We start from the raw sequence: 56,406 nt of genomic DNA on the forward strand, positions 1-56,406 counted from the left end.
CTAAGCCTGCCAGCGCCGATGGTACTGCACTCGACAGGGTGTGGGAGAGTAGGACACCGCCGGAACATCTTTCACGAAAGCCCCCCAACACTGTTGGGGGGCTTTCGTCGTATACACCGGCTTTCGTCGATGTCGAGACCCGCGTATTCATCGGCCGGGTTGTTCTCACACCCCGTGTCGATACCGTGCACACGAAGTGCGGGGTGTCCGATTGACGAGCGGGGCGCGGAGCGAATCACCTACGTGCGCAAAGATAACTATGAATGTGCCATCGGCTGGGGGAGTAGTAGTTGTTGTCTAACTCTGAGCGACAAACGCAGGATGCGAACCTGGATTGTCGCTCAGAGTTAGACGCTAACTACTCTGTCAGACCCGAGTGGGGGGTAGTTGAGCAAATATTCAGCATTCACGGCGGACGAAATTGGGTCGGATGTCGTGATCTGGCGGGTCGTAATACTGGTGAAAGGTAGGAGTCAGCCCGGAGGAAATCGGCGGGTTGATCCAACTCCAATCGGTGGGACAGGTTCGCCCGGCGGCCTTTTCGCGGTTCACGTGATCACAGAACTGTTTGGCCACCGTGTGGTGGTCGACGATGTGCACGCCGGCCTTTCGATAGCTGAACAGCACGGCCCTGTTCAGCTCGACCAGTGCGCGATCCCGCCACAGCGTGCGTTCCGCCGAGGTGTCGAGGCCCATCATTTCCCCGATCAGCGGCAGCATGTTGTACCGGTTGGTGTCGCTGAGGTTCCGCGCACCGATCTCGGCACCCATGTACCACCCGTTGAATGGTGCGAACGGGTATGTGACGCCGCCGATTTCGAGGTTCATGTTGGCGACCGCGGGCACCGCATGCCAGCGCAGCCCGAGCCCGGTGAACCAGTCGAAATCCGGATGTTCCAGCTCCACCTCCAATACCAGTTCGGGTGGGATGTCGAACCATCTGATCGGTTCGTCGGGCGTGCTGATGAGTAGGGGCAGGATGTCGAACGGTGTTCCGGTGCCGCGCCAGCCGAGCTTCATCGCGAATTCGGTGAGCGCGACATGTGCCGCGTCGCCGGTGACCGTGCCGTCGCCGTTGCGATATCCGGCGTACCGGATGAGTTGCGGGCTGACAATGCGGAATTCGCGTCCGTCGGGCTGCCGGGGCGGTCCGACGGTGATGAGGGATTGGACGGCTCCATTGTTCGTCGCCATGTGCAGATGCTGCCAGCACACCTCGGCCAGTTCCCGTGCGCTCCGTACCCGGCGTGCGTCGAGCAACTTCAGTGAACGCCAATGCTTTCGGCCGACACAGCGGGCGTGATTGCGCCACGCCAGTTTGGCGCCGATCAGGATTTCCTCCGCGGTCTGCGAATAGGTGCCGGTCTGTTCGAGCTGCTCCAGTGCGCTGCGGCGACGCTGCGAGTCCAGGTGAGCGAGTTCGGGTAGTCGGAAGAATTCGTCGCATTCGCGCAGTCGCCGCTTCAGATCGAGGCTGAAAGGCATTGTGTCGGGGGAGTTTTCGACGGGCAACACTGGGTTCACGATTTTCTCCGGTCGGACTTGGAGGTACTGCGGTGAAACAGACATTCGTCGAGCAGAGAACTCGCGCCGGGCAGGTGGCGCACGGGCGCCGCGCCGCGATTGCCTCCACGTTGCGAGAGGGAGCTGGACCGACCGGTTCGCGGGTTTGATTGCGCGCGTGGCTTTTTCCGGAGCCGAGCCGCGTCTTGTCGCGTGACCTCGATGCTTACCGCTTGCCAAGGCAATCATTGCCGCCCCGTTCAACTCTGAAAACGGCCCGGCGAACAGACTACGTCGGGTGTGCTGGTTGTGTGCCCAGATTGGGTTCATTTAGCTGGCAGCCCCAGGGGGGAGCTCAGCAAACCGGGACCGTTGTACGGTTGATCGGTTCAATTTCGTCCCACCAGTGAGGTGTCGTCTCGTGCGCGGACTTATCGGTATGGCGATCACGATCGTCGCCCTGCACATCATCGGTTGGGGTGTGTTGCTGCTGCTGGTGGTGCCGGGGCAGTACATGGTGCAGGGCGCCGTATTCGGTGTCGGGCTCGGCGTCACCGCCTATACGCTAGGCATGCGGCACGCCTTCGACGCCGACCATATCGCCGCCATCGACAACACCACGCGAAAGTTGGTGGCGGAGAACGGAAGCCGCAAGGTGCAATCGGTCGGCTTCTGGTTTGCCCTCGGTCATTCGAGCGTGGTCTTCGTGCTGGTCGGCCTGCTGGCCCTCGGGGTGCGGGAGTTGGCGACGAATCTGGCGAACGACGATTCGGATCTGCACCGCTGGACCGGCCTGTGGGGAACCAGCATCTCCGGAACGTTCCTCATCCTGATCGGCCTGCTGAATCTGGCTTCGCTGATCGGGATCTGGCGAGTGTTCCGGCGCCTGCGGCAGGGCGATTTCGACGAGGCGCGGCTGGAGCGCGAACTCGACAACCGCGGACTGCTGAACCGGGTACTCGGTCCGGTGGTCCGGCTGGTGCGTAAACCGGTGCACATGTATCCGGTCGGTGTGCTGTTCGGGCTCGGCTTCGACACCGTCACCGAGGTCGGTCTGCTGGTGATCGCGGGCGGGGCGGCCGCGACCGGACTGCCGTGGTATTCGATTCTCGTTCTGCCCGTGTTGTTTTCGGCAGGTATGGCGCTGTTCGACACGCTCGATGGTTCGTTCATGAGCTACGCCTACGACTGGGCTTTCGCCAAACCGGTGCGCAAGATCTACTACAACCTGGTGATCACCGGACTTTCGGTGGCGGTGGCCCTGCTGATCGGCGGCCAGGAAATCGTGTCCATTTTCGCCGACAAACTAGGGGTGGAATCCGGGGTGCTGGCCTGGATCGGGAACCTGGACCTCGGTGAGCTTGGTTACATAATTGTCGGTCTGTTCGTCCTCACCTGGGCGGTGGCGGCGGCGGTATGGCGGTTCGCGAAGGTGGAACAGCGCTGGCAGCGCGACCTCGCCTCGAACTGACCGAGCCCGGTAAGGGGTTCGGTGGCGATTTGTAACCTTCTGGCAGGATGGCTGTCATGCTGTCTCGACGCGGAGTGCGTCGCTGGGTTGCCAGTGCTGTCGTGAGCGTCGCGCTCTTCAGCGGTGCGGCGGCGTTCGGCGCTCCCCCGGTACTGGCCGAACCGCCCGCGAACACCGGATCCTCGGACGGGCCCGGCAAAGCGGAGCCCACGGTCACGCCGCGGCCGCGAACCGCCGCGATCGAAAGCATCGAGCCGATCACCGATCGGCTGCTGCGGGTCTTCGTCCGGTCGCCGGCCATGCAGCGCACGGTCCAGGTGCAGGTTCTGTTGCCGCGCAATCGAACTCAGTCGCGTCCGACGGTGTACATGCTGGACGGGCGCAGCACGCCGCCCGAATCGAACAACTGGATCGAGATGGGTCGCGCGGTCCAGTTCTACGACGACAAAGACGTGAACGTGGTGTTCACCGTCGGCGGCCCGGCCAGCTTTTACACCGATTGGCAAAAGCCCGACCCGGTACTCGGCACCAATATGTGGGAAACGTTCCTCACCAAGGAATTACCGCCGCTGCTCGACGCGAAGTTCGACGGTAACGGACGCAACGCGGTGATGGGCGTCTCGATGGGCGCCGAGGCCGCGATGATGCTCGCCTTCCGGCAGCCGACGCTCTACCAGGCCGTCGCGGCGCACAGCGGATGTTTCTCCACCGGAACCGATCTCGGGCAGGCGCAGGCGCGTGCGGTGATCGCCAGCTATAACGGCAAGGCGGACAACATGTTCGGGCCGCAGGACGATCCGCAGTGGCTGGCCCACGACACCAACCTGCACGCGGACGCGTTGCGCGGCAAGGCGATCTACCTTTCCGTCGGCAGCGGTATCCCGGGCCAGTACGACACCCCGGACAGTCCGGATATCGCCAACACCATCGGTTTCGGCGGACCGCTGGAGGCCGCCACCAACATGTGCACGGCCAGGCTGGTGCAGCGGCTGGTCAGCATCGGTATTCCGGTGACGGCGGACTTCCGCCTCACCGGAACCCACTCCTGGCCCTACTGGGCCGATGAACTGGTCAAGTCGTGGCCGACCATCGCACCCGCGATCGGCACTCGCTGATCGCGCGGCGATTCGATGGGGTGACCGGCGGGACTATCCGGCGAACCGTTTCAGCACAGCGGCATCCGTGGCGAACCGGAGGAAGCGGTCGTTCTCGTGCGGGTCGCCGATGGTGACCCGCACGCCGTCGGCGCCGTAGGGCCGCAGCAGGACGCCCTCGTCCGCGCTTGCCTCGCCGTACTCGGCGCTGCGCGAACCGAGCGGCAGCCAAACGAAATTCGTCTCGCTCGGCGGCACTCGGTAACCAGCGGCGAGCAGCGCGTCGCGGACGCGTTCGCGCTCGACGATGAGAGTGTCTGTGCGGTCCAGCAATTCGTGCCGCGCCTCCAGCGAGGCGATGGCCGCCGCCTGCGCGACCCGGTTCACACTGAACGGGATGTGCACCTTCATCAGCGCGGTGATCACCTCGGGAGCGCCCACCGCGTAACCGGCCCGCAGGCCCGCCAGACCGTACGCCTTGGAAAACGTGCGCAAAACAACGACATTCGGCCGGGTACGGCCCAATTCCACACCGTCGGGCCGAGTTTCGGGAGTCAGCCGCAGATACTCGTAATACGCCTCGTCCAACACCACGAGCACCCGCTGCGGCACCGCGTCGAGGAAACGCTCCAACTCGGCCCGGCCGAGCGCGGTTCCCGTGGGATTATTGGGATTACAGACGTAGATCAACTTCGTGCGCTCGGTGACCGCCGCCGCCATCGCGTCCAGATCGTGCGACAGATCCGCCGTCAGCGGCACCTTCACCGCCGTCGCGTTGCCGACCTGGGTGACGATCGGATACGCCTCGAACGAGCGCCAGGCGAACACCACCTCATCGGAGGATGCGGCGCAGGTGATCTGCACCAGCTCCTGGCACAGCGCGACGCTGCCGCAGCCGACCGCGATATTCGCCACCCCGACATCGAGAAAGCGCGCGAGCGCTGCGCGCAACTCACTCGCTTGGTTGTCCGGATACCGATTCGCCGCTTCGGCCGCCTCGGCGATGGCCTTCGCGGCCGCGGGTAGCGGGCCGAACGTGGTTTCGTTGCTGGCAAGTTTCACCGCACCGGGATGGTTACGGCCAGGGACGTACGCCGGGATCGCCTCGAGATCCGGCCGGATGTGCGCTGTCACAACACCACCCTAAGCCGACCCCGCGAAACCATGGGATGACCGTGCCGAATTCGCGGCTCCCCAGCACGCGGACAGCGGCGATCTCGCGGGCGGGTAACTGGAAAATATCAACGGGAATGCCCCTCAACTGGAATTTCTCGCCAAGATCGGCGGATGAACCTACCCTGGTTCCATGTCGGGCACTTATGACGATATTGCCCCACTACGTGGCGGCGGCGACACGGCATCCAGACCGGATACGGAATCAGCGGAGCACCAGCGGCGGCAATCCGCCAACACCCGAGTACCCATCACGGTTGTCGAACCAGAGGGACACACGCGCGGCGGGATCGTGGTGCTGCACGAATCCCGAGAGTTCTCCACAACATTGCTCGACCTCATGAGCGCACTCGCCGACGAAGGCTGGACAGTGGTCGCGCCCAACCTGTTCCACCGCAGCGAACAACCCGACAACGGCGTCTTCGGCGACGAACTCTTCGACGACTTCGACGCCTGCTTCGACTGGCTCACCGCCCGCGACATCCTCCCCGACTGCGTCGGCGTCCTCGGCTTCGACAGCGCCGGCACCGCGGCCTTCCTCGTCGCGACCAACCGGCCCATCGGTGCGGCCGTAAGCGTCGCCGCACCAGGCATCGTCGAACCACTCACCGAACAGGCCGACGCGCTCGTCCACGCCGCGCCCAACCTGCAGGCGCCGTGGCTGGGGCTCTTCGGCACCGACGACCCCGCCACCCCGGCGACCCAGATCGACCAGCTCCGCGACGCCACCGCCCGCGCCGACGTCGCCAGCCTCGTCGTCACCTACCCCGGACTCCGCCACCGCGCCCCCGAAAGCATCGACCTCGGCGACTCACACACCAGAATCTTCGACTGGTTCGACAGCAACCTACGCTGATAACCAGGCGTTTTGTTATCTGGACGGTGGCTCCTGTAACCTTGCTGCTCGGCGGTTCGAAAGGACCGGTGCCCTCGAAGAGAAGGCTCCAGGAGGCGTGCCAGAGCGGCCGAATGGGACTCACTGCTAATGAGTTGTCCCTTCACGGGGACCGGAGGTTCAAATCCTCTCGCCTCCGCCACACCCGGGAAACCGAGTGACAACTGAAGAACGCCATGCGCCCGTAGCTCAACGGATAGAGCATCTGACTACGGATCAGAAGGTTAGGGGTTCGAATCCCTTCGGGCGCACTTCACTCGATGCGAGGCTCATGCTCACACAGAGCGTGGGCCTTGTCTCGTTTCGTCGTGTTTTGTGGGGGCGAAGCCCCCACGCCCCGCCCGGCGGGGCTTCGCCCCCCGGACCCCCTCTTGGGGCTTCGCCCCTTGCCCCCGGTTGTGGTGGTTGCGGTTGGTGGGGATGTTGCGGGGGTTTGTGGGTGTTCTCTTGATTGTTGTGGCTGTGTGACAACCGATTTCGTAGGGTGCGGGCGCTGTTTGTCGGTGGTGGCTGGCATACTGTGAGCCGTTGAGATCCGTTGCGGATGAGGGGGATTCATGGCAGGGAAGATCATCGCGCTGGCGATGCTTGCGGCGGTGGGCACGGCTGCCGTTGTTGCCGGGACGGCTGGTGCTCAGACGGATATTCCCAGTGGCGGCACCGTGATTGTGGTCAACGACACCGGTAAGTACACGGTGGATGATATTCGGGCTCTGGCTCGGATGGGTGACAAGAGCAGTCTCGATTGTCAGGCCGAGGTGCAGAAGCAGGTTGATATCGGGGCTTCGTTTCCTAATGACGGCAAGAACGTGATGCTGCGGTTGTGTGAAGAGGTCAAGGCTGGCTGACGGGCACTGCCATTTTGGCGGCTGTTGTTCGCGACCTGCGGCTCGTTGTAGATCATGGCCGAGGCTGCGCTATGTCTTCGGCGTGTAATCGCTTCGTCGTCCAACGATGGCGAATCCCACGCAGCGCCACTGGGATACCGGCGGGCAAGAGGTGGTGGGTCCGTTGACCTGCGCGATTGTTTGTGGTGGCGCACACGGGCCAGTAGGGGTGGTGTTGGGGTGCAAGGGGTTTCGTTGGATCGGCTGAAGTGCGGTGGCGGCGGGGCGTCAACTGGGGTGGGGGGACAGTTGGTGTGGTGATCGGGGTCACTGTGGGTGTGGTTGGCGGGCAAGTGGATTCGTGGCGGTGAGTGGTGGGGCGTCGTAATGGGGGCTGGTTGCGGCGCTGAGGGGTTAGAGCCAGGTGGGGAGGGGTGGGAGGTCGCCGGTGAGGGTTGCGCCGGTGGAGCGGCCGAGGAGCCAGGCTAGGAGGGCGGTGGCGGGGCCGGTGATGGTGGTGGTGGGGGTGGCGGTGCCTATGGTGGCGGTGAGGGGGAGGTCGGTCGCTTGGATGGTGAAGGTGGGGGATTCGGATTTGGGGGTTAGGGTGGCGGCTACCTCGGGGAGGAGGCGGGTGACGAAATCCGTTGGCCAGTCGGCGGGTTGGTAGTCGACGGCTAGGTCGACGTGGTGGATTTCGACCTCGCGCAGGCGCATCCAACAGATCTCGGTGGCGGGGATTTCGCGGCCCGCGCGGGTGCGGACGGTGGCCTGCCAGTTCTCGGGGGTGAAGGCTTTGGCGAGGGCCAGCCAGCGGGCGGCGGCCGCCTCGTTATCGGCCAATTGCTCGGCGATGGGGCGTGGGGCGCCGTTCTCGATATCGGCGTCGCGCAGGAAAAGGCTTGCGTATTGCGGGGTTTCGATGCCGGTGCGGGCCCAGAGCAGCAGGTTGACCAGTGAGTCGGCGTTGCGGGCGAGGTGGGTGAGCACATGTCCGCGGGTCCAGCCGGGTAGCAGCGACGGGGCGGCCACATCCTCGGTGGTGAGTTTGCGCACGGTGTCGAGGAGACGGTCGGTCGCGACGACGACGGTGTCGAGGAGGGGCGGCTGGGCGGGCGTGGCGCTGGTCACGCAGCCGACCCTACCGAGCGCGCGCCCCAACCGTCGATCCTTCGAGCGCGGGAAACTCAGACGCCGAGCACGGCGTCGGCCTCGATCTCCACCAGCAGCGCCGGCGTGATAAGCGCCTTGATCTCGTACATGGACGCGGCGGGACGGATCTCGCCGAACACCTCGGCGTGCGCCTTGGCGACCTCGGGCCAGCGGGAGATGTCGGTGACGAAGATGCGGGTGCGCACCACATCTTTCAGGCTGGCGCCCGCGCTCTCCAGCGCGGATGCGATGCGCCGCAACGTTTCCCGCGTTTGTTCGGCGATATCGTCGCCGCCGAACGCGGTGCCGCCGGGCAGTGAGGCGGTGGTGCCGCTCACCGCGACCAGATTCCCCAGTTTCACCGCGCGGGAGTAGCCGACGATGTCCTCGAACTCCGAATCCGAGGTGATGTTCACGCGTTCGCTCATATCGTCAGCATCGCATGCGGCCGCGACGGCGCCCGGAAACGCGGTGGTGGTTGCCTTTTGCCGCTTGCGGCGCACCACGGGTATCGGGTCGCGCCATTCCCGGCCCTCCAGGATCACCGCGGCGGCCAGCGTCACCAACCACAGCGACATCGAGCCGACCTGGATGCGTTGGGCGATGCCGAGTGCGTAGCTGCCGGGGAGGTTATCGGCGACAAGCATCCACACCGTGGCTGCGGAGCCGACCACCAGCACCGCGAGTCCGGCCTCGCGCAGGATCCGCCAGCGGTGGTACCGGAAGGCGGCCAGGCTGAACGCGAAGGTGGCGACGGCGATCGAGGTCACCGCGATGGTGCTCGTCATCGCGTGCGGTTGATGGAGTTGCGGGAACCATTCGCTCTCGCTGCCCGCGCCGCCGCAGCCGGGATCGTTTCCGGACGGGCATTCGCGCAGCGGAAGCAGTACGTCGGCGATGGTGGCCGCGCCGAAGATCAGCAGGGAGATCCATCCGACCGTGGTGAAACGGGTGCGGGGGAAGATGATCAGCGCGCCCAACGCGGCCGGGATGAGGGTTATCCCAACGATCTTGTCGGCGGTCGCGAAGATCTGGCGGTAGGGCTTGCCGTCGGCGTCCAATTCGCTCAAGAAGGAGTTGACCGGGTCGACGTTGATATGTAGGACGAACTCCAGCACCCATGCCGAATAGCAGATGCCCGCGATCGCGATCGCCCCGGCGATCAACCAGGACGCCACTAACCTGCGCTTTTCGGCGACCATCGGGCTAACACTCACGCGCCCCATTCTCCTGCCTACCACTGAACCGATGACCAGCGGCCGGTCGGTGTCGCAGAAGTGACGTGATGTCGGTCACGGCTCGGCGGAGTGAACGGAGATTGACAACCGCCGCACAGGCTGCTGTCAGGTTGGGACCGCACCGTGGAATCGCAGCGAAAAACCAAGGAGGTCCCCATGATCGGATTCGTGACGGCCCTTGCCGGGGTCGCGGTGATGGCCGCGATGGCGGTTTCCGGCCACCTGGCGGCGCATTCGCCGCGCACGCTGGTGCGGGTGCGCAACCGCTAGGACAGGGCGGCCTGTACCCGATCGGCGGCGGTGCGCGCATCCTCGTGCTCCCAGATCCTGACCACCCGCCAACCGGCGGCCAGCAGCGCCGCATCCGTCGCGCGGTCCCGCTCGACATTGCCCGCGAGCTTGGCGGCCCACCATTGCGCGTTGTTCTTCGGGTCGGTCGCGTGCTGCGGACAGCGATGCCAGAAGCAACCGTCCACGTAGACGGCGACGCGGCGGCGCGGGAACACCAGATCGGCGCGGCGGCGTTGGCCGGGAAGCGGCGCCCGATCGACGAAGTAGCGCAGGCCGCGCCGGTGCAGCTCCCGGCGCAGCGCGAGTTCGGGTTCGGTGTTCGCCCGGCGTTGGCGGGACATGCGCGCGCTGGTAGCCGCATCGGTCGGCGGGCGCGCGGCGCTCATGCCGCCGAACCACCCATCCGGTCGAGGTGGTTCTCCACGTCGGTAAGGAATCCTGGCGGGAAGCGCAGGCTGCCCATGCCGGTGCGGCGCAGGAAGCCCGCGGTGGCGCGGGCGGAGAGCAGCCGCGAGTCGGTGAGGAAGTCGCGCAGGTCCTCGTAGGGTTCGTGCACCGGCCAGGTGGATACCGGAACCCGGAATGCCTTGCCGTCCCGGCCCCACGCCGCCACCGGCCACGGCTCGCCGGGCGCCAGCGGCGTATCGCCGGTTTCGGGTTCGAGCGGATCGGCGAGGCGGGCCCCGACCCAGGAGGCCATTCGAACGCTCACCGCATTTCCGACCAGCTTCCATCGGTGGCCCTGCCGGATACCGGGGACTTCCGTTGCGGGAGCGGTCCATTCGGGATCGAAGCCCTGCAGCCGTTCCCCGTCGACGATGCCCGGCGTGACGATCTCACCGGACGGCAGCCGCACCGCGGGCGGACTCGCGATGCCGAGCGCCGAACCGCCCTTCAAGGTCGGCACGGCATTGACCGCCCAGCCGAGCCCACGCACGCCTTCGGTCCAGTAGAACCCGCATGGGTCGTGGTCTTGATCGCCGACGGTGCGCGGGCCCGCGTCCTCGCCGAACAGCACCGCGCGCGGATCCTCGGTGCGCGAGGCCAGCATCAGCACCCGCTGACGCCGTTGCGGCAAACCGAACGCGCGCGCATCGACCACCCGGTAGGCCCAGGTGTAACCGAGTTCGTCGAGCGCGGAGGTGATGTGCCGCATGGCCGCGCCGCGGCCCAATTGCAGCATGAACGGGACGTTTTCGATGAGCAGCCAGCGCGGCCCGCGTTTGCGGCGCACCAGCCGGAACACCTCGTCGACCAGTCCGGATCGGTTGCCGGTGATGCCCGCGGTGCGCCCGGCCTGCGAAAGGTCCTGGCACGGAAAGCCCGCCGCGACCAGTTCGGTTTCGGCGGGGAGTGCGCGCAGCCGGGTGATGTCGGCGTGCAGCGGGACATCGGGAAAGTGCGCGGCGAGCACCGCCTGCGCACCCGGATCGATCTCACAGAGTAGTTCGGTGTGCCAGCCGTGCCTGGCCAGACCGAGCTCCAGCCCGCCGATTCCGGCGAACAGCCCGACCATACGCGCGCCCGTCAACGAACGTCCTTCCTATGGCGACCCCGACACTCGATCCGACACCGACCGCAACGGGCCAACAGGTTACTCGAGTCCGGGCGCGCCCGTCGTGTGCGACTGCCCGCGGGCGGCGAAAAATCGGTTGGCCGCCGGCGTTGTCGATGCGAGGCTGGATTGTCGGACCCGGATGCGAACATCACCGTGCGTCCCGTTTCATGAAGCCGCCATCCACGAGATTGTGTAGGGGGAGCCTTGTCAGTCGCACTGGAGCTGCCGTCGTCCGAATCGGAGGCTCACAGACCCGAGCGGCCCGCGTCGCAAGCGCCGGGCCGCTTCCATTCGCTGCGCCGCTTCGGGCCGTATGTTCGCCCGTATCGGACGGCCATGATCGTCGCCAGCCTGCTCGCGGTGGTCGCGACGCTGACCTCGATCGTCAACCCGGTGGTGATCGCGAGGATCATCGACGGCCCCATCGCCCATCGCGACTTCGCCAGCGCGATCCTGCCGATCCTGGTGGTGTTCGCGCTCGGCCTTGCCGAGGCGGGCGGCGTGTGGGGCAGGCGCTGGCTGTTCGCCAGGCCCGCGTCGCAGTTCGAAATCACCATGCGCGCCAAGCTTTTCCGCAAGTTGCAGGCGCTGTCGATCGGGCGGCACGACGCCTGGGAATCGGGGCAGTTGCTTTCGCGTGCGGTGGACGACCTGGCGACCCTGCGCCGGTTCGTCTCGTTCGCCGGGCCCTTCCTGGTGATCCACCTGATCATCATCCCGATCGGGTTGATCGTGCTGTGGATCCTGAGTTGGCAGATCGGCCTTTTCCTTTCCGTCGTTGCGATTCCGTTGACGTACGTATGTCTTCGCTTCGAGCGCCGCTATGCGGTGGCGTCGCGGCGTTCGCAGGATCAGGCGGGCGATCTGGCGACGGTCGCCGAGGAGTCGGCGCAGGGCGTCCGGGTGCTCAAGGCCTTCGGCCGGGGACTGTTCTTCGGCAGCCGGTTCAGCGCGCTGTCGCGGGAACTGCAGCGGACCGAATTGCTGAAGGTGCGGCTCGATGCCGTGCTGTGGTCGTCGCTGAATGGGTTGTCCCACTTGACGATCGCGTTCGCGCTCGGCTTCGGCGGCTATTCGGTGGTGCACGGCACGATGACGCTCGGCACCCTGGTCGCCTGCATCACCTTGGGCACCTACTTGCAGTGGCCGATCATCTGGACCGGCTTCCTGCTCGCCGAATTGAACGACGCGCGCACGGCCGCGGACCGGTACTGGGAGATCATCGATACGCCGATCGATATCACCGATCCGGCGGATCCGGTCGAACTGCCGGAGCAGGTCGCAGGCGAATTGTGCCTGGATGGAGTGCATTTCGCCTTCCCCGATTCGGAAAAGGAAGTGCTGCGCGATATTTCGCTGAAGGTGCGCCCAGGTGAGACGGTGGCGTTGGTCGGTGCGACGGGTAGCGGCAAGACGGCGCTGCTCAACCTGATTCCGCGGCTCTACAACGTCAACGGCGGCGCCATCACCATCGACGGCATAGATATCGCCACCATGCGGCTGACCGATCTGCGCTCGCTGGTGACGGTGGCATTCGAGGAGCCGGTGCTGTTCTCGGCCAGCGTGCGGGAGAACGTCGCGCTCGGCGACCCGGAGGCCACCGACGCCGATATCCGGCGCGCCCTCGATGTCGCCCAGGCCGTCGAATTCGTCGAAAACCTGCCGTGGGGGCTCGATACCAGAATCGGCGAGCAGGGTTTGAGCCTGTCCGGCGGGCAGCGGCAGCGGCTGGCACTGGCCCGCGCGGTGTTGTATCGGAGGTCGGCGGCCGATGCGGCGCACGGCCGGATCATGGTGCTCGACGATCCGCTCTCCGCACTCGACGTGGTGACCGAGGAAAAGGTGCAGGAGCGGCTGCGCACGGTGCTGGCGGGCGCGACCACTCTGCTTGTCGCGCACCGGCCTTCGACCGCGGCGGTGGCCGACCGGGTCGCGGTGCTCGCCGAGGGCCGGATCGTCGCCGAGGGCACCCACGACCAGCTGCTACGCACCAGCGGCCATTACCGAGAACTGATGGGAGGTGCGAAGTGAGTACCGAAACCGTCACCAAAGATATTGCGCCACCCGAGAATTCGTCTGACGAGGTGGCCGACTGGCGGGGTATCGCCAGCGAGGACATGGAGGTCACCGACACCGGAAATCTGGTGTTGGCCGGGCGATCCCGCCGTCTGCTGCTCGACCTGGTGCGCCCCTACCGCGGGCTCGCCTTCTTGGCGCTGCTGCTGATCATCGTCGACAACGCGGCGATGGTTTCGGCGCCGCTGTTCGTGGCCCACGGCCTCGACGCGGGCATAGCCCATGGCAGACAGGGTGATTGGACGCCGCTGACGCTGACCGTCGCGGGCTATCTCGGTGTTGTCGGGCTCGGCGTGCTGACCACTTTCCTGTTCCTGCGAGTGTCCGGAAAGCTCAGCCAGAGTGTGCTTTTCGACCTGCGCGTGCGCTTGTTCACCCATATGCAGCGGCTCAGCGTCGCCTTCCACGAGAAGTACACCTCCGGCAAGACCGTCGCCCGGCTCACCGGCGATATCGAGACGCTGCAGGATCTGTTGGAAGGCGCGCTGAACGAGGCGTTGAGCGCGATCCTCTCGGTGATCACCATCGCGGCGCTGCTGATCTATCTCGATCACACGCTGGCCGCGATCGTGCTCGCCGGATTCGTGCCGCTGGTGCTGGTGACGAGGTGGGCGCAGCGCAGGCAGCGCGCCGGTTACCGGCGCACCCGCGGCGCGATCGCGAAAGTCATTGTGCAGTTCGTGGAATCGATGGGCGGCATCCGCGCGGTGCAGGCGTTCCGGCGTGAGCACCGCAACGAGTCGGTGCTGGCCGTCGAGGACGCGGAATATCGGCAGGCGACAACGGCCGCCATGCGCGGCATGGGCGACTATGCCGGGCTCACCCGGCTGCTCGGCAACCTGTCGACGGTCGTCATCCTGGTGGTCGGCGCCTGGCAGGTGATCGAGGGGCATCTCGCGGTCGGTGTGCTCGCGGCATACCTGTTGTACCTCAACGAGTTCTACGGTCCGCTGGATCAGCTCGCGCAGGTGTTCAACTCGTATCAGTCCGCCGCGGCGGCGCTGGAGAAGATCTCCGGCGTGCTGGAGGAGGAGCCGTCGGTGCCGGAGCCGCGCGAACCCGTCGCGTTACCGAAGGCGACGGGTGCGGTCCGGTTGGACAAGGTGTGGTTCGGTTACGCGCCGGACTCGCGGCCCACCGATGCGCCCGATAGCGTTGCGGGACAAGGTCGTTCGCGGGTGGTGCTGCCGGAGTTCACCCTGGATGTCCCGGCCGGGCAGGTGATCGCGCTGGTCGGTGCGACCGGTGCCGGTAAGTCGACGCTGGCCAAGCTGCTCACCCGGTTCTACGACCCGTCCGGCGGCACCGTCACCCTCGACGGCGTCGATCTGCGCCGGATGTCCGATGCCGACCTGCGGCGCAATGTGGTCATGGTGACCCAGGAGTCGTATCTGTTCTCCGGTTCGGTCGCCGACAACATCCGGCTCGGCAGGCCCGACGCCACCGACGAGGAGGTGCATGCCGCCGCCCGCGCGGTCGGGCTGTACGACTTCGTCACCGCGCTGCCGCAGGGCTTCGACACCGACGTGCGCAAACGCGGCGGACGGCTGTCCGCCGGACAGCGGCAGCTGGTCGCCTTCGCCAGGGTGTTCCTGGCCGATCCGGCGGTGATCGTCCTGGACGAGGCCACCTCCAGCCTCGATATCCCGAGTGAGCGGCTGGTGCAGCGCGCACTGGACACGGTGCTGCGCGACCGCACCGCGATGATCATCGCGCACCGCCTGTCCACCGTCGCCATCGCCGACCGGGTGCTGGTGCTGGAGGGCGGGCGGATCGTCGAGGACGGCGCTCCGGCCGACCTGATCGGCGGCACGGGTCGCTTCGCCCGTTTGCATGCGGCATGGCGGGAGTCGCTGGTGTAGTGAGCGATGCACAGTGAGCGAGGTGACATCGCGGCGCTTCGCGCATGTCGGAGCCGAATACGGACGGCGGCGGCGCTGGCGCGCTGCGGCGTGGGGCGTTTCGTCGCTTACGGTAGATAGGTGACCAACGCAGACCGAAGCCCCGAGGAACAGGCACCGGCGCCGTCCCGATGGCCGGCGATTCTGACGTGGCGTGCGCACGACGCGACGCGGATGGAATCGGTGCGCGTGACGCTCAACGGCAACCGAATCCGCGCGGCGGGCCGGATGATCGGTGGTGAAACCGCCGACCACCCGGCCTTCAGCGCCTCCTACGACCTGGTCACCGACGAGGCCGGCGCGACCAAACGCCTATCCCTGCGCAGCACCACCGCCGGTGCCGGGGAGCGGCACGCCTCGATCGCCAGGGATGAGGAGAACTACTGGCTGGTCGACGCGGGCGGCACCCATGTGCGCTCCACCTTCGCCGGCGCGCTCGATGTCGACGTGGTGCTCAGCCCGTTCTTCAATACTCTGCCGATCCGCCGCCTGAGCCTGCACAAGGCGGTCGAGGATGTGGTCGTTCCGGTCGTCTATGTGCGGCTGCCGGATCTGCTCGTGCAGGAAGCCAGCCTCACCTACAGCAGCGCCGCCGAGGGGATCAGCGTGCTGTCACCGGTGTCCAATGCCACGGTCACCGTCGACTCCGACGGTTTCCTCCTCGACTACCCGGGCCTCGCCGAACGCATCTGATCTCACGGCAGTCGAGTGATGATCCCGCCGCGCAGGCCGGCGTCGTGCAGCCTTTCGAGCCAGTCGTGGTCGCCGGCCTCGATATCGGTGATCTCCCAGCGTCGCACCGTTTCATAGTCGGCGCGACCGTCGTGCCCGGCGTCGATCAGCTGCCCGAGGGTGCCGTTCGCGCGCAGGCTGTCCCGTGCCGCACCGAGCACGGTGAGGGTTTCGTCGAGCACCTCTAACAGTGCCGTCGCGTTCGGTTCGCAGATCGCACGCACCAGATCCGGTGCGGTCGCGGCGACCCGCGTGCCGTCGCGGAACGAACCGGCCGCCAACCCCAGCGACAGCTCGCCGCCCGCGGCACCGACCACCGCGAGCGCCTCGGCCAGCACATGCGGTAGATGGGAGATCCTGGCGACGGCACGGTCGTGATCGGCCGCCACCACCGGGACCACCGCGGAACCGCAGTCCAACGCCAGCCGCACCACTCGGGTCCACGGGTCGGGATGGGTGCCCCGATCGACTCCCACCGCCCAGACGGCGCCCCGGAAAAGTGTGGAATCCGTTGCGGACCACCCTGATTCGGAGGTGCCCGCCATCGGGTGCCCGCCGACATAGCGGCCGGAAAGGCCGTGCCTGCGAACCAGTTCCGCGACCGGCGCCTTGACGCTGACCACATCGGTCAGCGCGCAGTTCGGCGCGAACGCGGCGATATCGGCGAGCAGATGGTCCACCGCGGGCATCGGCACCGCGACGACGATCAGCGCATCGGTGTCGGCGGCCCTTTTCAGTACGGCGGGTAGATCGTCGATGACATCGAAACCGTCCGCGCGCGCGGCCAGCGCACCCGCGGCGGAACGGTTGTAACCCCACGCCGCATATCCGGCCGCGACGGCCGCACGCAGCAGCGATCCGCCGATCAAACCCGCGCCGAGCACACACACCGGAGTCCTGGTCTCAGAAGTCACCGGACCAGATTCGCATACGACTTCAACATTTGAGCTCGAGCAGACTACCGTTGCGGCCATGGCAGCACAGCGCTCGGGCACGAACAGGGCGGCGTCGGACGATTACGACGACGTGGAAGGGTTCGCAGTGGCGGTTGTCCGCGAGGAGGGGCAATGGCGGTGCAGTCCGCTCAGCCAGGCCGCGCTCGGCGATCTTTCCGTCGCGGAGAATGAACTCAAGGCTTTGCGCAGTTCCGGCGCGGTATTCGGGTTGTTGGACGTCGACGACGAATTCTTCATCGTGCTGCGGCCCGCACCCGCGGGCACCCGCATGCTGGTCTCGGACGCGACCGCCGCGATCGACTACGACATCGCCGCCGATGTGCTCGAGGCGCTGAACGTCGAGATCCCGGATATCGACCCGGACGAGCTCGACGAGATCGAACCGTGGGAGGAGGGAGATCTCGGGGTGCTCGCCGATCTCGGCCTGCCCGAGCCGGTGCTCAGCGTCATCCTCGCCGAGACCGACCTGTACCCGGACGAGCAACTCGGCATGATCGCCCAGCGGCTCGGCTTCGCCAACGAACTATCCGCGGTGCTGGACAAGCTCCCGCGCTGAGGTGACGCTGTCCGACGCCGAGATGGTGCGCGCCGCGATCGCCGCGGCGGGCGCCGCCGATGGCCGGGACGTCCCGGTCGGCGCGGTCGTATTCGATTCCGCCGGAAGAGAACTCGCCCGCGCCGCCAACGCGCGTGAGGCGCTCGGTGATCCGACCGCGCACGCGGAGGTGCTCGCGCTGCGCCGCGCCGCCGCCGTACACGGCGATGGTTGGCGGCTGGAAGACTGCACCCTCGCGGTAACCCTGGAGCCGTGCACCATGTGCGCGGGCGCGCTGGTGCTGGCCCGGGTCGGCCGCCTGGTCTTCGGCGCCTGGGAACCGAAAACCGGTGCGGTGGGCTCACTTTGGGACGTCGTCCGGGATCGCCGCCTGAACCACCGCCCCGAGGTGCGCGGCGGCGTCCTGGAAACCGAATGCGCCGCCCTACTGGACACCTTCTTCCGCACCCAACGCTGACCCGCTTGACATCGATCACACCCCCACCCGCCCCGCGAACGCCCCGAGCTCACCGCCGCATTCCGCCCCAACCAGCCGATTTAGCGATCAGCCCCCGGTCCGGTATGGTTGTCGGCGGTGGCGTGTCCGAGCGGCCTAAGGAGCACGCCTCGAAAGCGTGTGAGGGGTAACCCCCCTCCGAGGGTTCAAATCCCTCCGCCACCGCCAAAAAGCCCCTCACCTGTTTGCTCAGGTGAGGGGCTTTTGCCTTGCCGCGGAAGCGCTCGTTCGGCCTATTCCAGGGTCAGGGGAGGACTTGGGGGATGACGTCTGGGGCGATCGCGCCGACGATCAAGCCGACCAGGGCGCCCTGGAAGGCGGGGCCGAGGGCGCAGAGCGGGATGAGGGGGATGCCGATGATGGTGACGGCGCAGACGACAGCGCCGAAGATGGCTCCGCCGATCGCACCCGCTGCCGCGCCGTTGGCCAGCGGATCGTGGTTGGCCGCATTGGGATTGGTGGTGATGTCCCGTGGGGAGGTGGCCGCCGCCGGCTGTGCGGTTTCCGCGGTGGCGGGTGGCGCGACATCCGGCGTGGCGGGACGCGTGACGACGGCGGCCGGAACCACCTGCTGAGCCGCGACGGGAACCTGTGCGGCCATCTCCACGACGGGCGCTGAGCGTGGTGCGACAACGGGAGCTTCGGCCGAAGCTGTTCCCGCGCCCGCGAAGGTTACCGCGACTGCCAGCGGCAATGCCGCGATGAGAGCGCTTCGACCGATTTTGGCAATAGTCCGACGCATGATCTTCTCAATCCTCCAGACCCCCGCGCACGCTGAAATAGTTTGGCGTGCAGAAAGTTTCACGTTGCGAATGACAACGATCATGTTGTATCCGATCCCGTTCGCCGAAACAAGCCCCCGATGTTCCCATACCTGGTATGTCGCCAACCAGCGTCTTCACGCGGACGATGTCCTGTCATCGGCGAGTTTTGGCAGCGGGGCGACCCGCCGGGTCGTGGTGAGCAGTGCGGCTGCGGCGAATACCCCGAGAATCGCCAAACCCGTTGTCCCGACCGGGAATAGACCGTCGCGCCAGATCAGGTACACGCTGCCTGCGGCGAGTAGTGCACCGGTGAGGGTGGCGGCGGACGAGGTGCGGGCGGCGTAGCGGGCGCAGAACAGATCCCAGCCGGTGGCGGCCCGGACGACGCCGGCGAGCACGATGCCGCAGCCGAGAATCCACAGCGGCCGGGTGAGCCACCAGGTGCGCGGGTCGCTCGGCAGCAGCGGCGCCGGAGTGAGCAGTGCGGCGCCGGTGACCATCGCGATCACCGGCACGTGCCACAGGTAGATCGTCATCAGCCGGGCCACCACATAGGCGATGACGCGGCGCGGCCGTCCGCGCGGCTCCCAACCGGCCACCCGGCGGTCGAGCGCGGTGAATACGGCGAACTGGATCGCGGCCAGCACCGACACCGCCGTCGTCGGCGGCGCCAGGTTGGACACCTGCGCATCCGCCAGCCCGAACATCGTCGGCGGGTACGGCCCGGCGAACACCAGTACCGCGAGCGCCGCACTCGCCAGCAGTGCGAACCCGAACAGCGCCGCGTCGGGGACGTCGCGAAATAGCGTGCGCGCGTGCATGATTCCGAGCTGATGGCAGAACAGCCAGACGAAGATCAGATTCCATTCCGCCAGATATCCGGCCCCGCCGAAGCGCGCCGCATCCACCAGTAGCGAACAGCCGAGCAGCGCGACCGGCAACAACCAGGCCGAGCGGTCGTGCATCCGAACGGCGAACGGCGCCGCGGCCGTCGCGAGCAGATAGACGGCGAGGAACCACAGCGGGCTGGCGATCACATGCGCCGCGGTGCGGGCCAACTGCTCGGAGTCGATGCGCAGCAGCCAGACCACGGGCGCGAGCACCGTGATCAACGCCACCATCGGCGTGGTCAGCCTGCGGGCCCGTTGGCCGAGGTAGGTTCCGAGCGTCCCGCCCTGCGCCCGCCACCGGTCCACGATCAACGTGTTCGCGAATCCGCCCGCCAGGAAGAACAGCGGCATCACCTGCAGCAGCCAGGTGGCCACCCAGATCGGACGGCCGTGCAGTGCCGCATCGCCGCGCACCGTGCCGCCGCTGACCGTCACGCGGATCGAAATCCAGTGCACGACAACGACAACCGCGATCGAGCCGACCCGGAGCAGGTCGACGCTCCAACTGCGTCGACCGATCCCGGTCGCCATCCCCGGATACCCGGCGCGCGCCGTGGCCACAATCGAGGTTTACCTTGCCGGGCTGAACGCCAGGTGAATGCCGTACGGCGCGTCGCGCCACCGGATCCGGCGAATCCGCCGGTGCGCCATCGCCGCGGTTGGGACAATCGCCGCAACGGTGAAGGAGACGGCCATGAAGTTCGGCAAGACCGGGAGCGTACTCGTCTTCATCTGGCTGGTGATCGGTTTCATCGCGGCCGCGCAGCGGCACTACTTCGACAGCGGCCCGATCACCTGCGCGAGTTTCGGCAACATCGCGTTGACGATAGTTTCCGGCCCGCTGAACTATATGGGTGTCAATCCGCATCTCGGCAATTGCGAACTGCCGCAGCCGAGTCAGTGATCGAATCCGGATAAAGCTCCGGTTCCGGGGTATCCGCCGAACAAGATTTCGGAAAGGATGCGATGACACCATGTACCGTCGAGACACGTGGGCAGGGCGTGACGCATCGGTGCGCCTCGGTAGTTTGATTGTGCTCATCTGGCTGGTGATCGGTGTGATAGCCGCAGGTCAGCGGCATTATTTCGATAACAGGCCGACCAACTGCGCCGGCGTCGGCACCATCGTCGTGACGATCATCGCCGGGCCGCTCAACTATGCGGGCGTGAACCCCAAGATCGCCGATTGCAATGTGCCGCAACCCAGTCGGTAAAGAACCATGGGTATTCCGCGAGCACGCTGGGTATCCGATCGGTAGGTGCGTGTGAAAGGACGCGATGCCACCATGACGAGTCGAGATATCCGCCCGCAATGGCTGCGTCAGCGGAATACGTACGAGCGTAAGCGTGTATTGGGCGCGATCGTGTTGATTTGGCTGCTGATCGGTCTGATCGCGGCCGCGCAGACCAACTACCTCGATCATCCGATGATGACCTGTCCGAGCATCGGCACCATTGCGGTGAATATCGTTGCGGGTCCATTGAATTACCTCGGTGTGAATCCGCACATCGCCGATTGTCATCTGCCGCAACCGAGTCAGTAGCTAGCTGGCCGAAATCAGCTCGCCCACAGCCGAATAGGGCTGCGGGCGAGCCGATCAGCTAGCGGTGCACCGGTTCCGGCGCTGCCGGTGACTGTTTTCCGCGCAACTCATGCAGTTTCGCGCCCTCCACATCGATATCGGGCAGTATCCGGTCCAGCCACTTCGGAATCCACCACGCCTTGTCGCCCATCAGCGCCAGCAGCGATGGGATCAACACCATGCGGACGAGGAACGCGTCGAACAGCACGCCCGCCGCCAGCGCGAAACCCATTGATTTCGCGGTCGCATCGGTTTCCAGCAGGAACGAGCCGAAGACCGAGATCATGATGATGGCCGCCGAGGTCACCACCCGAGCGCCGTGGTGGTAGCCGCTGATCATCGCCTCGGTGGGCGGTTTGCCGTGCACATACTCCTCGCGCATTCGGGTCACCAGGAACACCTGGTAGTCCATGGCGAGGCCGAATACCAAGCCGATCAACATGATCGGTAGGAAGCTGACGATCGGCCGGGGTTCGGCGATCAGGCCGAATTTGCCCTGCTGGAAGATCAGCACCGTCGCACCGAAGGTCGCCGCCATCGAGAGCAGGAAGCCGAGCGCGGCGGTCAACGGCACCAGCAGCGACCGGAACACCAGGATCAGCAGGATGAACGCGGCGCCGGCGACGATCGCGAGATACGGCAGGATCTTGCTGAGCAGCGCGTTGTCCACGTCGGCATAGATGGCGGTGGTTCCGGTGATGCCGTATTCCATCCCGTATTCGGACTTCAGCGCACCCTCCGCGTCACGGGCGTCGCGCACCAGATCCTTCGTATCCTGATTGTTCGGACCGGTTTTCGGCACGCCGTCGAGCAGCGCGCCTGCCCCGTCCTGGCTCATCGTCGGCTCGGTGACGTAGTCCATATCCGGGTAGGACATCAGCTTGTCCCGCAGCGCGGTGAGCGCCGCCGCCCGGCGATCGGGTGCGACGTTCGTAAGGTCAACGGCCACTTGCAGTTTGCCGTTCGCGCCCTCGCCGAATCCGGCGGTCCGCAGCTCGTATGCCTTGCGTACCGTCGAACTCTTCGGCATCGAATCCTCGCCGGGCAGACCGAGATTCATACCGGTCGCGGGCGCGGCGAGCAGCGCGAGCACCAGCACGCTGAGGATGAGCGCGACGGCGGGCGCCTTGCCGATCAGCCGGGCGAACCGCATACCGTTGGTGATCGAGGTGTCGTCCTCGGGATCGTGTTGGGCGATGAGCGGCAGCTTCGGCGTGAACAGGAAGCGGCCGAACGCGCCGAGCAGCGCCGGCATCAGCGTGATGGCGGTGAGCACCGCGAAGCCCGCGGCGATCGCCCCGCCGAGACCCATGAACGTCAGGAACCTGATCCCGACGACGCTCAACCCGACCAGCGCGATGATTACCGTCAGACCCGCGAACACCACGGCCGAGCCTGCGGTGCCGAGTGCGGTGCCCGCCGCCTCCGCTGGCGAATCCTGCACTGCCAGTTCGTGTTTATAGCGCGAGACGATGAACAGCGCGTAGTCGATGGACAGCGCGATGCCGATCATCGATGCCAGGAAGGTGGTGAAGCTCGGCACCGAAATCACCGAGGTGCCGATGAAGATCAGCGACATGGCCGCGCCGAGCCCGACCACGGCGGTGAGGATGGGGACGAATGCCGCGACGATCGCGCCGAACGCGACGATCATCACCACCAGCGCCACACCCATGCCGATCAGCTCGGCCTTACCGGAGGGCTGCTGCTGTTCCATCGCGACGGTGCCGCTCAACTCGACCTGTAATCCGGCCGCGCGGGCATCGTCGGCCACGTCGTAGGCGGCCTTGCGGTCGTCGGCGGTGACGTCGGTGATCTCCTTGATGGTGAACGGAACATTCAGCACCGCAACCGAATCCGGATCGGTCCTGTTCAGCACGTTCACCGGCGCGCCACTGCATTTCGAGACGAAGGAGCTCGCGGTGCGGTCGTCGCCGAGGCAGCCCATCGCCTCGGCCGCGGTGAGCGGGCTGACCAGCGGCTTGGCGTGATCGACGATGCCGAGCTGGTTCAGCTTGTCGACCAGCGCCGCGACCGTCGCTCGATTGGCCGGATCGGTCAGCTTCTGTCCGGGCGGCGCGGCGATCACGTAGGTGCCGGTTACCGCGCCGAATTGGAATCCCTGTGACATGCCGGGGAAGTGTTTGTCCAGGATTTCGGTGGCCCGCTGGGAGGGCAGGTTCGGGATGTTGAAGTCGTTCGTCATCGGCTTCTGCAGTTGGCCGCTGAGCGCGCCGAGTACGGCCAGTAGCAGCAGCCATACCGGCAGCACGATCCATTTCCGACGAAAGGCGAACTTGCCCCACCGATACAGATAGACGGACACGGTTTCTCCTAGCGGTAGCCGGGGTCGTGCTGTTCGGTCTGTAGAGAACTCTCGCGGAGCGAATTCCGCGGGTGAGGCGGAACAAGTTCTGAGTCTGCTGCGCGCTTGCCACAAGATCAAGAGCCCTGCACGCGAAACGCCCCCGCACCAAGGGGTGCGGGGGCGTTATCGACTACTGCACGGTCAGACGTGCACCGGCTCCTCGATGGGCCGGGCCGAGCGCTGCTGCAGTTCGCGCAGCTTGGTGCCCTCGATATCGATATTCGGCAGGATCCGGTCCAGCCACTTCGGCATCCACCATGCCCATTTGCCCATGAGCACCAGCAGCGACGGGATCAGCACCATGCGGACCACGAACGCGTCCAGCAGCACGCCCGCGGCCAGCGCGAAGCCCATCGACTTGGCGGTGACATCGGATTCCAGCAGGAAGCCGCCGAATACCGAGATCATGATGATCGCCGCCGAGGTGACGACGCGCGCACCGTGGTGGTAACCGCTGATCATCGCCTCCTTCGGCGACTTGCCGCGCACGTACTCCTCACGCATCCGGGTCACCAGGAACACCTGGTAATCCATCGCGAGACCGAATACCAAGCCGATCAACATGATCGGCAGGAAGCTGATCAGCGGATGCGGATCGGCGATCAGGCCGAGCTTGCCCTCCTGGAAGATCAGCACGGTCGCGCCGAAGGTGGCCGCCATCGAGAGCAGGAAGCCGAGCGCGGCGGTGAGCGGCACCAGGATGGACCGGAACACCAGCACCAACAGGATGAACGCGGCTCCCGCGACGATCGCCATATACGGTGCGATCTTGCTCAGCAGCACATCGGAGACATCCGCATAAATGGCGGTGGTTCCGGTGACGCCGTATTCGATGCCGTACTTGTCCTTCAGCGCGCCCTCGGCGTCGCGGGCGTGTTTGACCAGGTCCTGGGTTGCCTGATTATTCGGCCCTGACTTCGGTACGCCGCTCATCAGCGCGCCCGCGCCGTCCTCGCTCTTCTTCGGCGCGGTGACATAGTCCATACCGTCGTAGGCGGCGAGTTTGTCGTGCAGGTCGGTGAGCGCGGCGTCGCGCTGGCCCGGCGCCACGTTGGTCAGGTCGACCGCCACCTGCAAGATGCCGTTGCTTCCCTCGCCGAAACCATCCTTGCGCAGGTCGTATGCCTTGCGGATGGTGGTGTTCTTCGGTTGGCTGTCGTCGCCGGGCAGGCCGAGGTTGATGCCGGCGGCCGGTGCGGCGAGGCCGCCGAGGACGAGGATGCTCAGGATCAGCGCGACGGCGGGCGCCTTGCCGATCAGCCGGGCGACGCGCATGCCGTTGGTGACGACGGCGTCGTTCTCCGGATCGTGCCTGGCGACGAACGGGATCTTCGGCTTGAACAGGAAGCGGCCGAACGCGCCCATGATGGCGGGCAGCAGCGTGGTCGCGACCAGGATCGCGAAGAACGCCGCGACCGCGCCGCCGAGGCCCATCCAGGTCAGGAAGCTGACGCCGACGATGCTGAGGCCGACCAGCGCGATGATCACGGTCATACCGGCGAACACCACCGCCGAACCCGCGGTGCCGATCGCGACACCGGCCGCCTCTTCCGGCGAATCCTGAACGGACAGTTCGTGTTTGTAGCGGGAGACGATGAACAGCGCGTAGTCGATGGACAGCGCGATACCGATCATCGAACCGAGGATCAGGGTGAAGCTCGGGATATTGATCACCGAGGTGCCCATGAAGATCAGCGAGGATGCGGCGCCGACGCCGATGACGCCGGTCAGGATCGGCACGAAGGCGGCGATCAGCGCGCCGAAGGCGACCATCATGGTGATGAAGGCGACGAGGTAGCCGAGCTGTTCGGCCTGGCCGCTGGAGCCGGTGCCCGGCTTCATCGCGATGGTGCCGGACATCTCGACGGTCAGCCCGGCGTTGCGGGCGTCAGCGGCGATGTCGTATGCGGCGGTGCGGTCGGCATCGGTGACGTCGGTGAATTTCTTGATGCCGAACGGCACATTCAGCACGGCCACCGCGTCCTGCTTGTCCTGGCTCAGCACCGAGAGCGGGGCGGCGCTGCAGCGGGAACGGAAGTCGTCGCCGGCGCGATCGTCGCTGACGCAGCCCATCTGCTCGGCGATGGCGACCGGGTTGGCCAGCGGCTTGCTGTGGTCGACGATGTCGAGGCCGCCGAGTTTGGCGATGAACGCGTCGATCGCGGCGCGGTTGGCCGGGTCGGTGAGCTTCTGGCCCGCGGGTGCGCCGATGACGTAGGTGCCGGTCACCGCGTCGGCCTTGAATCCGGCGGACATGCCGGGGAAGTGTTTGTCGAGAATCTGGGTGGCCCGCTCGGACGGGAGGTTCGGCAGCGAGAAGTCGTCGCTCGACGATTTCTTCAGCCCGAAGCCGAGGGCGCCGAGCAGCACGAACAGCAGAAGCCAGACGGGGAGTACTACCCATTTCCTGCGGAAAGCGAACTTTCCCCATCTGTAGAGATATACGGACACGCGGTTCTCCTGGCGATATGACTGGGGGACGTGCTGGGACAGAGCTCGTAGACAGCTCCCTCGCGAGGACCGCCCTGCTGGCCTCGCCTCCACATAACGCTTTCTGCCTACCGTGCGGTTGGTAGACTAACCGGAGGTTAAGCGGAGGCACAATCTCAATTTCGGTGGCTCTACCGGTTCGGGGCGTGCGTGATGAGAGGATCGTCTAATGGTCGTCCGTGATGCATCCGACACCGTTGCCGCAGGTGGCAGCACCAAGCTCGCGATTCGCGACGCCGCAGTGAAGCTGTTCGGCAGCAAGGGGTTCGAACAGACGAGCCTGCGCGAGGTCGCCGATGCGGTAGGAATCACAAAGGCGTCGCTCTACTATCACTACGCCTCGAAGCTCGATCTGCTCCAGGCCATCATCGATCCGATCATCGATCACCTGCGCACGATCGTCGACGATCTACCCGCCATCGTCCGCGATGACGATGGCGTGCGGACCGTGTTGCGCCGCCACCTGCACGGCATGCTCTCGCACCGGGCCGCGGGCGCGCTGATCGTGCGCGACACCGTCGCCATCGTCAACGCGATGGCCGACCGCCACCCCGATTTCATCGACACCACCGAGGTGTTGCGCGAATGGCTGGCCGGTCCGAACGCCAGCGAGGAGGCGCGGCTGCGCGCCGCAGGCGCGCTGGAGGTGGTCGGCATGGCCCTGGTGTCCGGCGAGTTCGTGCCGAATGCGACCGATCAATTGATCGAGGACACGTTGCTCGATATGGCCACCGGCGTGCTCATTCCCTGCCACACCGCGTAGATTCGACAATCATCCGATCACCCAGGGAGCCGTGAGTGCACATCACCGCGAAGGTGGACTACGCGGTGCGGACCTTGTTGGAGATAGCCCGCACCCCGCGGTTGCGCGCGGCCTCGGTCCCGGTGGTCGATTCGCTGCACTCCTGCCCGTCCCCGGCCACCACCCTCACCACCAAGGCCGACGCCATCTCCAGCGCACAGCAGATTCCGCCGAAGGTGCTGGAAACCGTGCTGTCCGATCTGCGCCGGGCCGGACTCGTGGTGAGCAGGCGCGGGCCGGATGGTGGTTACTGGCTGGCCAAACCGCCGAAGGAGATTTCGGTCGCCGACGTGATCCGGGCGATCGAGGGCCCGCTCGCCTCGGTGCGCGGCCAGCGTCCGGAGGATGTCAGCTATCCGGGTATCGCCGAACCGCTGCAGAAGGTCTGGATCGCACTGCGGGTCAATATTCGCGCGGTTCTGGAGAACGTTTCGATCGAGGACATCGCCGAGGGGCGGCTGCCCGCCTTCGTAGCGGCGCTCACCGAGGATCCGGGCGCCTGGGCGCGCAGATAGGACGGCAACGATGCAGGTCGAAAAGCCGCGCGACGCCTGTCACAGTTTGCCGGTAGCCTGCCTTCCATCATGCTGATCCGACTGCTTCGCACCTATCTGGCCCCCTACCGCGCCCAGCTGGCGGGGGTCGTTGCGCTGCAATTGGTCTCGGTTATCGCGATGCTCTATCTGCCGAGTCTCAACGCCGATCTGATCGATCGCGGCGTCACGAAGGGCGATATCGGCTACATCTGGACCAGCGGCCTGTGGATGCTCTTGGTTAGCGGCGTGCAGATCATCGCCTCGGCCTCGTCGGTGTATCTGGGCGCGCAGACGGCGATGAGCGCGGGACGGGATCTGCGCGGCGCCGTACTGCACCGGGTCGGCACCTTCTCCGCGCGCGAGGTCGGCCAATTCGGCGCGCCCTCGCTGATCACCAGGAATACCAACGACATTCAGCAGGTGCAGCTGCTCATCGTGATGTCGGTGACCATCCTGGTGATGGCGCCCATCATGTGTGTCGGCGGCATCGTGATGGCGCTGCGCCAGGACCTGAAACTGTCCTGGCTGCTGCTGGTCGCGGTGCCGTTGCTCGCGCTGTGCATGGGCTTCCTGGTCGCGCGCATGGTGCCCGGCTTCCGGGCCATGCAGGCCAGGATCGACGGCGTCAATCGCGTGCTGCGCGAACAGATCACCGGTATCCGGGTGGTGCGCGCCTTCGTCCGGGAGCGGCAGGAGACCTGGCGCTTCGGGGTGGCCAATACCGAACTCACCGATGCCGCACTGCGGGTCGGGCGGCTGCAGGCGCTGATGTTCCCGCTGGTGATGCTGATCAGCAACGTCACATCGGTCGCGGTGATCTGGTTCGGCGGGCACGCGATCGATAGCGGCGAGATGCAGATCGGTTCGCTCACCGCGATGCTCACCTACATCATGCAGATCCTGATGGCCGTGATGATGGCCTCGTTCCTGGCCATGATGGCGCCGCGCGCCGCGGTCTCCGCCGACCGGATCGGCGAGGTGCTGGCCACCGAATCCTCGGTGCTGCCACCGCGTTTGCCGCAGCCGTTCAAATCCGATCCGGCCGAGGTGGACTTCCAGTTCGCCGAATTCTGCTTTCCGGGCGCGCAACAGCCGGTGCTGCGGGCCATCCGGTTCGCGGTGCAGCCCGGCACCACGACGGCGATCGTCGGCTCGACCGGTTCCGGAAAAACCACGCTGCTCAACCTGATTCCGCGTTTGATCGACGTCACCGACGGCGCGGTCTACGTCGGCGGCACCGATGTGCGCCACCTCGATCTGGAACAGCTGCGCGGCGCGATCGGCCTGGTGCCGCAGAAGGCGTACCTGTTCTCCGGCACCGTCGCGAGCAATCTGCGCTACGGCGATCCCGAGGCCACCGACGAGGAACTGTGGCGCTGCCTGGAGATCGCGCAGGCCGCCGACTTCGTCCGCGATATGCCGCAGGGCTTGGAAACGCCGGTCGCACAGGGCGGTACGACGGTATCCGGCGGGCAGCGACAGCGCCTGGCGATCGCGCGGGCGCTGGTGCGCAAACCGCGGATCTACCTGTTCGACGATTCGTTCTCCGCGCTCGACGTGGCCACCGACGCCCGGCTGCGCGAGGCGCTGCGCCCGGAGACCAGGAACGCCGCGGTCATCATTGTGGCGCAACGCATTACGACCATTCGCGACGCCGATCAGATCTTGGTCCTCGAGGACGGCGAGATGGTCGGGCTCGGCACCCATGAACAACTGCTGCGCGACTGCCCCTGCTATCAGGAGATCGTCGAGTCCCAGCTCAGCGCGGAGGAGGTGCGATGAGACCGGGGATGGCCAATGTCGGATCGCCGGATTCGAAGGCGAAATCCTTCGGCCCATCGCTGAAGCGACTGCTGCGCAGGCTCGCACCGGAACGCGGCTACGTCGCGGTGATCATCGGGCTGGCCATCGTCTCGGTGGTGCTGAACACGCTCGGCCCGTATCTGCTCGGCAAGGCGACGAACCTGGTCTTCGACGGGGTGATCGGCAAGAGCCTGACCCAGTTCGCCGGACAGAGCAAACAGGAGGTCGTGGACCAACTGCGCCAGGGCGGTAACGGCACGCTGGCCGACATGCTCAACGCCATGAACGTCACGCCGGGCCACGGCGTCGACTTCGGCGCGGTGGGCCGGGTGCTGCTGCTGGTGCTGGCCCTCTACCTCGGCGCCTCGCTGTTCGGCTGGTTCCAGGCGCGGCTGCTCAACCTCGTCATCAACCGAACGGTGAAGCGGCTGCGCGGCGAGATCGAGGACAAGATCCATCGACTTCCGTTGCGCTACTTCGATTCCGCGCCGCGCGGCGATGTGCTGAGCCGGGTCACCAACGATGTCGACAACATCTCGCAGAGCCTGCAGCAGACCATGAGCCAGCTGATCACCTCGGTGCTCACCGTGCTCGGCGTGCTGGTGATGATGTTCTGGATCTCCCCGCTGCTCGCGGTGATCGCGCTGCTCATCGTGCCCGCGGCGATCATCGTCTCGACGCAGATCGCCAAGCGCTCCAAACCGCATTTCGTGAACCAGTGGCGCTACACCGGCTTGGTGAACGCCCAGGTGGAGGAGGCGTACACCGGGCACGAGGTGGTCACCGCATTCGGCCGCAACCGTGAGGTCGGCGAGGAATTCGACAAGCGCAACGAGGAGCTGTTCAACGCGAGCTTCCGCGCGCAGTTCATCTCCGGCCTGATCATGCCCGCCATCATGTTCCTCGGCAATCTCAACTTCGTGCTGATCGCGCTGGTTGGCGGCCTGCGGGTGGCCACGGGCAATATCTCGCTCGGCGAGGTGCAGGCGTTCATCCAGTACTCCCGCTCGTTCAGCCAGCCGCTCACCCAGATCGGCGCCATGGCGAACCTGCTGCAGTCCGGGGTCGCATCGGCCGAGCGGATCTTCGAAATCCTCGATGCGGCGGAACAAAGCCCGGACCCGGTGATGGCCGATACCCGTCCGGTGGATCGCGGCCGGGTCGAATTCGAGGCGGTGTCGTTCCGCTACGAACCGGAAACACCGGTGATCGAACGACTTTCGCTGGTCGCGGAGCCCGGGCATGTGGTCGCCATCGTCGGGCCGACCGGTGCGGGCAAGACCACCCTGGTGAATCTGCTCATGCGGTTCTACGAACTCGACGCGGGCGCCATCACCATCGACGGCGTCGACATCACCGAGATGACCCGCGACAACCTGCGCTCCCGCATCGGCATGGTGCTGCAGGACACCTGGCTGTTCAAGGGCACCATCCGGGAGAACATCGGGTACGGCAATCCGAACGCGAGCGAGGAGGAGATCCTCGCCGCGGCCCGCGCCGCCTACGTCGACCGGTTCGTGCACGCGTTGCCCGACGGCTACGACACCGTCATCGACGAGGAGGGCACCGGGGTGAGCGCGGGCGAGAAACAGCTCATCACCATCGCCCGGGCCTTCCTGTCCAAGCCGTCGATCCTGATCCTGGACGAGGCGACGAGTTCGGTGGACACTCGCACCGAGCTGCTCGTCCAGCACGCCACCGCGGCGCTGCGCCGGGACCGCACGAGTTTCGTTATCGCGCACCGGCTTTCGACCATCCGCGACGCCGACCTGATCGTCGTCATGGAGCACGGCCGCATCGTCGAACACGGCACCCACGAACGGCTGCTGGCGGAGCGCGGCGCGTACTACCGGCTCTACAACGCGCAGTTCGCCGCGGCGGCCGCCGCCGACGTGTAAACCCCTCCGAGCGACTGCGGCACGGGTCACCTGAGCGCGCCTGAGAAGATGTTGCGCGTGTCCGATCCCGCGCATTTCTCCTTCACCATCGGTACCCGCCTCGACGGCAGGCACGGCCGGACCGGCGTGCTCAGCACGCCGCACGGCGATATCGCCACCCCGGCCTTCATCCCGGTCGGCACCAAGGCGACGGTCAAGGCGGTACTGCCGGAGACCATGAAGGAGCTCGGTGCGCAGGCGCTGCTCGCCAACGCATACCACCTCTACCTGCAGCCGGGCCCGGACATCGTGGACGAGGCGGGCGGGCTGAGCAAATTCATGAACTGGCCGGGCCCCACCTTCACCGACAGCGGCGGCTTCCAGGTGATGTCGCTCGGCGTCGGCTTCAAGAAGGTGCTCGCCATGGAGGCCGTCGACGTGCGCAGCGACGATGTGATCGCCGCGGGTAAGGAGCGGCTCGCGCACGTCGACGACGACGGCGTCACCTTCCGCTCGCACCTCGACGGTTCCCGGCACCGCTTCACCCCCGAGGTGTCGATGGGCATCCAGCATCGGCTCGGCGCGGACATCATGTTCGCCTTCGACGAGCTGACCACACTGCTGAATACCCGTGCCTACCAGGAGAAATCGCTACAGCGCACCCATGCCTGGGCACAGCGCTGCATCGATGAGCACGAGCGGCTCACCGCCGAACGCACGCACCGCCCCTATCAGGCGCTGTTCGCGGTGATCCAGGGCGCGCAGTACGAAGACCTGCGGCGCAAGGCATGTCGCGATCTCGAGGCGATTCGCGGCCGCGCCGGAACGGGTTTCGACGGCTACGGCATCGGTGGTGCGCTGGAGAAGCACAATCTCGGCACCATCGTCGGCTGGTGCTGCGACGAACTGCCCGAGGAAAAGCCGCGCCATCTGCTCGGCATCAGCGAGCCGGAGGATCTGTTCGTCGCGGTGGAGAACGGCGCCGACACCTTCGACTGCGTGAATCCGTCCCGGGTCGGGCGCAATGCCGCGATCTATGTCGACCAGGGCCGATTCAATATCAACACCAGCCGTTTCCGGCGCGACTTCACCCCGATCGACGAGACCTGCGACTGCTACACCTGCGCCAACTACACCCGCGCCTATCTGCACCATCTGTTCAAGGCCAAGGAGATGCTCGCCGCGACGCTGTGCACCATCCACAACGAGCGCTTCACGGTCCGGCTGGTGGACCGGATCCGGGAGAGCATCGCGGGCGGCTACTTCGACGACTACCGGGCCGAGTTCATGGGCGCGTGGCGCGGTCGCATCAAGACGCCGTAAACCCTTGCGCCCCGGCGTATTTCGCCGGGGCGGCCAGGGGTCAGTTGTACAGCGCCGAGGTCGGCCGCGGCGCGTAACTGGGTTCGCGCTTCTTCAAGAAAGCGATGCACCGGTAGCTGATCGGCAGAATCATCATCTCCACCAGCGTCTTCCAGAGGAAGCCGACGATCAGGTAGTTCAGGAAGTCCGGCCAGGTGTGAATGCCGATGGCGGTGGCCGCGATCGAGCAGAACACCAGCGTGTCGCCGAATTCCCCCGCCACCGTCGAGCCGAGCAGTCGCGCCCACAGGTGTTTCTCCTTGGTGCGCTCCTTGATCAGCACCAGGGTCACCGAGTTGAGGAATTGGCCGATGAAATAGCCGGCCAGCCCGGCGAGGACCAGCTGCGGTGTGGTGCCGACGACGGTGCGGAAGGCCGCCTGATTCTCATAGAAGTCGGCGGCGGGCAGGCCGATCGCGATCCAGAAACAGCCGACCATCAGCAGCAGGCAGGCGAATCCGTAGTAGACGGCGCGGCGGGTGGCCCGGAATCCGTAAACCTCGCTGAGCACGTCGCCGATCACATAGGCCAGCGGGAAAAGGAAGAATGCGCCGTCGGTGTTGATCGGCAGTACCTGGAATGGGCCCCACGCCACCGTATGCCCGGTGAAGAAGGCGACGCCCTTGGTGGCGCAGATATTCGAGATGATCAGGGTCGCGGTGAATACCGCGACGATCGGCGTGTAATAACCCCCCGCGGCGTCGGCGAATGCTGCGTGCTCGGCCGCGGGGTGCCCAGACCCCTCGTCGACGTCTACGGGTGTTCTCGTCTCACTCACGGAGGCCAATTCTGCCGGAGTGCCGCGCGCACGGTGCACTGACCAGTTCTTTCGACCACCCCAAGGTGTTCAAGGCCCACACCTTATGCGGTATCGGTGACCCGTACCCTTGGAATACGCTGAGCCAATGACGAATCCCGGCGATTCCGACGAATGGTGGAAGCAGTACGGCGGACAAGGAGTCTCGCCGGAATCCGGTATCCCCAGCGCGTCCCAGCAGCAGCCCTACCCGCCCTCGGTGCCGCAGTATCCGCAACAGCCGGTGACTCCGCCGCCGCAACAGCAGCAGGCGTACCCGAGTTATCCGCAGTCGCAACCGAATCCGAATCCGTACGGCCAGCCCAACTACGCCTATCAGGCCCCGCCGCCCTACCAGCCCTACGGCTATCCGCAGCAGCAGGGCACCAACGGTATGGCCATCGGTGCGCTGATCTCCTCGCTGGTCGGGTTCGCCACCTGCGGTATCGGGTCGATCGTCGGGATCATCCTCGGCGTTGTCTCGTTGAACCAGATCAAACAGTCTGGTCAGGATGGCCGCGGTATGGCGCTCGCCGGCATCTGGATCGGGATCGGCGCGGTGGTCGTCGCGGTGCTGTGGTTCGTGGTCGTCATCATCAGCGCCGCATCGGGAAGTCACTGACCTGAACGTAAAAGGGGCGCATCGGAATCCGATGCGCCCCTTTATTTGTGTCGGCGTCAGGCCTTGACGACCTGTGTGCCACCGGCGAACTTATCGTGCCAGCCCTGCTTGTTCGGGTCGTTCGAGATGGTGATCATGATGTAGATCGCCAGACCCAGCGAGACCAGGCCACCGATGCACGGAATGATGCTCGCGGCGACGAACAGGTTGCGCTTGAACGAAACCTCGGGGGTGATCTTGGGCGCGCCGCCGGGCGCGAGCACCTTGAGGCCGAGGATCTTCTTGCCCAGGGTGGTGCCCTGGCTCGTCTCCATACCGATGAAGTAGCCGAGCTCGACGATGGTCCACAGGATGCTGAAGCCGATGGTCAGGCCGAGCGAGCTGCGCAGGAGCGCGTAAATGATGATGTACGGGATGTACAGAATCAGGAAGTCGATAACCCGGGCGCCGATGCGCGTGCCGAGGTCACCGGCCTGGCCGCCGAAGCCCTGACCGCCGAATCCGGGCTGTCCCGGGTACTGGGCGTACGGCTGCTGACCGAACTGGTCCTGCGGCTGACCGTAGGACTGCTGGCCGAACTGATCCTGGCCGTAGGGCTGCTGACCGTAGGGCTGCTGCTGACCGTACTGTGGCTGGCCGTACTGCGGCTGCCCGCCTTGCGGATACTGTCCGCCCTGCGGATATTGCTGGCCGCCGCCTTGGGGGTACGGCTGCCCGTACGGCTGCCCGCCCTGCGGATACTGGTTGGGGTCGTACCCACCGCTTGTCATATTCAGTCCTCGTCAGATGATCTGTAGATCGGGTCGCTTGCGTACGTTACGGATATCGGCTGGGTTGCAACAACCCATTCTCATCGAGTATCCAGGGTTGCGCGGGTAGGCGGGCCGGGTCGAATTGTTCCAGTAGCTCGGCCGATGTGCCTGCTCGCAGGCCGAGCGATCCGGTCAGCGCGGTGACCACCTGCTCCGGTGTCGCGCCCAGCGCGAACTGGTCGGCGAGGGTGACCGCGCCGTCGCGTTTGGCCAGTCGCTGCCCCTTGGCATTGAGTACCAGCGGGACGTGCGCGTAGCGCGGGACCGGCAGGCCGAGCAGCGTCGCGAGATAGGCCTGGCGCGGTGTCGAGGGCAGCAGGTCGTCGCCGCGCACCACCTGATCGATGCCCTGGTCGGCGTCGTCGACCACCACCGCCAGGTTGTATGCGGGCACACCGTCGGTGCGGCGCAGCACCACATCGTCGACCGGTCCGCGGTACGGGCCGTGCAGTTCGTCGATGATGTCGAATTCGCGGATGTCGGCGCGTAGCCGCAAGGCGGGCTTGCGGCCCGCTGCGATGAATTCGGCGCGCGCGTCTGCGGTCAGCGCGCGGCAGGTGCCCGGATATGCGCCCATCGGGCCGTGTGGCGCGGTCGCGGCCTGCTGAATTTCCCTTCTGGTGCAGAAGCATTCATAGGTGCGGCCCGCCGCGGTGAGCCGGTCGATGGCGGCGGCATACTTCTCGAGCCGGTCCGACTGGCGGACCACCGGACCGTCCCAGTCGATGCCGAGTGCGGTGAGGTCGGCCAGTTGCCGCTCGGCGGCGCCGGGGCGGACCCGGTCGAGATCATCGATCCGGAGCAGGAAGCGCCGCCCGGTCGACCGGGCGAAGGCCCAGGCCAGCAGCGCGGTGCGCAGGTTGCCCAGGTGCAGGTCGCCGGATGGGCTCGGGGCGTAGCGGCCCGCGCCGCGCTCAGTCATCGGCATGCCGGAGGGTTCGGATCGATCGCACGGTCGCCATGGTAGGCGTACCTTCGCGTCCGCTCCGGGCGCGCGCGGGCGGTGGACGGCTTCGCCAACAGCGCCCATTCGGCGTCCGTTCGCACCTGCTCCGGGCGTGCGCGGGCTGAGGGCGGCTGCGCCACCCATTCGGCGGATGTCCGTATTTCACTTTGGCCGCGGGCGGCCTGGTACGAGGTCATGCCGGGCCTGCGTCCGTCACGCGCAATCGCGGTTTCAGTTGTTCCGCGTCGATCTCTTTGTCCGAATCGATGGCATTTAACAATGCATCGGCGTAGTTGATCAATCCGGCGTGATCTATTTCGTAAGGCACGCCTTCTTCGGACGTATAGGAGGACAAGCGAGTAACCGCACGTGTCAGTAGTGTCCGCGCGCCCTTCCGATTCCCGCGTTGGATGTGGGTGAGCCCGACCGCCAACTGAGCGAGGCCCTGCCACAGCATCCTTTCGGCGAACGGGCCGTTCTTCCATGCGGCCTCCAACACCTCGTGTGCGTTGAATGCGAGACCCTGGTCCAGCAGTTGCTGGGCGAAGGTCAGTGTTTGCTGGGGCGGTAGTTCGAGATCGTCCGGAATTCGCTCGACGCCGATGCTGCCCGGCGGCAGTGGTCGGCCGAAGCTGTCCCGTGGGCGGGCATTACGGGCGCGACCAGACTCGTCGCGAGCACGTTCAACCATGTTTCTCATCTTCCACGGTATCCGCGCCCGGCGCTCGTCGCGTCGGATCGTCACGGGAATATCGACGGATCACGGAGCAATCACGTCCGCTAAAACCGTGGCGATTTAACGCCATATGGAATGAATACCGATGGTTAGCAATGTTTCCGCAACATTTGGTCTTCGCAATGTTGGCAGTTGTGATACTTGAATAGACAAGAGCCGAGCAAACTTTCGTCGAACCTGCTAGTGTTCTGCGTGGGGGTAACCCCGGGAGATGTATTGCATCTCCGAGTGCAGAGCGATCACAACGCACCGTTAAAGTTGCGCGCTGCCACCAGGCGCACCGCGGTATTCGGCGTTTCGTCGCCGGGTGCGGTGCAGTACGAACGATGTCAGAAGAAATCTGGTTCTCGACGCAGCAAAGGAGCTAGTGCCGTGAAAGTTGATTCGACCGGTGCCGCGTGGCGTAAGAGCAGCCACAGCGGTCCGGATGGGAACTGCGTGGAAGTGGCATTTCTCGTCGATGGCAATGTCGCGGTCCGAGACACCAAGGACAACGGAATCGGCCCGATGTTGGCGTTCACCCCCGGGGAGTGGGACGCGTTTCTAAGCGACATCTCCGTGGGGGAGTTCCGGCGCGCCTGAGCACTTCGGTCACGTCCGAACAGGCAGTGTGGGCCCCGGGTCACCATCGGACTCGGGGCCTTCGTCTGCCTTCGACTCAATGTCGCGAACCGTTCTCGGTCATCTCGTCCTGCACTCGGCGCAATACCGCGAGCTGATTGCGTTCCTGGGCGTGATCCTCGGCCAGGTTGCGCTCCGATTCGGCCACCGGGTCGGCTCGGAAGAAAGCGCCGGTGCCGGGTTTGCCTGCCAGGCCGAGCTTGTTCATCTTCTTCGGAACCGGTGCGCCCTGATATTCCAGGGGGATCGGGTGTCCGTGATCGTCGACCGGGCCGAGCGGCTGATGCAGTTCGATGTATTCACCGTCGGGCAGCCTGCGGATGACGCCGGTCTCGATACCGTGCTCGAGCACCGCCCGATCGCTGCGCTGCAGCCCGATGCAGAACCGGTAGGCGGCGAAGTACGCCAGCGGCGGCAGCACCAGGATGCCGATCCGGCCCACCCAGGTCGTCGCGTTCAGCGAGACGTTGAACTTATAGGCGACGATGTCGTTCACGCAGGACAGCGTCAGCGTCAGATAGAAGGCGATGACCATGGCCCCGATCGCGGTGCGCACCGGGACGTCGCGGGGCCGCTGCAGCAGATTGTGTCTGGCGTAATCCCTGGTCAGGCGGCGCTCGATCCACGGATAGGTGATGAGCAGCGTGAACACCAGGCCCATGGTCAGCGCGCCCCAGACCGGACCGGGCACGGTGTGCCCGCCGATGTAGATTTCCCAAGCCGGGACGAGGCGCATCATGCCGTCGGTCCACATCATGTAGAAGTCCGGCTGAGAGCCCGCCGAAACCTGGGATGGGTTGTAGGGACCCATATTCCAGATCGGGTTGATCTGCAGCAGGCCGCCCATCAGCGCGAGCACGCCGAGGGTGAATGCGAAGAACGCGCCCTGATCCAGTGAGAACACCGGCACGATGCGCACCCCGATGACGTTCTTCTCGCTGCGTCCCGGCCCGGGGAACTGGGTGTGCTTCTGATACCAGACCAGCGCGACATGCGCCGCGATCAGCGCGAGCATAATTCCGGGGATCAGCAGGACGTGTGCGATGAACAGGCGCGGAATGATGATGGTGCCCGGGTAGTCGCCGCCGAAGATCAGCCAGTGCATCCAGGTGCCGATGATCGGCAGGCCGAGGGTGATCGAGGAGAACGCCGCGCGCAGGCCGGTGCCGGAGAGCAGATCGTCGGGCAGCGAATAGCCGAAGTAACCCTCGAACATGGCCAGGATCAACAGGATCGAGCCGATCACCCAGTTCGCCTCGCGGGGTTTGCGGAATGCGCCGGTGAAGAAGATGCGGAACAGGTGCACGATGATCGATGCCGCGAAAAGCAGTGCGGCCCAGTGATGTACCTGCCGGACGAACAGGCCGCCGCGCACCTCGAAGGAGATGTTCAGCGCGGTCTCGTACGCCCGCGACATATTGACGCCGCGCAACGGCTGATAGGCGCCGTTGTAGACGACGTCGCTCATCGACGGATCGAAGAAGAGCGTCAGATAGATCCCGGACAGGATCAGGATGATGAAGCTGTACAGCGCGATCTCGCCGAGCAGGAATGACCAGTGTGTCGGAAAGACCTTGTTGATCGAGCGTTTGACGAAGGCAGCAGCCTTGTACCGCTCGTCGAAGTCGTTGGCCTGTGCGCCCGCTATGCGACCTACTGTGCCTGCCATGACCGTCACCCCGCCCCTGGGAGAGTGGTACGTGTTCTACTACAGACGGTAGCAGGTATGATCGCCGGAATCGATGGGGTTTATCCAATCCGCTTGTGGATCAAGATCATTCACGGATGGCCGCGACCGGAGGGTGGCCGCGGTATCCATCCTCGATATGGTCGTTCGATGAATACGGTGACGGCCCAGGACGCGACCATGTTCTGGCTGTCCCGGCGGATTCGCAACGATCAATTCCTGCTCTACTGCTTCGCCGATGCCGGCGCGCCGACCGAGCGGCTGCGTGAGTTCGTCGCGCGGCGCGTCGCGGGGATCCCGGATCTAGGTGTCCGGCTGCGGGAGCTGCCGTGGAACCTCGGTTATCCGTCCTGGGCGCGCTGCGATTTCACGGCCGACCAGTTTGTGGAACATGAACTGGCACAACCGGATTGGGTGCATTTGTCGGATGTGATCGGCAAATTGCTCGGCACCGGAGTCGATGCGGCGGTGCGGCCGTGGCGGCTGCATATCTTTCGCGGGGTACGCGGTGCTCCCGGATTCGGCGATGAACCCGCGTTGGTCGCGGTTCTCCAGATATCCCATGCGCTCGCCGACGGACGCGGGGCTGCGCTGATCGCCCGCTCGTTGTTCGCCGCCGAGCCGTGCGGGGCGGATAAGTGCGAGGTGGGTTCGTGCTTCGTGGGCTCGCCCGGAGTGGGCTCCTCCGGGGCGGGTTCGTGCGATGCGGATAGGTGCGAGGCAGGTTCATGCGGGACCGGTACGTACGAGGCGGATAAGTGTGAGGCGGGTTCGTGCTTCGTGGGTTCGTTCGGGGCGGGTTCGTGCGAGGCGGGTTCGTGCGAGGCGGGTTCGTCGGAGCGAGTGACGGCGGCTTGTAGCGGCGATGAGACCGCAGTACCGCCGGACGTCAGGTCGGGTCACGATCGCGGCCGGGGTCGGTCCATGGCCTGTCGCGTATTTCGGCAGATCGTTGCACTCAGCAGCGCTCGGTTCGGCGCGATCGATCGAAAGGAACTGCGGCGCTGGCTGATCGACGTTCCGCCGCTGTCTCGAATGGTGACTGCCGGGGCGCTCGGTATGCGCGTCGTGCCCGCGGTGCTGTCGATACCGCCCCGGATGGCGCTGACCGTGGTGCGTGGATTCGGCGCCGATCGGGCGCGGCGACGGTTGGCCGAGCTCACGGACGCGGGAATCGTCCCGCCGCCCGCGCCGAGTTTCGATCCGAGCGCGGTGAACTTCCGGGATCCGAGCGAGGTTGCGGGACATCGAGTTCGGATGATCGTGTGCCGAGCCGACGAGCTACGGGTACCCGGCTCGACCGTCACCGTCGTTGTGCTGACGGCGATTTCGGTCGCACTGACCCGTTATCTGGCCGGGCGCGGCGAGCCCGTCGAGCGCCTCGGTGCGCAGGTTCCGATGGCGCTGCCGTCGGCGACCCTGGCGCGCAACAACTATCGCAGCCTCGGCATCGATCTTCATCTCTCCGAGCCGGATCTCGGTGCTCGCGCTGAGTTGATCGCAAATGAGTTGGTGGCTAGGCGGATTCGGGCACAGCATCCGCTGCTGAACGCACCGGAGCGGGTCACCGCGGCGGTGCCCGCGCCGCTGCTACACCGGGATGTAGCCCGGTATCCGGTCGATACTGTCCCGGATTCCATTGCGGGCCATACCGTTGTCTCCAGCGTGCACCGCGGCCCGGCCGACCTGTACTTCGGAGGCGGGGCGGTCCGGTTCACGGCAGGCTTCCCGGCCATCGGCTCGGTGATGCGGCTGACCCACGGCGTGCACGGACTCGGCGATACGGTCACCATCTCGCTGCACGCCGATGCGGCGCTGCCGGATCTCGACGGGTACACCGAACTGCTGCGGGCGGCATTGTCCGAGGTCAGGGCTATGTGCCTGCGGCATTAAGGATTTCATATGGTGGTTGTTAAGCGGGCGCGGCCATTATTCATGTCACGGACTACCGCCGAGGGGGGCTCGGGATCGGTGAGTCCCACCGTCCATCCTGGGGAGGAGTTGGACGGGCTCGGAAAAGGCCGGGCGCGACCGGAAACGGTACGCGGCCCGGCCTTTTCGCTATCCGGGCACACCCCAGTGCAGCACCCGAGAAGTGAACAGCACCAGTCCGAGCGAGACCACCGCGACCGTCAGCAGCCCGATCACCGCGACCACCAGCGGCCGCCAGCCGGTCCTGGCCAGCTCGCGGATATTGGTATTCAGCCCGACGCCGGCGAACGTCAACAGGAAGGCCCACTTCGAGACGTTGGCCAGATTCGCGGTCTGCTGTTTGGTCAGCCAGCCGAGGGTGGCGATCGCCGAGACCGCGAGGAAACCGAGCACGAACTTCGGGAACTTCGCCCAGACAAAACCTGCTTTGGCGCGCAATCCCGGTGCGACGGCGTCCGCCTCGCCGCGCGCGGCCCAGTAGGCGGCGAAGCCGAGCACCACGAAGCCGATCAGCGCGTTGCGGGTCGACTTCACCAGCACCGCCGTCTTACCCGCGGCATCCGAATACAGATAGCCGGTGGCCGTGGTCTCCGCGGTGTTGTCGACGGCGAGCCCGGCCCACAGCCCGAATTCGTGATCGCTGAGCCCGAGCGCATGCCCCAGCGGCGGCAGTGCGAACAATGCGACGGCGCCGAGCGCCAGAATCGCCGCGATCGCATAGCCGACATCGGAGTTGCGCGCCCGGATCGCACCCTTTCCGGCGACGATGGCGGAGACACCGCAGATCGATGTGCCGATGGCGAGCAGCGAGCCGAGCTTTCCGGACAGCCCGAGCAGTCGGGCGACCGTCAGGATGATCGCGCCCGCGACCGTCATATCGACCAGGATCTGCACCAGGCTGGTGCCGCCGAGCTTGGCGACATCACCGAGCACGAACCGGGAGCCGAGCGCGACAATGCCGATCTTGAGCCAGAACTCGTAGGTGGCGACGCCGGGCCGGAAGATCGGATGCAGGCCGATCGTATTGGTGATGACGAGGCCGATCAGGATGGCCCACAGCACGTATTCGATATCGGGAACGGTCCAGTGCTGATGTTTGGCCAGCGCGTTCCACCAGATCTGGGCGTATTTGCCGAGTACGCCGACCGCGATCAGCAGCAGGATGCCCGGAAGGTAGGTGAGCGCATTGCCGCCGGTGAACGGCTGGTCGACGGCGGAGTCCTCGTCGATGGTCGCGGTACTCATGGCCTCACCACGGAATCTTCGGTAGCCAGTCGAGCACGGCGAGCAGCGCGATAACGCCCGCCACCAACACCGCCAGCCAATCGACGCCGAGCTTGCCGAGGGCGTCGAGCCACGACGGCGGGCTCGCGCCGGGTTGCGCCGCGCCGGATTGATCCGGCGCCGGTTTCGATACGTTCACCGCTGCCTCCAGGGGTTCGTGCAGGTCAGGCACGCACTATGCGGCCCGGCCGCGGTATCGGACCAGGGTTGCGCTCGCCCTGATTCGATTCGGGCAAACCGGATTCGCCCGAATAGTCCGCGAATTCCGCACGGCGACAGGAAATGTGAGTACCGTTACTGTCGGCGGACGCGAGTCGCAATTGCGTGTTCATCGAGGCGTCACATCGTGGCGCTTATTTCCTGCGGCTAATTCGGATAATCGTCGGCAACGCGCAAAACCTCGACATGCGCATGGTCGCTCGGCGATACTGCGTGCCAGTTCTTATCGAATCGTGACAGTTCCCCGTGGGTATTCCGCGTGGAATCGAATCCATTTGCTTGCGGATGGGATTCGCAGATTTACTGGGGAGGCTGCCATGACAACGGTGAATTCACCCGAGCGCATCGAATCGCGCGAGGTGCCCCCGTTCGCACGATCCGGTGTCATCGTGGTCGCGTTGCTGCTCGCCGCGGCATATCTCATATCGCTTGGCCGCCCCGGTTTCTGGGGAGATGAACTGTATTTCATCGCCGCGGGCCATCGGCCGTCGATCAGCTATGCCGATCAGGGGCCGCTGGTTCCGGCCGTCGCATGGCTGATGGACGTGCTCGCGCCGGATTCACCGTTCGCGCTGCGGCTGCCCGCGGCGCTGGCGAGTGTCGCCGCGGTCGCGATACCCGCCTTGATCGCCCGCGAATTCGGGGGCGGGCGGCGCGCGCAGGTATTGGCCGCGATCGGTTACGCGACATCGGTTTTCGTCGTCGCGTCCAAACCGCTGTGCACCCTCGCCTTCGATCTGCCGCTCACCGCGACGGCCGTCTGGTTGCTGATCCGCTGGGTTCGGGTCCGCGCCGACCGGCTGCTCATCATGGCGGGCCTGGCGGCTGCCCTGGCAATTCAGGTGAAATGGCTGGTCCCCGGCTGTTGGGCGGCTCTCGGGATCGCTGTACTGCTCGCGGGCCCGCGCGAATTGCTGTTGCGGCCCGCGCTGTGGCTCGGTTCGGCGATCTTCGCCGCGGCATGGGTGCCGAGCCTGATCTGGCAGGCGAATCACGGTTGGCCGCAATTGCGTATGGCTCGGGCGATCGGTACGGAGACCGGGGATTTCGGTGAGGGCCCGCTGTTCTATGTGCCGCAGGTGATTTTGCTCGCGGGTCTGGTCGGCGGTGCGCTGTTCGTTTATGGCGTCTGGCATATTCTGCGTAGTCCGGCACTGCGACCGTATCGGTTTCTCGTCGTCGCATTGGTCTTGCTCACCGTATTCTTCATCGCGACCAGCGGCCGTCCGTACTACGGAGCGGGTATCGTTCCCGCATTCATCGCGGCGGGCGCGGTCGGTTTGGGAAATCGCGATTTCGGGCGTTTACCGAAAATCGCCGGGGCGGCACTGATTACGGTGAGTGCCGTGCTCGTGCTGGTTCCGCTCAGCGTGCTACCGCTCCCGGAATCGGGGATTCACGAGCCGGCGGTGACGACGAAGCAGGCCATTCAGCGCGGATTCCTATACGGACAGACCGGGTGGGCGAAGCTCGCATCGGCCACCGCGACGGCATACCGCGAGCTGCCGCAGGATGAGCGCGATACCGCGGTCATAGTCGCCGAAAGCTATTGGCAGGCAAGCGCGGTGGACCACTATCGGCGGCAGCGGGCGCTGCCCGCGGTGTACAGCCCGAACCGAGGCTTCGGATACTTCGGATCGCCGCCGGACTCGGCGACGACGGTTGTGTATATCGGTGGTGATCCGGCCGAACTGCGTACGGAATTCGCTGACGTGCGCCCGCTCGCCGAGCTGAACGACCGGCTCGGATTCCCGGGTGTCACTTCCGGTGTCACCATCTGGAAATGCGGCAGGCCGACCCGTCCGTGGTCGCAGGCCTGGCCGGATATGCTCGAGTTGGACCAGCACTATCTCTGAATGTGTTCACCCGGAATGGATTTCGAATGAGAAGGATGCTGGCCGCCGGCGCGATCGCGCTGCTGATGTCACAGACCGGCCACGTCGCGCGGGCCGAGCCGGTGGCCACCGTCCTGCCGGCTATCACCTACGCCACCGCCGATGGCCGGGATCTGCTGCTCGATCTGTATCTGCCGGCGCCCGGCCCGGCGCCCGCGCCGCTGATCGTCTATATCCATGGTGGCGCTTGGAAATTCGGTTCGCGAACCAATGACGGCAACGCCATGCCCTGGGGCACCGTCGCCGGAATGGCCGCGACGCTCACCGCGCGAGGTTATGCGGTGGCCAGCGTCGAGCACCGCTTCAGCACGCAGGCCCGCTGGCCCGCGCAGCTCTACGACGTCAAGGCGGCGGTCCGATGGTTGCGCGCCAACGCCGATGAATATCATCTGAATCCGGAAAAGGTTGCGGCATGGGGTGATTCATCCGGCGGCCAACTGGCGGCCATGCTCGGAGTGACCGGTGACGATCCGCGATTCGACGGTGATCTCGGCAATGCGGAGCAGTCCAGCCGCGTGCAGGCGGTGGTCGACTGGTTCGGGCCGACCGACCTGCGCACCATGGATCGGCAACGCGCGCCGTTCGGTTTACGGCACGACGCAGCCGGCTCGCCGGAAAGCGATCTGCTGGGATGTGTACCGTCGTCGTGCCCGGAGCTGGCGGGCGATGCCAGCCCGATCGACCACATCTCGGACCGGACGCCACCGTTCCTGATCCAGCACGGCCGATTCGACCACATCGTTCCTTTCGGACAGAGTCCGGAGTTCTACGACGCCTTGACCGCGGCCGGCGTACCCGCCGAATTCCACGCCTACGACACCGACCACGAGTTCCTCGGCCCTGCATCGATGCCCGAGATCCTCGATCCGTTCTATCGATTCCTCGATCGCGAACTCCGCTGACCACCGCGGATCCGGCTCGGCGACAAGGTAATCCGGATCAGCTCGGCCAGGTGAACTCGGGATCGGTGGCATAGTCGAGCCTGCGCTGGTCCAGCGCCATCGCGACCATCTGGTGCGCGCCGGGCCCGATAATCTTGCGCACCGGTGGTTCCGCCATCTCGACCAGCGAGATGAGCTCGGCGGCAGCGACTTCCGGTGCGGCCTCGACGCATTCGGAATCCACCGCGGGTGGCGGGGCGGCCGGATCCGGATATCCGGGCATACCAAGGATTCCCGAGCGCAATTCATCGTATGCGGGCAATGGCTCGGCGAATTTCATACTGGATTTCGCCCAGTCGGTATCGAAACCGCCCAGCTGCGCCATGGTTACCCGAATACCGAAGGGGCGCAGCTCATCCGCGAGTGACGAGGCGAAGCCTTCCAATGCCCACTTGCTGGCGTTGTACATGCTGAACAGTGGTAACGAACCCACCGCGCCGACGGTGGAGATCTGCACGATGTGGCCCGACCCCTGCTTGCGCAGATGGGGTATGGCCGCCTGCGAAACCCACAGCGCGCCATAGAAATTGGTGTCCATCTGGTCGCGGATGCGCCGCTCGTCGAGCTCCTCCAGCGCACCGACCAGCCCGTAACCGGCGTTGTTCACGATGACGTCGATCGATCCGGCGAGCTCGAATGCCTGGTCGACGGTGGCGAATACGCGGTCGCGTTCTCGAACATCCAACGGCAGCACGGTAAGTCGCGGGTCGACGATATCGGCCATGCCGCGCGGGTCACGTGCCGTTGCGACGACTCGGTCGCCATGTGCCAGTGCGGCGAGGGTGAACGCCCGGCCGAGCCCGCGGTTGGCGCCGGTGATGAACCAGGTTCTGGTCATACTTACTTCCTTTCGTCGCGAGACGATCCGTCTCGTCTCAAAGAATGGCAGACGCCGCGTATTAAGTCAAGACGATACGTTCCGTCTCGTTTACTGCTAGGGTTCACGCATGGCTGAGTCACCGAGTGCTGCCCGCCGGAGTCAGCGGGCCAGGTCCGCGATCCTGGCGGCCGCGACCGAACTGGTTCACGCGATGCCCTACGCAAAGCTGAGCATCGAGGCCATCGCGGCCAAGGCCGGCGTCGGCAAGCAGACCATCTATCGATGGTGGCCGTCGAAGGGCGCTGTCGTCCTGGACGCGATGCTCGAAACCCATTCGGGCCCAGAAGGTTTGGCGATTCCGGACAGCGGGGACATCCGCGCCGACCTGCGCCTGCTGCTACGCGGAGCCGTCGCCGAACTCACCGGCACCGCGCAGGACGGCTTCTTGCGCGCGATGTACATCGAGATCCAGCAGGACCCGGAAATCGGCCGTTTCTACCGCGAGCGGGTCCTACTGCCGACGCGGGCCGCGATCGCCGCCCGGCTGGCGGCTGCGGTATCGGCCGGACAACTTCGCCCCGACATTGATCCGGAGATCGCGTTGGACCTGCTGCTAGGACCGATGCAATACCGATGGTCACTGGGTCTCGGCGGCTTGACCGCCGAGTACGCGGATGCCGTGCTGACCGCCGCCCTGACCTACCTCGAACCGGCGAATTGAACGGTACCGAAACCGGCGATAGATCAGGGCAATCCCGGATGTGCCCGGCAGCCGGTGCATGCCAGGCTGAACGGGTGATCTCGCCAGACGAGGAGCATCCGGTGGAGGAACGAAAACGGCAGCGAGGAGCGAATTTTCGAGCCTTCGTCGAGGTATATCGCGCAGCGGCGGCCAACGGCCCATCGGCACAGCCGGTTTCGCACGCCGGGTGGCATCCGGCCGCACGGATCATGACCAGCACCGCCGAGGGGTCGGTGCTGGTCTACCACGATTCCGGAGACGAAGGAGAATTGCGCTTCGGCAGGGATACGCGTCCGATGGGCACCATCATGGAGGGAGGGTTTCGCCGGGACTTCACCCGGTGCCCCTTCGCGGTGGTGAGCGTGCGCCCGCACGGAGTCTTGGGCGTGCTCGCCTCGGACGTCGAGAGGCTGGATGTGATCACCGCGGACGGCGCGATCTCGTGCGCCGATATCGTGGCTGGAACCTTCGCTGTGACAATCGATCTCGATCTGCCGTACGAGCGCACGATCCGCCGACTTCGCGACGTGGGCGCGTCGGAGGCGGAGATGGTAGACGTCCTGTTCGGAAGCGATACCCGCGCGGAGGAACGCGCGGCGACGCGGCATCTCGCGGTGCGTGCGTACGACGCGAAGGACGCCCTGGTGTACGAGGGCCCGGTACTCGGCACCGATTAGTCGCGGTCTGGCTGCCTGAGTACAGGTTTCGGCCGACCCACGCGAAAACGCCTCTGACCAAAGGTTTCCGCTTCGGTTAGAGGCGTTTGCCGTGGCGGAGTGCAGGGAGATTCGAACCACTGAGTAGGCGCTGTATCCACCGTGTTCAGAGCAGCGTCCGAATCATATTGCCCTGCACTGGGAATCAAACGCCCGAACCGGATATATCCCCCGATCGTGTCTACAGATGTCCCACCGGATTCATCGAAGTACCCCGGGGCCACCAGTATCGGCGGGACCTCGACCGGAAGGAAATCCGAATGCCACCTTCGCAAAGCCGTCGGGCGGCGGCGATAGCACGCCTGGCCGGGATCGCCGCGACCATGGCCGCGGCACCGGCGATTGCCGCCACCATTGCCGGGCCGGCCGGCGCGGCGGTAGCTCCGGCGCAGCAGAGTGCCGTAATCGGCGCCGCCGCGCAGGATCATCTGTCGACACTGTTCGATCCGAGCACCACAGCACAGCTGACGGCCACTGCGAGCCATGGCCCGCAGCGCGATACGACGGAACCGAATCCGTTCCATCAATTCCATCAGTTCAATCAGGGTCCGTTCCACCAGGGATCGCCATTCGATGAGGACGTTCCGTTCCATCAGTGGATCAACCCATTCGATCAGCTGGTCGAACCGTAACCGGCCGCCGTCGGTCGGGGGCGTCCGCGCGACGCTCGAATAATCCCGCATAACAACATTTCTCACCCCGCCGTCAGCATGCGCAGGTCTGGCGGCGGGTGGGCCCCGTTCGTCACCGTGCAGAAAAAGAGATTGTCCGAATGAATCCGACCAACCGAAATATGCAGATCGTGGTGAAGGTCTCGAAGTTCTGCAATCTGCGATGCAGATACTGCTATGAGTACCCGGACCTGGGTGATCGAGCGGCGATGTCCCGCGCGCAGGTGACCGCCATGTACCGCACTCTGCGGGAGTATTTCGTCGCCGCCGACGAGCGAGATGGCTGCCACACGGGCCTGCACTTCATCTGGCATGGCGGCGAACCGTTGATGCGGCCCGCCGAGTTCTACCGGCAGACGTGGGCCGATCAGCGAGCGATCTTCGATGCGCGGACGCCGGTCCGCAACAGCGTGCAGACCAATCTGGTGATACTGGACGAGGAGCGTCAGCAGCTGCTGGAAGGCTTCGACTCCGTCGGGGTGTCCCTCGATGTGGTGGGCGGACTGCGCGTGAATCTGGCAGGCCGCGACTCACAGGACCGGGTGGCGCGGAACCTGGATCGGCTCGTTGCGGCCGGCGCCCGGGTCGGGTGCATCTCGGTGCTGACCGCGCAGAACATTCACGCCGTTGAACGGATATTCCGATTCTTCGAGCAGCGGCGTCTGCACTTTCGGGTGCTTCCGCTGTTCGACACCCGCGAGCCCGGCCAGACCATGCCGTGCGAAATCAGTCGGGAGCAGGAGCTGTCCGCGCTGGTGCAGCTGGTCGAGTTGTGGATGAGCAGTGAGACCATGCCGCGGCCGCCGGATCCGTTGGACGGTTATGTGCAGATCGCGGCCCGATATCTCGCCGGAGCCCCTGGACCGGATTACTACGACCGCCGCGAATGGCTGCCGGTGGTGCTGGTCAACACCGACGGCTCGTGCTTCACCTACGGCGAACCGTACGGAGACCCGGCATGGTCGATCGGCAATATCTTCACCGAGTCGTTCGCCGACATGCTGGCGGGCCCGGTCTTCGAGCGCTGCGCTGTCGAGGCCGAGCGCCGGGTCGCGCTGAACTGCCTGTCCTGCCCCTTCTTCGACGCCTGCGGCGGGTCGCTGCTGGCCGAGACCGAGTCGTGCGAGCGCGACGAGGACGGTCACGGCACGATGCTGTGCACCGGACGGCCGGTGATCGCCTACATCGCTGAACAACTGCGCGGCCGCGTGCCGGAAACCGTCGAGCGGTGGCGGCTCCAACACAGCACCGCATGACGCGCAACATATTTCGTCGCCCAGGAGCAGGCTATGTCCCTTCATCACCGTATTCCCCACGAACACAACGGACTTCGCCCCGGAATGAAGCTGTTGTGCCCAGTCGGCGCGCAGTTCGCCGACAGGGTCCAGTTGAGCACCGGCGTTCTGCCCGCCGCCGAAACCTCGTTCGCTGATACCTATTCGCGCGGATCCTTCGTGCCCCGCCCGCCGTGGCGGCTACCCAGCTGTCACGAACGCGCTCTCTTGTTCGGAACGCCCGCACCCGCAGCGTTGCCCGGCGAATGGATCGCCGTTTTCCCCGTCCCCGCTCGAGTGCTGGACGCGTTCACCGAACTGCGTGCGGCAGCGGTCCGCGGCAACGAGGCGGCGGTGCGGTCTTCAATAGCCGGACCCGCCGGCCGCATCGGTCTGGTCGAGATGCTCCGCTGGGCCAACACCCTGACAGACCCCGACCGGCCCGAAATAGATGCGCCGCTCCTCTATGGCAAGACGCCCGTCGGCAATCCGACGATGACCACGGGCAGTCACGGTCTCCGGGTCGGTCTGCACGTCGACAGCTGGTACCGGAGCCCCCTGGCGGAACGGGCTGCGGCACCCAACCGTCTCTCCGTCAATCTCGGCCAGCACGACCGCTGCTTACTCTGCGTCAACGCGCCCCTCCATGTCATGGAACAGGTTCTGCGCGAAGGCAATATGCTCGAAGGCGCGGACAACCCGCGATACGCGCTCGGCAAACGATTCATGGAGATGTTCCCTCGCTACCCCGTCACGAAGGTCACCATCCACCCGGGCGAGGCCTACATCGCCCCCACCGAGAACGTGCTCCACGACGGCTACGCCCAACCGCACGGGCAGATAGACCTGCAGTTCAACTGTCGCGGCTACTTCTCGGCTGACCGAGCGCCTTTACTGCCCTGCGGGCCATAGGAATTCAAAAGTATTCGGCCACAACCTCATACTCGGCTCCCATATCCGTGGGTGCGGCTACTCGCCTGTTGGAAGTAGTGAAACGCATTGTGCGGCTTTATATCCGATACGGCTTGTCATCACTGTCGAGCCGGTACATCGGTGACGATCGGACGTACCCGGGTAAGCATCAGGTCGAGGAACTGGTCGGGGTGGCGGAACGAAGCGAAGTGGCTGGCGGCGGAGATGAGGGCGAAGTCCTTGACGGGTGCGGTGATGTCCTCGTGTAGCGCGCGGGCGGGCTGAGGCGGAGTGAGGACGTCGCCGTCGCCCTGGAAGATGAACATCGGCAGGTGGAAACGGGTGCCCTCGGCCCATTCGTCGATGGTTGCGGCCTGGCCGCCGAGTTGTTCGGAAAAGGTCATGCCTTTCATGTACTGCCGTAGTCCGCGCAGGGAGTGCTCGGGTGAGAACCACAGCGAGCGGATGACGACGGTTTTCATGGTGTCGTAGGACAGTGGGTCGCTGGTGAGGACGAACTTGTTGTATTGCGACCATTGCTTGTCGGTCCAGGCGGATTTGTCGGGACCCATCGCGGTGGCCTCGGCCAGCTCTTTCTTCTTACCCGCCTGCTCCAGCCGCTGCAGCATCGCGTAGTAGGCCGAGCGTTCGCGGCCACCGGCATTGACGTTCTGGTCGGTGCCGACGTACGCGGAGAACAGCTGTGGGTGGTTGCGAGCCAGGCGCAGACCGATATTGGTGCCGAAGGAGTTGGCGACCAGCAGCAGTTCGGCGACGCCGAGCCGGGTGCGGATGTGCTCGGTGACCTCGAGCGCATCCTGGTAGACCCGATCGAGAGTCATCTCGCCCTGGGCTTGCGGGGCGGCGGCGAAGGTCTTGCCCGCGCCGCGCATATCCCATCGCACGATCGTGAAGTGCCGCTCCCAGGTCCGGGTGCGCGGCATGAATACGAGGTTCGAGGCGCCGGGGCCACCGTGGATCTCCAGCACGACCGGGTTGCGCAGGTCCTCGCCTCGGATCGAAACCCACTGGTCGATGCCGCCGATACGCATGAAACCGGACTCGTCGATGCCGTTGGGGGTGTCGATCCGCAGCAGCTTGCCATTTTTGCTGCGCTTGATCTGCCGATACCCGAGCAGTCCCGCTGCGGGTGCGGCGAGAACGGTGGCAGTCGAGGCGGCGATGACGGTGCCGAGCATTGCTTGTCTCCTAAACTGTTTATGCCGTAATCGGCGAGGTTTAAGGTATATACAGTTGTGGGAGGTGTCAACAGGACGCTTGACAAGGAGGATGGCGATGGCCGGGACCGCCGCGGACCGAGAGGGTCGGCAGCGCAAGGACAAGCCCCGTGATCTGCGCGTCAGTGTCGCGCTGCTATGGGGTGAGCAGGATCAGCCGACCCGTGGGCCCAAGCCCAGTCTTACTCCCGCGCGCATCGCCGAGGCTGCGGTGACGATCGCGGATGCGGAAGGGCTGGACGCGGTTTCGATGAACCGGGTGGCCGGTGAGTTCGGGGTGTCCGGGATGGCGTTGTATCGCTATGTGCCAGGCAAGTCCGAGCTGATCGAGTTGATGGTCGAGTCGGTCCTCGCCGACCGACCCGATCTGTCCGGTGCGGGCGACGGTTGGCGCCCTCAGCTCGAGGAATGGGCGCGGCGGTCCAGCGACATCTATCGGGCACATCCGTGGCTGCTGGCGGCCACGGCGCTGCGACGTCAGGTCATGGGCCCGGCTCAATTGGGTTGGCTCGACGCGGCTCTCGCGGCCCTGGAACCGACCGGGCTGACCGCCGCGCAGCGGCATCACGTCGTCCTGCTGCTGATCGCCCTGGTGCGCAATATCGCCCAGCAGTGGGTTGATTTCGACGCCGAGCACGATCAGGAATGGCTGTGGTTGACCGGCGACATCCTCGACCGCCACGCCGCCCGTTTCCCGGCCCTGAGCCGGGCGATCGAAGGGGGTGCGTTCGACTCGGCGACGATCGACCCGCTCGACTTCGGTCTGGCTCGGCTCCTCGACGGCGTCGAGATGCTGACCGACGAGTCGAAGAGCTAGTCAGACCAAAAATGCTCTCGCACAGGCCTTTTGGTTAAAATCTGGATGGATAGGATTGAACGAAAAACGCCTCTGATCGGTCAATAATGACCGATCAGAGGCGTTTTGCCGTGGCGGAGGATAGGGGATTTGAACCCCTGAGGGCGTTAACCCAACCCGCGTTCCAGGCGAGCGCCATAGGCCACTAGGCGAATCCTCCGTGGAGGAGCATACCGTCTCACCCCGCCGGAGGTAAAAACGCCCCTGCCGCTACGGGGTACCCGCTTGGGCGCCGAGCGCGCCCGCCAGCAGGATGCCGCCGATGAGCAGGGATGCGCCGCCGAAGACGATGGTGCCGGCGATGGCGCCCGCGGCCGCTCCCGCGACGCCGGTGACGATGCAGCCGCCGAGGAAACCGGGGATGGTCAGGGCGCCGAACGATACGGCCGTACCCGCCAGCGCGACAACGACGCCGCCGATCAGGCAGCCGAGGCTGGCGCCGACGATGGTGCCGATGATCGTGCCGAGCGCGGTGCCGATGCTGAGGATGGTGGAGAAGTTCGACAGCGCGGTGTTGAAGCCGGGCGACTGCGGATCGAGCGCGGTCGGATGCAGCAGTTGTCCTGCGGCGCCGGGCGCGGGCACGGCGGCGGCCGGATCGGTGTTCGGGGTGAGGGTGGCCCGGTTGCCGTCGATGCTGGCGGCGATCGGCCAGGTCTTGTCGTCGCGGGTGTAGGAGAGGGGCAGTCCGACGACGATGCGGCCCGCGTTGTCGACCACATCCAGTTTGCCGTCGGCGATCTGGAGGGTGCCCGAGTCGGTGGTGAGCACGGCCGAATCACCTGCCCGGTCCACGGTGTAGTTGATGGCGGGCCCGGGGTCGGCCGTTGCCGTCGCCATCGAGTTCAGCACCACCGCGACGGCACCCACGGTGATGATGGCGAAGTTGAGGCTCTTCATCCTTTAAGTCCTTCTCCTCGCCGGGGTTTGCTGCCGACGGAGGGGTATACATTCGCGCGCAGGGACAAAGCGCGAATACTGGGATCCTGTTTTATGGAGTGGAATGTTGACCATCATCAGGAGGCGCAGACTGAAATCCTGCGAAGGCACCGGTTGAGCCGGGCGAAATGGACATTAGACCAGGTAGATGGCGGTCGCAACGGGTGCCGAGTCACCTCGCGAACACAATGCGCGAAAGGCGCGTGAACGGTCGCCTGGGTGCGCATCCGAAATTCGCCGAAATAACTTGCTGGATGCGCGATTTCGAGTCGAAAAAGTGATAGGTAATGTCGAATTAACGCTAACGAACCAATGTTGTGGTGTCGGAACTCACATCGAATCGTCGGGGCCTCCGGAACAGAACCGGGCGAATCGGCACCCGAGGAACGTCATCGGGATGTGACCCCCGCGATCCGTACCGATCGGACAGTCGCTACACTGGCCGACGGATCCAGCGCGGCGCGCATCCTGTGAACCCCCCCAGGGCCGGAAGGCAGCAAGGGTCAACGGGCTCTGCCGGGTGCGCTGGGTCCCCTTCTATTTATTGCCTCCTATTCAGAGCAACTGCCGGGTACCGTGATGGCGGTCCGCCGACGCGCTCGGACGGACCTGGCCCGGCCGCCACGCTCGGCCCGGCCGCTCCCGCAACTAATAAGCTGCTTCGAAAGGCTGCCAACAATGCCCCGGCAAACGCAGATCGGTTTGATGAGCCATGCGGAGCTCGTGTCCGAACACGAGACGCAGAGTGCGAATTACGCGACGCTCAAGACCGAAAAGCTCACGCTGGATCTCACCCGCGGCAAGCCCGCGCCGGAGCAACTGGATCTGTCCGCCGGCCTGCTCACCCTGCCCGGTGCGGACGATTTCCGCGACGCCGCCGGCACCGACCTGCGCAACTACGGCGGCCAGCAGGGCCTGCCCGAACTGCGTGCCATCTTCGGCGAACTGCTCGGCATCCCGGCGTCGAACCTGTTGGCGGGCAACAACTCCAGCCTCGAGCTGATGTACGACGTGGTCAGCTTCGCCATGCTCTTCGGCACCCCGGATTCGGCGCGCCGCTGGGCGGATGAGCCCGCGCTGAAGTTCCTGTGCCCGAGCCCCGGCTACGACCGGCACTTCACGATCACCGAGGGCCTCGGCTTCGAGATGATCCCGATCCCGGTCCGCCACGACGGCCCCGACGTGCACGCCATCGCCGAGCTGGTGGCGAACGATCCGGCGGTCAAGGGCATCTGGCTGGTGCCGAACTACTCCAACCCGACCGGCGTCACCTTCTCCGAAGACGTGGTCCGGGAACTGGTTTCGATGCGGACGGCCGCGCCCGACTTCCGTCTGCTCTGGGACAACGCATACGCGGTGCACCCGCTCACCGACACCGCCGACCCGGTGCTCGACGTGCTCGGGCTGGCGGCCGCGGCCGGAAACCCGAACCGGCCCATCGTTTTCGCCTCCACCTCGAAGATCACCTTCCCCGGTGCGGGCGTCAGCTTCCTCGGCGGTTCCACCGCGAACATCGACTGGTACCTGAAGCTCGCCGCGCGCAAGAGCATCGGCCCGGACAAGCTGAACCAGCTGCGGCATCTGCGCTTCTTCCGGGACGCCGACGGCGTGCGCGCGCATATGCAGAAGCACCGCGCCATCCTGGAGCCGAAATTCAAACTGGTGCAGCGGATTCTGGAGGATCGGCTGGGCGCGTCCAAGGTCGCGTCCTGGACCGAGCCGAAGGGCGGCTACTTCATCAGCCTCGATGTGCTGGAGGGCACCGCCAAGCGGGTGATCGAGCTGGCCAAGGACGCCGGAATCGCCATCACCCCGGCTGGTTCCACCTTCCCGTACCGGAATGATCCGGAGGACAAGAACATTCGCATCGCACCGACCTTCCCGCAGCTGCCGGAGCTGGAAAAGGCGATGGACGGCTTGGCGACCTGCGTGCTGCTCGCCGCTACCGAAAAGCTGCTCGCCAAGTAATTTCACTGCGGCACAGACGAATTGGGCCCCGGTTTTCGACCGGGGCCCAATCCCCGTAGCTCAGTTGGGTTTGTGTGCGAGCACGGCGAACATCGTCACCGACAGGTGGGCGTCGCCGGTGGCCGCGCCGCGCGCCAACTCCGTGAGCAGCAGATCGCGCTGGGCCTCGGTGATGGAACCGCGCGCCACCGCCATCTCCGCGATGCGGGTGACCAGTGCACCGGCGCCGACGCTGCGATCCTGCACCAGCGCATGCGAGCCGATGTCGTCGACCACCAGGCCCGCCTGCGTGAGCAGTCCGGGTAGGCGGCGGCCGGAGAACGGGTTGGTGGTGGCCGACACCAGCGTGTCGATCACCTCGCGCACCACCGGACGCTCACCCGGATGCACGATCGCCGTGCCCCAGTCCACATCGACGACGACCGCCCGGCCGCCGGGACGCAGCACCCTGGCGATCTCGTTGGCCGCCCGGGTCGGCGCGGTCAGATGCTGGAAGACCCGCTCGCACAGCGCGGCGTCGAAACTGTCGGGGCCGAACGGCAGACCGTACGCGTCGCCGGAATGGAATTTGGCCCGCGAACCGGCCTGCGCGGCCCGTCGTTCGGCGGCGGCCAACAGATTCGGGTCGGGTTCCACACCGACCGCGGTGCCGGTGGGACCGACCGCATCGGCGAAGGCCATGACCTCCGAACCGGTGCCGGAACCGATATCCACCGCGCTCTCGCCGGGCCGCAGGGCGAGGGCCTCGTGGGCCCAGTTCCGCAGCCGCCGGATCCCGGGCAGCGCCGCCTGGAGATCGCGCACGTCGACCAGTTGATCCTGGCCCGCGCTGTCGAAACGATCCGGGCGCAGCCCGTATGTCGTCGTCTGAGGCATGGCGTGAGCCTACGCGGGGCCGTACCGGCCCGCACGGCAGGTCTGTGATGTCGATCACGATTGCCGCAATTGACCCATCCGGATGGGCTGCGCCACATGAGGGACCGGAATGAGATGATCTGAGCGGTCCAGAAATCGGCTGCCGCACAAGGAGGATCGGCGATGACCCGGAAGCTGTGCCTCGCCCAGGAGCCCGAGGCCGACAAACTGCTGTCGGAGGATCCGTTCGCGCTGCTCACCGGCATGCTGCTGGACCAGCAGTTCCCGCTCGAACACGCCTTCCGCGGGCCGAAGAAGCTCGCCGACCGGATGAACGGATTCGATATCCGCCGCATCGCCGAGGCCGATCCGGCGGAATTCGAGGAGTTGGCCGCCACCCCGCCCGCGATCCACCGATACGGCCGATCGATGGGCAGGCGAACGCAGGAGCTGGCCCGGTACGTCGTCGAACACTACGACGGCAAGACCGAGCAGATCTGGACCAAGGGCGACCCGGACGGCAAAGAGGT

General features: G+C 65.7%; 52 protein-coding genes, 4 tRNA genes, 1 other RNA gene and 2 pseudogenes (1 of these 59 only partly in view). 34 read left to right on the forward strand and 25 right to left on the reverse strand.

Going from position 1 to position 56,406, the window contains the following annotated elements; all coding sequences use genetic code 11:
- Positions 1–399: 399 nt before the first annotated feature.
- Positions 400–1,485: a nitric oxide synthase oxygenase gene (locus LGY53_RS39725; RefSeq protein ID WP_225731909.1), complete on the reverse strand. Its 1,086-nt coding sequence runs from the start codon at positions 1,483–1,485 to the stop codon at positions 400–402.
- A gap of 457 nt (positions 1,486–1,942) precedes the next feature.
- Between LGY53_RS39725 and LGY53_RS39730 the strand changes: the two genes are divergently transcribed.
- Complete coding sequence (locus tag LGY53_RS39730; RefSeq protein WP_225731910.1) at positions 1,943–2,974, forward strand: HoxN/HupN/NixA family nickel/cobalt transporter; 1,032 nt, start codon at positions 1,943–1,945, stop codon at positions 2,972–2,974.
- Between the two features lie 101 nt (positions 2,975–3,075).
- Complete coding sequence (locus LGY53_RS39735; RefSeq protein ID WP_225731840.1) at positions 3,076–4,089, forward strand: alpha/beta hydrolase family protein; 1,014 nt, start codon at positions 3,076–3,078, stop codon at positions 4,087–4,089.
- A gap of 33 nt (positions 4,090–4,122) precedes the next feature.
- On the opposite strand, the gene hisC is transcribed toward LGY53_RS39735, so the two are convergent.
- Positions 4,123–5,202: a histidinol-phosphate transaminase gene (hisC, locus tag LGY53_RS39740; protein WP_225731841.1), complete on the reverse strand. Its 1,080-nt coding sequence runs from the start codon at positions 5,200–5,202 to the stop codon at positions 4,123–4,125.
- Between the two features lie 172 nt (positions 5,203–5,374).
- On the opposite strand from hisC, the gene LGY53_RS39745 reads away from it, so the two are divergent.
- The 4 genes from LGY53_RS39745 to LGY53_RS39760 all read left to right on the forward strand — a co-directional run bounded on the left by LGY53_RS39745 (position 5,375) and on the right by LGY53_RS39760 (position 6,984).
- Positions 5,375–6,097, forward strand: a complete 723-nt coding sequence (locus tag LGY53_RS39745) for a dienelactone hydrolase family protein (protein ID WP_225731842.1) — start codon at positions 5,375–5,377, stop codon at positions 6,095–6,097.
- 91 nt (positions 6,098–6,188) lie between these two features.
- Positions 6,189–6,278, forward strand: a tRNA-Ser gene (locus LGY53_RS39750).
- 36 nt (positions 6,279–6,314) lie between these two features.
- Positions 6,315–6,387, forward strand: a tRNA-Arg gene (locus LGY53_RS39755).
- 306 nt (positions 6,388–6,693) lie between these two features.
- The gene (locus tag LGY53_RS39760; RefSeq protein WP_225731843.1) at positions 6,694–6,984 is read left to right on the forward strand and encodes a hypothetical protein; all 291 of its coding nucleotides are present in this window, start codon (positions 6,694–6,696) and stop codon (positions 6,982–6,984) included.
- 393 nt (positions 6,985–7,377) lie between these two features.
- Here the strand turns inward: LGY53_RS39760 and LGY53_RS39765 are convergent, their stop codons facing one another.
- The 5 genes and pseudogenes from LGY53_RS39765 to LGY53_RS39785 form a co-directional block, all read right to left on the reverse strand.
- On the reverse strand, positions 7,378–8,094 hold the full coding sequence (locus LGY53_RS39765; RefSeq protein WP_225731844.1) for a maleylpyruvate isomerase family mycothiol-dependent enzyme: 717 nt from the start codon (positions 8,092–8,094) through the stop codon (positions 7,378–7,380).
- 56 nt (positions 8,095–8,150) lie between these two features.
- Positions 8,151–8,543, reverse strand: coding sequence for a RidA family protein (locus LGY53_RS39770; protein ID WP_167478900.1), 393 nt, complete (start codon positions 8,541–8,543; stop codon positions 8,151–8,153).
- Positions 8,544–8,675: 132 nt separating this feature from the next.
- Positions 8,676–9,341 (reverse strand): annotated as a pseudogene (locus tag LGY53_RS39775) (DUF998 domain-containing protein); the annotation flags it as partial.
- A gap of 278 nt (positions 9,342–9,619) precedes the next feature.
- Positions 9,620–10,030: a very short patch repair endonuclease gene (locus tag LGY53_RS39780; RefSeq protein WP_225731845.1), complete on the reverse strand. Its 411-nt coding sequence runs from the start codon at positions 10,028–10,030 to the stop codon at positions 9,620–9,622.
- Complete coding sequence (locus LGY53_RS39785) at positions 10,027–11,160, reverse strand: DNA cytosine methyltransferase (RefSeq protein WP_225731911.1); 1,134 nt, start codon at positions 11,158–11,160, stop codon at positions 10,027–10,029. The genes LGY53_RS39780 and LGY53_RS39785 overlap by 4 nt, the downstream gene beginning before the upstream one ends.
- A gap of 246 nt (positions 11,161–11,406) precedes the next feature.
- Between LGY53_RS39785 and LGY53_RS39790 the strand changes: the two genes are divergently transcribed.
- The 3 genes from LGY53_RS39790 (at position 11,407) to LGY53_RS39800 (ending at position 15,872) form a co-directional block, all read left to right on the forward strand.
- On the forward strand, positions 11,407–13,233 hold the full coding sequence (locus LGY53_RS39790) for an ABC transporter ATP-binding protein (RefSeq protein ID WP_308103078.1): 1,827 nt from the start codon (positions 11,407–11,409) through the stop codon (positions 13,231–13,233).
- An 86-nt stretch (positions 13,234–13,319) separates the two neighbouring features.
- Positions 13,320–15,140 carry an ABC transporter ATP-binding protein gene (locus LGY53_RS39795; protein WP_255665019.1) on the forward strand — a complete coding sequence of 607 codons (1,821 nt, stop codon included), beginning with the start codon at positions 13,320–13,322 and terminating at the stop codon, positions 15,138–15,140.
- Positions 15,141–15,260: 120 nt separating this feature from the next.
- The gene (locus tag LGY53_RS39800) at positions 15,261–15,872 is read left to right on the forward strand and encodes a putative glycolipid-binding domain-containing protein (protein ID WP_167471452.1); all 612 of its coding nucleotides are present in this window, start codon (positions 15,261–15,263) and stop codon (positions 15,870–15,872) included.
- Positions 15,873–15,874: 2 nt separating this feature from the next.
- Here the strand turns inward: LGY53_RS39800 and LGY53_RS39805 are convergent, their stop codons facing one another.
- Positions 15,875–16,825: a prephenate dehydrogenase gene (locus LGY53_RS39805; RefSeq protein ID WP_225731847.1), complete on the reverse strand. Its 951-nt coding sequence runs from the start codon at positions 16,823–16,825 to the stop codon at positions 15,875–15,877.
- Between the two features lie 58 nt (positions 16,826–16,883).
- Between LGY53_RS39805 and LGY53_RS39810 the strand changes: the two genes are divergently transcribed.
- The 3 genes from LGY53_RS39810 to LGY53_RS39820 all read left to right on the forward strand — a co-directional run bounded on the left by LGY53_RS39810 (position 16,884) and on the right by LGY53_RS39820 (position 18,087).
- Positions 16,884–17,423 (forward strand): tRNA adenosine deaminase-associated protein, encoded by a 540-nt coding sequence (locus LGY53_RS39810; RefSeq protein WP_225731848.1) that lies wholly within the window; start codon positions 16,884–16,886, stop codon positions 17,421–17,423.
- 22 nt (positions 17,424–17,445) lie between these two features.
- Positions 17,446–17,880: a nucleoside deaminase gene (locus LGY53_RS39815; protein ID WP_225731913.1), complete on the forward strand. Its 435-nt coding sequence runs from the start codon at positions 17,446–17,448 to the stop codon at positions 17,878–17,880.
- Between the two features lie 116 nt (positions 17,881–17,996).
- Positions 17,997–18,087, forward strand: a tRNA-Ser gene (locus LGY53_RS39820).
- 76 nt (positions 18,088–18,163) lie between these two features.
- Here the strand turns inward: LGY53_RS39820 and LGY53_RS39825 are convergent.
- From LGY53_RS39825 to LGY53_RS39835, 3 genes are all read right to left on the reverse strand, one after another.
- Positions 18,164–18,520, reverse strand: coding sequence for a hypothetical protein (locus LGY53_RS39825; protein ID WP_225731849.1), 357 nt, complete (start codon positions 18,518–18,520; stop codon positions 18,164–18,166).
- 297 nt (positions 18,521–18,817) lie between these two features.
- The gene (locus LGY53_RS39830) at positions 18,818–20,134 is read right to left on the reverse strand and encodes an acyltransferase (RefSeq protein ID WP_225731850.1); all 1,317 of its coding nucleotides are present in this window, start codon (positions 20,132–20,134) and stop codon (positions 18,818–18,820) included.
- Positions 20,135–20,143: 9 nt separating this feature from the next.
- Positions 20,144–20,281 (reverse strand): hypothetical protein, encoded by a 138-nt coding sequence (locus LGY53_RS39835; RefSeq protein ID WP_225731851.1) that lies wholly within the window; start codon positions 20,279–20,281, stop codon positions 20,144–20,146.
- On the opposite strand from LGY53_RS39835, the gene LGY53_RS39840 reads away from it, so the two are divergent.
- From LGY53_RS39840 to LGY53_RS39850, 3 genes are all read left to right on the forward strand, one after another.
- The gene (locus LGY53_RS39840; RefSeq protein ID WP_167471457.1) at positions 20,268–20,477 is read left to right on the forward strand and encodes a hypothetical protein; all 210 of its coding nucleotides are present in this window, start codon (positions 20,268–20,270) and stop codon (positions 20,475–20,477) included. The two genes, LGY53_RS39835 and LGY53_RS39840, sit on opposite strands and share 14 nt — an antisense overlap.
- Before the next feature lie 70 nt (positions 20,478–20,547).
- Positions 20,548–20,787: a hypothetical protein gene (locus tag LGY53_RS39845; protein ID WP_255665007.1), complete on the forward strand. Its 240-nt coding sequence runs from the start codon at positions 20,548–20,550 to the stop codon at positions 20,785–20,787.
- A 72-nt stretch (positions 20,788–20,859) separates the two neighbouring features.
- A complete protein-coding gene (locus LGY53_RS39850; RefSeq protein ID WP_225731852.1) occupies positions 20,860–21,117 on the forward strand; it encodes a hypothetical protein in 258 nt (85 codons plus the stop codon).
- A gap of 58 nt (positions 21,118–21,175) precedes the next feature.
- On the opposite strand, the gene LGY53_RS39855 is transcribed toward LGY53_RS39850, so the two are convergent.
- The gene (locus LGY53_RS39855; protein ID WP_225731853.1) at positions 21,176–23,482 is read right to left on the reverse strand and encodes an MMPL family transporter; all 2,307 of its coding nucleotides are present in this window, start codon (positions 23,480–23,482) and stop codon (positions 21,176–21,178) included.
- Positions 23,483–23,665: 183 nt separating this feature from the next.
- Entirely contained in the window at positions 23,666–25,975 is a 2,310-nt protein-coding gene (locus LGY53_RS39860) for an MMPL family transporter (RefSeq protein ID WP_225731854.1), read from the reverse strand.
- Positions 25,976–26,183: 208 nt separating this feature from the next.
- Here LGY53_RS39860 and LGY53_RS39865 point away from each other — a divergent pair, with 208 nt between their 5' ends.
- The 5 genes from LGY53_RS39865 (at position 26,184) to tgt (ending at position 32,355) form a co-directional block, all read left to right on the forward strand.
- Entirely contained in the window at positions 26,184–26,777 is a 594-nt protein-coding gene (locus LGY53_RS39865; protein ID WP_225731855.1) for a TetR/AcrR family transcriptional regulator, read from the forward strand.
- Positions 26,778–26,812: 35 nt separating this feature from the next.
- On the forward strand, positions 26,813–27,331 hold the full coding sequence (locus tag LGY53_RS39870) for an Rrf2 family transcriptional regulator (RefSeq protein WP_225731856.1): 519 nt from the start codon (positions 26,813–26,815) through the stop codon (positions 27,329–27,331).
- A 69-nt stretch (positions 27,332–27,400) separates the two neighbouring features.
- Positions 27,401–29,134: an ABC transporter ATP-binding protein gene (locus tag LGY53_RS39875; protein WP_225731857.1), complete on the forward strand. Its 1,734-nt coding sequence runs from the start codon at positions 27,401–27,403 to the stop codon at positions 29,132–29,134.
- On the forward strand, positions 29,131–31,053 hold the full coding sequence (locus LGY53_RS39880; protein WP_225731858.1) for an ABC transporter ATP-binding protein: 1,923 nt from the start codon (positions 29,131–29,133) through the stop codon (positions 31,051–31,053). Before LGY53_RS39875 ends, LGY53_RS39880 begins: the two co-directional genes overlap by 4 nt.
- 48 nt (positions 31,054–31,101) lie before the next feature.
- Positions 31,102–32,355 carry a tRNA guanosine(34) transglycosylase Tgt gene (gene tgt, locus LGY53_RS39885; RefSeq protein WP_225731859.1) on the forward strand — a complete coding sequence of 418 codons (1,254 nt, stop codon included), beginning with the start codon at positions 31,102–31,104 and terminating at the stop codon, positions 32,353–32,355.
- A 40-nt stretch (positions 32,356–32,395) separates the two neighbouring features.
- On the opposite strand, the gene LGY53_RS39890 is transcribed toward tgt, so the two are convergent.
- Positions 32,396–33,172 (reverse strand): queuosine precursor transporter, encoded by a 777-nt coding sequence (locus tag LGY53_RS39890; RefSeq protein ID WP_167471465.1) that lies wholly within the window; start codon positions 33,170–33,172, stop codon positions 32,396–32,398.
- Between the two features lie 127 nt (positions 33,173–33,299).
- Between LGY53_RS39890 and LGY53_RS39895 the strand changes: the two genes are divergently transcribed.
- Complete coding sequence (locus LGY53_RS39895; RefSeq protein WP_225731860.1) at positions 33,300–33,812, forward strand: DUF4190 domain-containing protein; 513 nt, start codon at positions 33,300–33,302, stop codon at positions 33,810–33,812.
- Positions 33,813–33,868: 56 nt separating this feature from the next.
- Here the strand turns inward: LGY53_RS39895 and LGY53_RS39900 are convergent, their stop codons facing one another.
- From LGY53_RS39900 to LGY53_RS39910, 3 genes are all read right to left on the reverse strand, one after another.
- On the reverse strand, positions 33,869–34,582 hold the full coding sequence (locus LGY53_RS39900; protein WP_225731861.1) for an RDD family protein: 714 nt from the start codon (positions 34,580–34,582) through the stop codon (positions 33,869–33,871).
- Between the two features lie 46 nt (positions 34,583–34,628).
- Positions 34,629–35,546, reverse strand: a complete 918-nt coding sequence (gluQRS, locus tag LGY53_RS39905) for a tRNA glutamyl-Q(34) synthetase GluQRS (RefSeq protein WP_225731862.1) — start codon at positions 35,544–35,546, stop codon at positions 34,629–34,631.
- 217 nt (positions 35,547–35,763) lie between these two features.
- Entirely contained in the window at positions 35,764–36,261 is a 498-nt protein-coding gene (locus tag LGY53_RS39910; protein ID WP_225731915.1) for a DUF309 domain-containing protein, read from the reverse strand.
- Between the two features lie 417 nt (positions 36,262–36,678).
- Between LGY53_RS39910 and LGY53_RS39915 the strand changes: the two genes are divergently transcribed.
- Positions 36,679–36,888, forward strand: coding sequence for a DUF397 domain-containing protein (locus tag LGY53_RS39915; protein WP_167471469.1), 210 nt, complete (start codon positions 36,679–36,681; stop codon positions 36,886–36,888).
- A 76-nt stretch (positions 36,889–36,964) separates the two neighbouring features.
- Here LGY53_RS39915 and LGY53_RS39920 read toward each other — a convergent pair whose 3' ends face one another.
- Positions 36,965–38,596, reverse strand: a complete 1,632-nt coding sequence (locus LGY53_RS39920) for a cytochrome bc complex cytochrome b subunit (RefSeq protein ID WP_225731863.1) — start codon at positions 38,594–38,596, stop codon at positions 36,965–36,967.
- Between the two features lie 168 nt (positions 38,597–38,764).
- Between LGY53_RS39920 and LGY53_RS39925 the strand changes: the two genes are divergently transcribed.
- Complete coding sequence (locus tag LGY53_RS39925) at positions 38,765–40,507, forward strand: hypothetical protein (protein ID WP_225731864.1); 1,743 nt, start codon at positions 38,765–38,767, stop codon at positions 40,505–40,507.
- A gap of 168 nt (positions 40,508–40,675) precedes the next feature.
- Here LGY53_RS39925 and LGY53_RS39930 read toward each other — a convergent pair.
- Both LGY53_RS39930 and LGY53_RS39935 read right to left on the reverse strand, forming a co-directional pair.
- A pseudogene (locus LGY53_RS39930) lies at positions 40,676–41,728 on the reverse strand (YeiH family protein); the annotation flags it as partial.
- A 67-nt stretch (positions 41,729–41,795) separates the two neighbouring features.
- Positions 41,796–41,969: a hypothetical protein gene (locus LGY53_RS39935; RefSeq protein ID WP_225731866.1), complete on the reverse strand. Its 174-nt coding sequence runs from the start codon at positions 41,967–41,969 to the stop codon at positions 41,796–41,798.
- A 397-nt stretch (positions 41,970–42,366) separates the two neighbouring features.
- Between LGY53_RS39935 and LGY53_RS39940 the strand changes: the two genes are divergently transcribed.
- On the forward strand, positions 42,367–43,905 hold the full coding sequence (locus LGY53_RS39940; RefSeq protein ID WP_225731867.1) for a glycosyltransferase family 39 protein: 1,539 nt from the start codon (positions 42,367–42,369) through the stop codon (positions 43,903–43,905).
- A gap of 26 nt (positions 43,906–43,931) precedes the next feature.
- Positions 43,932–44,846 (forward strand): alpha/beta hydrolase, encoded by a 915-nt coding sequence (locus LGY53_RS39945; RefSeq protein WP_225731868.1) that lies wholly within the window; start codon positions 43,932–43,934, stop codon positions 44,844–44,846.
- 37 nt (positions 44,847–44,883) lie between these two features.
- Here LGY53_RS39945 and LGY53_RS39950 read toward each other — a convergent pair whose 3' ends face one another.
- Positions 44,884–45,723 carry an SDR family NAD(P)-dependent oxidoreductase gene (locus LGY53_RS39950; RefSeq protein WP_225731869.1) on the reverse strand — a complete coding sequence of 280 codons (840 nt, stop codon included), beginning with the start codon at positions 45,721–45,723 and terminating at the stop codon, positions 44,884–44,886.
- A gap of 109 nt (positions 45,724–45,832) precedes the next feature.
- On the opposite strand from LGY53_RS39950, the gene LGY53_RS39955 reads away from it, so the two are divergent.
- The 5 genes from LGY53_RS39955 (at position 45,833) to LGY53_RS39975 (ending at position 50,020) form a co-directional block, all read left to right on the forward strand.
- The gene (locus LGY53_RS39955; RefSeq protein WP_225731870.1) at positions 45,833–46,426 is read left to right on the forward strand and encodes a TetR/AcrR family transcriptional regulator; all 594 of its coding nucleotides are present in this window, start codon (positions 45,833–45,835) and stop codon (positions 46,424–46,426) included.
- A gap of 74 nt (positions 46,427–46,500) precedes the next feature.
- Positions 46,501–47,124, forward strand: a complete 624-nt coding sequence (locus LGY53_RS39960; RefSeq protein ID WP_225731871.1) for a hypothetical protein — start codon at positions 46,501–46,503, stop codon at positions 47,122–47,124.
- Positions 47,125–47,423: 299 nt separating this feature from the next.
- Entirely contained in the window at positions 47,424–47,795 is a 372-nt protein-coding gene (locus tag LGY53_RS39965) for a hypothetical protein (protein WP_225731872.1), read from the forward strand.
- 140 nt (positions 47,796–47,935) lie between these two features.
- Entirely contained in the window at positions 47,936–49,090 is a 1,155-nt protein-coding gene (locus LGY53_RS39970; RefSeq protein ID WP_225731873.1) for a radical SAM protein, read from the forward strand.
- A gap of 33 nt (positions 49,091–49,123) precedes the next feature.
- Entirely contained in the window at positions 49,124–50,020 is an 897-nt protein-coding gene (locus tag LGY53_RS39975; protein WP_225731874.1) for a hypothetical protein, read from the forward strand.
- 119 nt (positions 50,021–50,139) lie between these two features.
- Here LGY53_RS39975 and LGY53_RS39980 read toward each other — a convergent pair whose 3' ends face one another.
- Entirely contained in the window at positions 50,140–51,219 is a 1,080-nt protein-coding gene (locus tag LGY53_RS39980; protein WP_225731875.1) for an alpha/beta fold hydrolase, read from the reverse strand.
- A gap of 97 nt (positions 51,220–51,316) precedes the next feature.
- On the opposite strand from LGY53_RS39980, the gene LGY53_RS39985 reads away from it, so the two are divergent.
- A complete protein-coding gene (locus LGY53_RS39985) occupies positions 51,317–52,075 on the forward strand; it encodes a TetR/AcrR family transcriptional regulator (protein ID WP_225731876.1) in 759 nt (252 codons plus the stop codon).
- 111 nt (positions 52,076–52,186) lie between these two features.
- Here the strand turns inward: LGY53_RS39985 and LGY53_RS39990 are convergent.
- Positions 52,187–52,274, reverse strand: a tRNA-Ser gene (locus LGY53_RS39990).
- Between the two features lie 50 nt (positions 52,275–52,324).
- Positions 52,325–53,014, reverse strand: a complete 690-nt coding sequence (locus LGY53_RS39995; RefSeq protein ID WP_225731877.1) for a hypothetical protein — start codon at positions 53,012–53,014, stop codon at positions 52,325–52,327.
- A 483-nt stretch (positions 53,015–53,497) separates the two neighbouring features.
- On the opposite strand from LGY53_RS39995, the gene ffs reads away from it, so the two are divergent.
- An RNA gene (gene ffs, locus LGY53_RS40000) (signal recognition particle sRNA small type) lies at positions 53,498–53,592 on the forward strand.
- Positions 53,593–53,731: 139 nt separating this feature from the next.
- On the forward strand, positions 53,732–55,021 hold the full coding sequence (locus LGY53_RS40005; protein WP_225731878.1) for an aminotransferase class I/II-fold pyridoxal phosphate-dependent enzyme: 1,290 nt from the start codon (positions 53,732–53,734) through the stop codon (positions 55,019–55,021).
- Between the two features lie 60 nt (positions 55,022–55,081).
- On the opposite strand, the gene LGY53_RS40010 is transcribed toward LGY53_RS40005, so the two are convergent.
- Positions 55,082–55,897: a methyltransferase domain-containing protein gene (locus LGY53_RS40010; protein WP_225731879.1), complete on the reverse strand. Its 816-nt coding sequence runs from the start codon at positions 55,895–55,897 to the stop codon at positions 55,082–55,084.
- Between the two features lie 162 nt (positions 55,898–56,059).
- On the opposite strand from LGY53_RS40010, the gene LGY53_RS40015 reads away from it, so the two are divergent.
- A protein-coding gene (locus LGY53_RS40015) for an HhH-GPD-type base excision DNA repair protein (RefSeq protein ID WP_225731880.1) crosses the window boundary here: on the forward strand, positions 56,060–56,406 show its 5' portion. 229 nt of this gene lie beyond the right edge of the window; 347 of the gene's 576 nt are visible here — the first part of the coding sequence; it begins with the start codon at positions 56,060–56,062; its stop codon lies off the right edge, out of view.

It is taken from the genome of Nocardia sp. JCM 34519.1 (assembly GCF_020361265.1).
In the GTDB taxonomy this organism is placed as follows: domain Bacteria; phylum Actinomycetota; class Actinomycetes; order Mycobacteriales; family Mycobacteriaceae; genus Nocardia; species Nocardia arthritidis_A.

What these genes read in the sequence shown, in the direction of transcription:
- LGY53_RS39725 (WP_225731909.1), bottom strand. Translation starts at nt 1,485, where the DNA reads ATGCCTTTCAGCCTCGATCTGAAGCGGCGACTGCGCGAATGCGACGAA.
- LGY53_RS39730 (WP_225731910.1), top strand. Translation starts at nt 1,943, where the DNA reads ATGGCGATCACGATCGTCGCCCTGCACATCATCGGTTGGGGTGTGTTG.
- LGY53_RS39745 (WP_225731842.1), top strand. Translation starts at nt 5,375, where the DNA reads ATGTCGGGCACTTATGACGATATTGCCCCACTACGTGGCGGCGGCGAC.
- LGY53_RS39760 (WP_225731843.1), top strand. Translation starts at nt 6,694, where the DNA reads ATGGCAGGGAAGATCATCGCGCTGGCGATGCTTGCGGCGGTGGGCACG.
- LGY53_RS39770 (WP_167478900.1), bottom strand. Translation starts at nt 8,543, where the DNA reads ATGAGCGAACGCGTGAACATCACCTCGGATTCGGAGTTCGAGGACATC.
- LGY53_RS39780 (WP_225731845.1), bottom strand. Translation starts at nt 10,030, where the DNA reads ATGAGCGCCGCGCGCCCGCCGACCGATGCGGCTACCAGCGCGCGCATG.
- LGY53_RS39785 (WP_225731911.1), bottom strand. Translation starts at nt 11,160, where the DNA reads ATGGTCGGGCTGTTCGCCGGAATCGGCGGGCTGGAGCTCGGTCTGGCC.
- LGY53_RS39795 (WP_255665019.1), top strand. Translation starts at nt 13,320, where the DNA reads ATGGAGGTCACCGACACCGGAAATCTGGTGTTGGCCGGGCGATCCCGC.
- LGY53_RS39810 (WP_225731848.1), top strand. Translation starts at nt 16,884, where the DNA reads ATGGCAGCACAGCGCTCGGGCACGAACAGGGCGGCGTCGGACGATTAC.
- LGY53_RS39815 (WP_225731913.1), top strand. Translation starts at nt 17,446, where the DNA reads ATGGTGCGCGCCGCGATCGCCGCGGCGGGCGCCGCCGATGGCCGGGAC.
- LGY53_RS39825 (WP_225731849.1), bottom strand. Translation starts at nt 18,520, where the DNA reads ATGGCCGCACAGGTTCCCGTCGCGGCTCAGCAGGTGGTTCCGGCCGCC.
- LGY53_RS39840 (WP_167471457.1), top strand. Translation starts at nt 20,268, where the DNA reads ATGAAGTTCGGCAAGACCGGGAGCGTACTCGTCTTCATCTGGCTGGTG.
- LGY53_RS39845 (WP_255665007.1), top strand. Translation starts at nt 20,548, where the DNA reads ATGTACCGTCGAGACACGTGGGCAGGGCGTGACGCATCGGTGCGCCTC.
- LGY53_RS39850 (WP_225731852.1), top strand. Translation starts at nt 20,860, where the DNA reads ATGACGAGTCGAGATATCCGCCCGCAATGGCTGCGTCAGCGGAATACG.
- LGY53_RS39865 (WP_225731855.1), top strand. Translation starts at nt 26,184, where the DNA reads ATGGTCGTCCGTGATGCATCCGACACCGTTGCCGCAGGTGGCAGCACC.
- LGY53_RS39875 (WP_225731857.1), top strand. Translation starts at nt 27,401, where the DNA reads ATGCTGATCCGACTGCTTCGCACCTATCTGGCCCCCTACCGCGCCCAG.
- LGY53_RS39880 (WP_225731858.1), top strand. Translation starts at nt 29,131, where the DNA reads ATGAGACCGGGGATGGCCAATGTCGGATCGCCGGATTCGAAGGCGAAA.
- tgt (WP_225731859.1), top strand. Translation starts at nt 31,102, where the DNA reads ATGTTGCGCGTGTCCGATCCCGCGCATTTCTCCTTCACCATCGGTACC.
- LGY53_RS39895 (WP_225731860.1), top strand. Translation starts at nt 33,300, where the DNA reads ATGACGAATCCCGGCGATTCCGACGAATGGTGGAAGCAGTACGGCGGA.
- LGY53_RS39900 (WP_225731861.1), bottom strand. Translation starts at nt 34,582, where the DNA reads ATGACAAGCGGTGGGTACGACCCCAACCAGTATCCGCAGGGCGGGCAG.
- gluQRS (WP_225731862.1), bottom strand. Translation starts at nt 35,546, where the DNA reads ATGACTGAGCGCGGCGCGGGCCGCTACGCCCCGAGCCCATCCGGCGAC.
- LGY53_RS39910 (WP_225731915.1), bottom strand. Translation starts at nt 36,261, where the DNA reads ATGGTTGAACGTGCTCGCGACGAGTCTGGTCGCGCCCGTAATGCCCGC.
- LGY53_RS39920 (WP_225731863.1), bottom strand. Translation starts at nt 38,596, where the DNA reads ATGGCAGGCACAGTAGGTCGCATAGCGGGCGCACAGGCCAACGACTTC.
- LGY53_RS39925 (WP_225731864.1), top strand. Translation starts at nt 38,765, where the DNA reads ATGAATACGGTGACGGCCCAGGACGCGACCATGTTCTGGCTGTCCCGG.
- LGY53_RS39940 (WP_225731867.1), top strand. Translation starts at nt 42,367, where the DNA reads ATGACAACGGTGAATTCACCCGAGCGCATCGAATCGCGCGAGGTGCCC.
- LGY53_RS39945 (WP_225731868.1), top strand. Translation starts at nt 43,932, where the DNA reads ATGAGAAGGATGCTGGCCGCCGGCGCGATCGCGCTGCTGATGTCACAG.
- LGY53_RS39950 (WP_225731869.1), bottom strand. Translation starts at nt 45,723, where the DNA reads ATGACCAGAACCTGGTTCATCACCGGCGCCAACCGCGGGCTCGGCCGG.
- LGY53_RS39955 (WP_225731870.1), top strand. Translation starts at nt 45,833, where the DNA reads ATGGCTGAGTCACCGAGTGCTGCCCGCCGGAGTCAGCGGGCCAGGTCC.
- LGY53_RS39965 (WP_225731872.1), top strand. Translation starts at nt 47,424, where the DNA reads ATGCCACCTTCGCAAAGCCGTCGGGCGGCGGCGATAGCACGCCTGGCC.
- LGY53_RS39970 (WP_225731873.1), top strand. Translation starts at nt 47,936, where the DNA reads ATGAATCCGACCAACCGAAATATGCAGATCGTGGTGAAGGTCTCGAAG.
- LGY53_RS39975 (WP_225731874.1), top strand. Translation starts at nt 49,124, where the DNA reads ATGTCCCTTCATCACCGTATTCCCCACGAACACAACGGACTTCGCCCC.
- LGY53_RS39980 (WP_225731875.1), bottom strand. Translation starts at nt 51,219, where the DNA reads ATGCTCGGCACCGTCATCGCCGCCTCGACTGCCACCGTTCTCGCCGCA.
- LGY53_RS39985 (WP_225731876.1), top strand. Translation starts at nt 51,317, where the DNA reads ATGGCCGGGACCGCCGCGGACCGAGAGGGTCGGCAGCGCAAGGACAAG.
- LGY53_RS39995 (WP_225731877.1), bottom strand. Translation starts at nt 53,014, where the DNA reads ATGAAGAGCCTCAACTTCGCCATCATCACCGTGGGTGCCGTCGCGGTG.
- LGY53_RS40005 (WP_225731878.1), top strand. Translation starts at nt 53,732, where the DNA reads ATGCCCCGGCAAACGCAGATCGGTTTGATGAGCCATGCGGAGCTCGTG.
- LGY53_RS40010 (WP_225731879.1), bottom strand. Translation starts at nt 55,897, where the DNA reads ATGCCTCAGACGACGACATACGGGCTGCGCCCGGATCGTTTCGACAGC.